The 57,671-nt window shown below is 57.2% G+C and carries 43 protein-coding genes and 2 CRISPR repeat arrays (1 of these 45 only partly in view); of the genes, 21 read left to right on the top strand and 22 right to left on the bottom strand.

Going from position 1 to position 57,671, the window contains the following annotated elements; genetic code table 11:
• Positions 1-257: 257 nt before the first annotated feature.
• Both mrcB and hrpB read right to left on the bottom strand, forming a co-directional pair.
• A complete protein-coding gene (gene mrcB / locus ACUW6V_RS13720; RefSeq protein WP_454038488.1) occupies positions 258-2,789 on the bottom strand; it encodes a bifunctional glycosyl transferase/transpeptidase in 2,532 nt (843 codons plus the stop codon).
• A 103-nt stretch (positions 2,790-2,892) separates the two neighbouring features.
• Positions 2,893-5,322, bottom strand: a complete 2,430-nt coding sequence (gene hrpB / locus ACUW6V_RS13715) for an ATP-dependent helicase HrpB (RefSeq protein WP_454038487.1) — start codon at positions 5,320-5,322, stop codon at positions 2,893-2,895.
• A gap of 71 nt (positions 5,323-5,393) precedes the next feature.
• Between hrpB and thpR the strand changes: the two genes are divergently transcribed.
• From thpR to panD, 9 genes are all read left to right on the top strand, one after another.
• The gene (gene thpR, locus ACUW6V_RS13710; protein WP_069683188.1) at positions 5,394-5,924 is read left to right on the top strand and encodes an RNA 2',3'-cyclic phosphodiesterase; all 531 of its coding nucleotides are present in this window, start codon (positions 5,394-5,396) and stop codon (positions 5,922-5,924) included.
• A gap of 9 nt (positions 5,925-5,933) precedes the next feature.
• Entirely contained in the window at positions 5,934-6,638 is a 705-nt protein-coding gene (gene sfsA, locus ACUW6V_RS13705) for a DNA/RNA nuclease SfsA (protein ID WP_319704477.1), read from the top strand.
• A gap of 178 nt (positions 6,639-6,816) precedes the next feature.
• Positions 6,817-7,272: an RNA polymerase-binding protein DksA gene (dksA, locus tag ACUW6V_RS13700; RefSeq protein ID WP_001155227.1), complete on the top strand. Its 456-nt coding sequence runs from the start codon at positions 6,817-6,819 to the stop codon at positions 7,270-7,272.
• Between the two features lie 69 nt (positions 7,273-7,341).
• Positions 7,342-8,238: a tRNA glutamyl-Q(34) synthetase GluQRS gene (gene gluQRS, locus ACUW6V_RS13695; RefSeq protein ID WP_105576127.1), complete on the top strand. Its 897-nt coding sequence runs from the start codon at positions 7,342-7,344 to the stop codon at positions 8,236-8,238.
• Between the two features lie 52 nt (positions 8,239-8,290).
• Positions 8,291-9,691, top strand: a complete 1,401-nt coding sequence (gene pcnB / locus ACUW6V_RS13690) for a polynucleotide adenylyltransferase PcnB (protein ID WP_204352783.1) — start codon at positions 8,291-8,293, stop codon at positions 9,689-9,691.
• Complete coding sequence (gene folK / locus ACUW6V_RS13685; protein WP_012125731.1) at positions 9,688-10,167, top strand: 2-amino-4-hydroxy-6-hydroxymethyldihydropteridine diphosphokinase; 480 nt, start codon at positions 9,688-9,690, stop codon at positions 10,165-10,167. Before pcnB ends, folK begins: the two co-directional genes overlap by 4 nt.
• An 87-nt stretch (positions 10,168-10,254) precedes the next feature.
• A complete protein-coding gene (gene panB / locus ACUW6V_RS13680; protein WP_038879682.1) occupies positions 10,255-11,049 on the top strand; it encodes a 3-methyl-2-oxobutanoate hydroxymethyltransferase in 795 nt (264 codons plus the stop codon).
• Between the two features lie 12 nt (positions 11,050-11,061).
• Positions 11,062-11,916, top strand: a complete 855-nt coding sequence (panC, locus tag ACUW6V_RS13675; RefSeq protein WP_454038486.1) for a pantoate--beta-alanine ligase — start codon at positions 11,062-11,064, stop codon at positions 11,914-11,916.
• A 97-nt stretch (positions 11,917-12,013) separates the two neighbouring features.
• Positions 12,014-12,394: an aspartate 1-decarboxylase gene (gene panD, locus ACUW6V_RS13670; protein WP_004387652.1), complete on the top strand. Its 381-nt coding sequence runs from the start codon at positions 12,014-12,016 to the stop codon at positions 12,392-12,394.
• Positions 12,395-12,438: 44 nt separating this feature from the next.
• On the opposite strand, the gene ACUW6V_RS13665 is transcribed toward panD, so the two are convergent.
• The 3 genes from ACUW6V_RS13665 to ACUW6V_RS13655 form a co-directional block, all read right to left on the bottom strand.
• Positions 12,439-13,686 carry a polysaccharide deacetylase family protein gene (locus tag ACUW6V_RS13665; RefSeq protein WP_454038485.1) on the bottom strand — a complete coding sequence of 416 codons (1,248 nt, stop codon included), beginning with the start codon at positions 13,684-13,686 and terminating at the stop codon, positions 12,439-12,441.
• Positions 13,687-13,850: 164 nt separating this feature from the next.
• Positions 13,851-14,621 (bottom strand): ABC transporter permease, encoded by a 771-nt coding sequence (locus ACUW6V_RS13660; RefSeq protein ID WP_004387654.1) that lies wholly within the window; start codon positions 14,619-14,621, stop codon positions 13,851-13,853.
• Positions 14,618-15,544 (bottom strand): ABC transporter ATP-binding protein, encoded by a 927-nt coding sequence (locus ACUW6V_RS13655; protein ID WP_007896738.1) that lies wholly within the window; start codon positions 15,542-15,544, stop codon positions 14,618-14,620. The genes ACUW6V_RS13660 and ACUW6V_RS13655 overlap by 4 nt, the downstream gene beginning before the upstream one ends.
• Before the next feature lie 108 nt (positions 15,545-15,652).
• On the opposite strand from ACUW6V_RS13655, the gene can reads away from it, so the two are divergent.
• Positions 15,653-16,315, top strand: coding sequence for a carbonate dehydratase (can, locus tag ACUW6V_RS13650; protein ID WP_004387656.1), 663 nt, complete (start codon positions 15,653-15,655; stop codon positions 16,313-16,315).
• Positions 16,316-16,368: 53 nt separating this feature from the next.
• Here can and hpt read toward each other — a convergent pair whose 3' ends face one another.
• Positions 16,369-16,905: a hypoxanthine phosphoribosyltransferase gene (gene hpt, locus ACUW6V_RS13645; RefSeq protein WP_004387657.1), complete on the bottom strand. Its 537-nt coding sequence runs from the start codon at positions 16,903-16,905 to the stop codon at positions 16,369-16,371.
• A 192-nt stretch (positions 16,906-17,097) separates the two neighbouring features.
• On the opposite strand from hpt, the gene ACUW6V_RS13640 reads away from it, so the two are divergent.
• Positions 17,098-19,494 carry a glucose/quinate/shikimate family membrane-bound PQQ-dependent dehydrogenase gene (locus ACUW6V_RS13640; protein ID WP_032988846.1) on the top strand — a complete coding sequence of 799 codons (2,397 nt, stop codon included), beginning with the start codon at positions 17,098-17,100 and terminating at the stop codon, positions 19,492-19,494.
• A 334-nt stretch (positions 19,495-19,828) separates the two neighbouring features.
• Here the strand turns inward: ACUW6V_RS13640 and cueO are convergent, their stop codons facing one another.
• The 7 genes from cueO to cas1f form a co-directional block, all read right to left on the bottom strand.
• Positions 19,829-21,391, bottom strand: coding sequence for a multicopper oxidase CueO (gene cueO, locus ACUW6V_RS13635; protein WP_454038484.1), 1,563 nt, complete (start codon positions 21,389-21,391; stop codon positions 19,829-19,831).
• Between the two features lie 91 nt (positions 21,392-21,482).
• Positions 21,483-22,652: direct repeats of the CRISPR family, unit length 28 nt; unit sequence TTTCTAAGCTGCCTGTACGGCAGTGAAC.
• 130 nt (positions 22,653-22,782) lie between these two features.
• On the bottom strand, positions 22,783-23,337 hold the full coding sequence (gene cas6f, locus ACUW6V_RS13630; RefSeq protein ID WP_454038483.1) for a type I-F CRISPR-associated endoribonuclease Cas6/Csy4: 555 nt from the start codon (positions 23,335-23,337) through the stop codon (positions 22,783-22,785).
• A gap of 9 nt (positions 23,338-23,346) precedes the next feature.
• On the bottom strand, positions 23,347-24,345 hold the full coding sequence (gene csy3 / locus ACUW6V_RS13625; RefSeq protein WP_454038482.1) for a type I-F CRISPR-associated protein Csy3: 999 nt from the start codon (positions 24,343-24,345) through the stop codon (positions 23,347-23,349).
• Positions 24,346-24,359: 14 nt separating this feature from the next.
• Entirely contained in the window at positions 24,360-25,316 is a 957-nt protein-coding gene (csy2, locus tag ACUW6V_RS13620) for a type I-F CRISPR-associated protein Csy2 (RefSeq protein ID WP_454038481.1), read from the bottom strand.
• The gene (gene csy1, locus ACUW6V_RS13615) at positions 25,313-26,626 is read right to left on the bottom strand and encodes a type I-F CRISPR-associated protein Csy1 (RefSeq protein WP_105945035.1); all 1,314 of its coding nucleotides are present in this window, start codon (positions 26,624-26,626) and stop codon (positions 25,313-25,315) included. Before csy1 ends, csy2 begins: the two co-directional genes overlap by 4 nt.
• Before the next feature lie 406 nt (positions 26,627-27,032).
• Positions 27,033-30,296 (bottom strand): type I-F CRISPR-associated helicase Cas3f, encoded by a 3,264-nt coding sequence (gene cas3f, locus ACUW6V_RS13610; RefSeq protein WP_454038480.1) that lies wholly within the window; start codon positions 30,294-30,296, stop codon positions 27,033-27,035.
• Positions 30,293-31,276: a type I-F CRISPR-associated endonuclease Cas1f gene (gene cas1f / locus ACUW6V_RS13605; RefSeq protein WP_454038479.1), complete on the bottom strand. Its 984-nt coding sequence runs from the start codon at positions 31,274-31,276 to the stop codon at positions 30,293-30,295. Before cas1f ends, cas3f begins: the two co-directional genes overlap by 4 nt.
• A 476-nt stretch (positions 31,277-31,752) precedes the next feature.
• Positions 31,753-33,583: direct repeats of the CRISPR family, unit length 28 nt; unit sequence TTTCTAAGCTGCCTGTACGGCAGTGAAC.
• Between the two features lie 378 nt (positions 33,584-33,961).
• Here cas1f and ACUW6V_RS13600 point away from each other — a divergent pair.
• The 3 genes from ACUW6V_RS13600 (at position 33,962) to speD (ending at position 36,093) form a co-directional block, all read left to right on the top strand.
• Positions 33,962-34,309 carry a YacC family pilotin-like protein gene (locus ACUW6V_RS13600; protein ID WP_015386992.1) on the top strand — a complete coding sequence of 116 codons (348 nt, stop codon included), beginning with the start codon at positions 33,962-33,964 and terminating at the stop codon, positions 34,307-34,309.
• Between the two features lie 123 nt (positions 34,310-34,432).
• A complete protein-coding gene (gene speE, locus ACUW6V_RS13595; protein ID WP_007864424.1) occupies positions 34,433-35,284 on the top strand; it encodes a polyamine aminopropyltransferase in 852 nt (283 codons plus the stop codon).
• A gap of 14 nt (positions 35,285-35,298) precedes the next feature.
• Positions 35,299-36,093 (top strand): adenosylmethionine decarboxylase, encoded by a 795-nt coding sequence (speD, locus tag ACUW6V_RS13590; RefSeq protein ID WP_004387874.1) that lies wholly within the window; start codon positions 35,299-35,301, stop codon positions 36,091-36,093.
• A gap of 28 nt (positions 36,094-36,121) precedes the next feature.
• Here speD and yacL read toward each other — a convergent pair whose 3' ends face one another.
• The gene (gene yacL / locus ACUW6V_RS13585; protein WP_007707680.1) at positions 36,122-36,487 is read right to left on the bottom strand and encodes a protein YacL; all 366 of its coding nucleotides are present in this window, start codon (positions 36,485-36,487) and stop codon (positions 36,122-36,124) included.
• Positions 36,488-36,670: 183 nt separating this feature from the next.
• Here yacL and ACUW6V_RS13580 point away from each other — a divergent pair, with 183 nt between their 5' ends.
• A complete protein-coding gene (locus ACUW6V_RS13580; protein WP_004387876.1) occupies positions 36,671-37,051 on the top strand; it encodes a hypothetical protein in 381 nt (126 codons plus the stop codon).
• Between the two features lie 85 nt (positions 37,052-37,136).
• On the opposite strand, the gene acnB is transcribed toward ACUW6V_RS13580, so the two are convergent.
• Entirely contained in the window at positions 37,137-39,734 is a 2,598-nt protein-coding gene (gene acnB / locus ACUW6V_RS13575; RefSeq protein WP_094300945.1) for a bifunctional aconitate hydratase 2/2-methylisocitrate dehydratase, read from the bottom strand.
• Positions 39,735-40,640: 906 nt separating this feature from the next.
• Between acnB and ACUW6V_RS13570 the strand changes: the two genes are divergently transcribed.
• Together ACUW6V_RS13570 and ACUW6V_RS13565 are read left to right on the top strand one after the other, a co-directional pair.
• Positions 40,641-42,125, top strand: a complete 1,485-nt coding sequence (locus tag ACUW6V_RS13570) for a DUF3300 domain-containing protein (RefSeq protein ID WP_454038478.1) — start codon at positions 40,641-40,643, stop codon at positions 42,123-42,125.
• On the top strand, positions 42,109-42,933 hold the full coding sequence (locus ACUW6V_RS13565) for a DUF2950 family protein (protein WP_454038477.1): 825 nt from the start codon (positions 42,109-42,111) through the stop codon (positions 42,931-42,933). The genes ACUW6V_RS13570 and ACUW6V_RS13565 overlap by 17 nt, the downstream gene beginning before the upstream one ends.
• Positions 42,934-42,988: 55 nt before the next feature.
• On the opposite strand, the gene traT is transcribed toward ACUW6V_RS13565, so the two are convergent.
• From traT to pdhR, 5 genes are all read right to left on the bottom strand, one after another.
• Positions 42,989-43,720, bottom strand: coding sequence for a conjugal transfer complement resistance protein TraT (gene traT, locus ACUW6V_RS13560; RefSeq protein WP_012125743.1), 732 nt, complete (start codon positions 43,718-43,720; stop codon positions 42,989-42,991).
• A gap of 316 nt (positions 43,721-44,036) precedes the next feature.
• Positions 44,037-45,461, bottom strand: coding sequence for a dihydrolipoyl dehydrogenase (gene lpdA / locus ACUW6V_RS13555; RefSeq protein ID WP_004388373.1), 1,425 nt, complete (start codon positions 45,459-45,461; stop codon positions 44,037-44,039).
• A gap of 206 nt (positions 45,462-45,667) precedes the next feature.
• A complete protein-coding gene (aceF, locus tag ACUW6V_RS13550) occupies positions 45,668-47,572 on the bottom strand; it encodes a pyruvate dehydrogenase complex dihydrolipoyllysine-residue acetyltransferase (protein ID WP_104676802.1) in 1,905 nt (634 codons plus the stop codon).
• A 14-nt stretch (positions 47,573-47,586) separates the two neighbouring features.
• Positions 47,587-50,250 carry a pyruvate dehydrogenase (acetyl-transferring), homodimeric type gene (gene aceE, locus ACUW6V_RS13545; protein ID WP_110809380.1) on the bottom strand — a complete coding sequence of 888 codons (2,664 nt, stop codon included), beginning with the start codon at positions 50,248-50,250 and terminating at the stop codon, positions 47,587-47,589.
• A gap of 255 nt (positions 50,251-50,505) precedes the next feature.
• Positions 50,506-51,270 carry a pyruvate dehydrogenase complex transcriptional repressor PdhR gene (pdhR, locus tag ACUW6V_RS13540; protein WP_004388376.1) on the bottom strand — a complete coding sequence of 255 codons (765 nt, stop codon included), beginning with the start codon at positions 51,268-51,270 and terminating at the stop codon, positions 50,506-50,508.
• A 542-nt stretch (positions 51,271-51,812) separates the two neighbouring features.
• On the opposite strand from pdhR, the gene aroP reads away from it, so the two are divergent.
• From aroP to ACUW6V_RS13525, 3 genes are all read left to right on the top strand, one after another.
• Complete coding sequence (aroP, locus tag ACUW6V_RS13535; RefSeq protein WP_029039307.1) at positions 51,813-53,183, top strand: aromatic amino acid transporter AroP; 1,371 nt, start codon at positions 51,813-51,815, stop codon at positions 53,181-53,183.
• 156 nt (positions 53,184-53,339) lie between these two features.
• Positions 53,340-54,740, top strand: coding sequence for a glycoside-pentoside-hexuronide (GPH):cation symporter (locus tag ACUW6V_RS13530; protein WP_454038476.1), 1,401 nt, complete (start codon positions 53,340-53,342; stop codon positions 54,738-54,740).
• Between the two features lie 9 nt (positions 54,741-54,749).
• Positions 54,750-55,703, top strand: coding sequence for a glycoside hydrolase family 43 protein (locus ACUW6V_RS13525; protein WP_007897138.1), 954 nt, complete (start codon positions 54,750-54,752; stop codon positions 55,701-55,703).
• Positions 55,704-55,722: 19 nt separating this feature from the next.
• Here the strand turns inward: ACUW6V_RS13525 and ampE are convergent, their stop codons facing one another.
• The gene (gene ampE / locus ACUW6V_RS13520) at positions 55,723-56,577 is read right to left on the bottom strand and encodes a beta-lactamase regulator AmpE (protein ID WP_319738640.1); all 855 of its coding nucleotides are present in this window, start codon (positions 56,575-56,577) and stop codon (positions 55,723-55,725) included.
• Entirely contained in the window at positions 56,574-57,137 is a 564-nt protein-coding gene (gene ampD / locus ACUW6V_RS13515; protein ID WP_319738639.1) for a 1,6-anhydro-N-acetylmuramyl-L-alanine amidase AmpD, read from the bottom strand. Before ampD ends, ampE begins: the two co-directional genes overlap by 4 nt.
• An 87-nt stretch (positions 57,138-57,224) precedes the next feature.
• On the opposite strand from ampD, the gene nadC reads away from it, so the two are divergent.
• Positions 57,225-57,671: the 5' portion of a carboxylating nicotinate-nucleotide diphosphorylase gene (gene nadC, locus ACUW6V_RS13510; RefSeq protein ID WP_454038475.1), read on the top strand. The gene runs 444 nt beyond the window's last position; the window shows 447 of its 891 coding nt (coding positions 1-447); its start codon is at positions 57,225-57,227; its stop codon lies off the right edge, out of view.

Genomic DNA, 57,671 nt, shown 5'->3' with positions numbered 1-57,671 from the left:
ATAATGACAAATGATAACGTAAACGAGAATTATTATTATGCGCCCGAGATGATATGCGAAAGGTTGTTTATATAGCAAGCGCCTGGCGCAGCGCGGGCGGCCAATGGTCCAATTAATCACCAGAGGAAATTATCTGGTTAATCAGCGGATAGCGAATCGTTACCGGCACTTTAAAAAGCGGTGACAATAAAAAAGGGCTTAGCCCTCATCCCGCCGAAGCCGGAGAGGCGCTAAGCCCTGTGTTCCCAAACGGGACGTCAGTTGCTGCCGAACATGTCTTTAATCCAGCCCGCGACGCCGTCGCTCTTCTCTTCCTGCTGCGGTGCCTGCTGAGGCTGTTGCTGTTGCGGCTGCTGCGGCGCGGACTGATCGAACGGATTGCCCGACGGCGCGACCGGCTGGCTCTGCTGGCAGAGCGCGTTCGGATCGCTGGTCCAGACCGGCAGCGTACGCATGCCACCGCCGCCGCACAGGAAGTTACCCATCTCATCAACGCCCATGTCGACGATATCCTCAGGCGGCGTCAGATCCAGCGGGATCGGCGACTGGTTAGTCAGATAGCGCTGGTAAATCGCCATCGCGCCGCTGGCCCCGTAGAGCTTGGTCGGCTGGTTATTGTCGCGGCCCACCCAGGTGATGACCACTTCACGCCCGTCGATACCGGCAAACCAGGTGTCGACGTTGTTGTTGGTGGTCCCGGTTTTCCCGGCGAGATGCAGTTTCGGGAATTTCACCGCCAGCGCATGGCCGGTACCGCGCTGCACAACCTGCTGCATCGTCCAGAGCGTCAGGTAGGCGGCCTGCGCCGGTACGGCGCGCTCCGACTGCGGGAAGCTCTGATACAACACGGTGCCATCTTCGGCGATCACCGAGCGCAGTACGGAGAGCTGGGCGCGGTTACCGCCGCTCGCGATGGTCTGGAACGCCTGCGCCACTTCTACCGGCGTCAGGTTCAGCGCACCCAGTAACATCGACGGTACAGCGTGCAGCTGGTTTTCCGGCGCGCCCAGTTTTTTCCAGGTGTCAGTCACGGCTGGCAGACCGAGCGCCATACCGAGGTTGACGGTCGGCACGTTCATGGAGCGCGTCAGCGCATCCACCAGCATCACCTGGCCGCTGAAGCGATGATCGTCGTTCTGCGGCGACCACACCTGCCCGTTTGGCTGGCGCAGGGAGATCGGCGCATCGGCGATCCAGGTATTCAGACGATAGGTGTTCGGCTGGCTTAACGCGGTCAGATAGGTCGCCGGTTTGGCGAGCGAGCCAATCGAGCGACGCGCCTGCATGGCGCGGTTATAGCCCGCAAACTGCGGATTCGCGCCGCCGACCATCGCGCGGACTTCGCCGGTGAAACGGTCCACCACCACCATCGCGGTTTCCAGATCTTTCAGCTTACGCTGTTTAATCAGCGCCGGAATGCCTTCCACCGCCGCTTTCTCCGCCGCGTCCTGCGCGACCGAGTCAAACGTGGTGAAAATCTTCACGCCGGAGAGATCTTTCACTTTATCGCCAAGCTTCGCCTGCAGCTCCTGACGCACCATCTGCATAAACGCCGGCTGCGGGGAGATCACGCCGCCGCGCGGCTGCACCCCGAGCGGACGGGCGCTCAGCATGTCGTAAAGCTCCTGGTCGATAACCTTCTGCTCCTGTAACAGGCGCAGCACCAGGTTACGACGCTCCAGCGCCAGTTTCGGGTTACGCCACGGGTTATAGAGCGACGCGCCCTTCACCATGCCCACCAGCAGCGCCTGCTGATCGAGGCTCAGCTCTTCAACCGGACGGCCGAAGTAGTAAAGGCTTGCCAGCGGGAAGCCGCGGATCTGATCGTCGCCGCTCTGGCCGAGATAGACCTCGTTCAGGTACAGCTCAAGGATACGGTCTTTGTCATAACGCGCGTCCATGATAAGCGCCATGTAGGCTTCATTGGCTTTACGCCACAGGGTGCGCTTGTTGGTCAGGAACAGGTTTTTCACCAGCTGCTGCGTCAGCGTACTGCCGCCCTGCACCGCGCGGCCCGCCGTCAGGTTCGCCAGCACCGCGCGACCAATCGACCAGACGCTGATGCCGTCATGCTCGTAGAAATGACGGTCTTCCGTCGCGACGAGCGTGTCCACCAGCAGATCCGGGAAGCCGGAGCGCGGCACAAACAGGCGCTGCTCGCCGTTCGGCGATGACAGCATCGTAATCAGCCGCGGATCGAGGCGGAAGAAACCGAAGTTACGGTTGCTGTCCATGTTCTCGATAGAGGCCAGATGGTCGCCGTCAAACTCCAGGCGCGCGCGGATCTGCCCCTCTTTGCTGTCCGGGAAATCGAACGGGCGGCGAATCATCTCGATGCTGTTGGCCTGGACGGTAAACTCGCCAGGGCGCGTCATTTTCGTCACCTGACGATACTGCGTCGCCTCGAGCAGCTTCACCATCTCCTGCTTGCTGATGGTCATATCCGGCTCAAGGTTAACCATGCGCCCGTAGACCGCCGCCGGCAGTTGCCAGACTTTGCCATCGATACGGCTGCGGATTTTCTGATCGAGATAGACGCCGTAGATAACCAGCAGCACCACAAAAATCACAAACAGCTTCAACAGAAGCCACAGCCAGCGGCGTTTGCCGCCCTGTTTTCCGCCTTTGCCTTTTTTGCCTTTTACCTTACGCGGCATCGGCTCCTCATCATCGTCTTCATATTCATCGTCATAATCCTCATCCCTGAGACGACGACGGCTTACCTTCTGTTTTGCCGGACGCGTCGGTCGTCCTTTGCGTCCGATAGGTTCGCGGTCATTCCCCGCCATGCTTTTTCTCCACAACGTACAGGCGCAAAGGCCAGATTCTTGGCTCTTCCGCACGCAGGCGGAAGAAGAAAGCTCTCAAATCATCACGACAGCAACGCCGCCGTTACTGATACTTTTTGGTGCGCCGGGTTGGCAGCGCGTTGGCCGGATCGTCCGGCCAGACATGTTTCGGGTAGCGCCCTTTCATCTCTTTCTGCACCTCTTTCCAGGCGCCGCGCCAGAACGCACTGAGATCGCGCGTGATCTGTAGCGGCCGCTGGGCGGGTGAAAGCAGTTCAAGGGTGAGCGGCACCCGGCCTTCGGCGATAACCGGTGTTTCGGCTTCACCGAACATCTCCTGGATGCGCACCGCCAGCGCCGGTGGGTTTTCCTCATGATAGCGAATCGCTATCCGGCTGCCGGTCGGCACAGTGTAATGCGCCGGCAGCGCACTATCCAGCCGTTGCCGCTGCGTCCAGTCGAGTAAATGCAGCAGCGCCTGGGCGAGATTGATGTTTTTCAGCGCGCGCAGCGAATGCACGCCATGAAGCGCCGGTAACAGCCAGACATCAAGCGACGCCAGCAGCGCCTCGTCGCTGACGTCCGGCCACGGCTGCTCCGGCAGCCAGCGCGCCGCGCAGTGCAAACGCAGGCGCAACTGCTCCGCCTCTGGCGTCCAGTTAAGAACAGAAAGCCCTTTTTCGCGAATGCCGTTAAGCATCGCCTGGTGAAGCTCGTCTTCAGAAGGTTTTGAGAGCGGCTGCGTTTTCAGCACCAGTTGCCCGACCTGCCAGCGGCGCTGCGCACGTAGCGTACCCTGTTCATCATTCCACTCCAGCGAATCGCGCTGAGTCAGCAGATGCGGGCATTCATCAATGAGCGCGTCAATATCCAGCGGCAGCGCCTGTAAAATCCGCGCGTCGGCGCTGTTACTGCCCTGCAATAAGAGCGGCGCGATAAGCCACTCATAGCGCGTCAGTGCGTCATCCTGGTTAAGCATCGCGCCCATGCCGTTGGCGAGCTGATAACGCCCTTCCTGCCCACGACGACGCGCGATGCGGTCGCTGAACGCGCAGGCAAGCAGCGCGGGCGCCAGCGAGAGCGACGGCGTGCCGCCGCGGGCGTTAAGCCGCTTCATGAGTTGCGCGCTGCGCGCCTGCCAGTTGCCCTGGCTTCGGGAAAAGGCGCTGCGCAAATCCGCCTCTGCGCCGCGCGGCGGCTCTTCAAGGATGGCGGAGAGCCGCGCCGCCGTCGCCTGCGCGTCAGCGCCTTCGGCGCAGGCCAGCATCGCGGCGAGGCGCGGATCGTTGCCGAACTGCGCCATCTGGCGTCCACGCGCGGTGAGCTGGCCCTCTTTCAGCGCGCCCAGCGCCGTGAGCAGTTCGCGCGCGGCGGCAAGGTTCACCGCAGGCGGCAGATCGAGCCACTGGAGATCCGTCACGTCACGGCATCCCCACATCAGCAGCTCCAGCAGCAGCCCGGAGAGATCGCTTTGCGTGATCTCCGCTTCCGCCTGCGCGGCGGCGCGTTCCGCCTGCTCTTTTGGCAGAAGATGCAGGCAGATGCCCGGCTCCAGGCGTCCGGCGCGGCCGGCGCGCTGGGTCATCGACGCCTGGCTGATGCGCTGCGTGATAAGCCGCGTCAGCCCGGTGCGGGCATCGAAACGCGCCACGCGCTCCTGGGCGCTGTCGACCACCAGTCGGATGCCTTCGATGGTCAGGCTGGTTTCGGCGATATTGGTGGCGAGCACCACTTTGCGAAAGCCCGGCTGCGCGGGCAGGATAGCCTTGCGCTGCTCCGCGAGCGGCAGCGCACCGTAGAGCGGACACAGCAGCACGTCGCGCCCCACGCGCTCAGCAAGCTGCGTCTGCACGCGCTGGATCTCACCGACGCCCGGCAAAAACAGCAGCAGCGAACCAGGTTCTTCACGCAGTAACCCGCTCACCGCCTGCGCCACCGCCTCATCGAAACGCTGATGCGCGGAAAGCGCCTGATAGCGCCGCTCCACCGGGAAACTGCGCCCTTCGGAGACCACCGTCGGCGCCTGCGGCAGCAGCGCCTGCAGGCGCGCGTTGTCGAGCGTCGCAGACATGATCAGCAGTTTGAGATCCTCACGCAGCCCCTGCTGGACATCAAGCAGCAGCGCCAGCGCGAGATCCGCCTGCACGCTACGCTCGTGGAATTCATCGAGGATCACCAGCGACACGCCGGAAAGCTCCGGGTCGCGCTGCAACAGCCGCGTCAGAATGCCTTCGGTCACCACTTCCAGCCGCGTGGCCGGGCCGGTGCAGCTTTCGGCGCGCATCCGGTAGCCCACGGTTTCGCCGCACGGCTCGCCGAGCAGATCCGCCAGACGCTGCGCCACGTTGCGCGCCGCGAGTCGTCTGGGCTCCAGCATGATGATTTTCCCGTCCAGCATGCCGGACTTTAAAATTTCCAGCGGCAGCCAGGTCGATTTCCCCGCGCCGGTCGGGGCGCACAGCAGCACCTGCGGCGCGTGCTGCAGGGCGTTGAGAAGTTCAGGCAAAACGGCGGCGACCGGTAAAGACGACACGACAGGCTCCAGAGGGTTACTATGAAAGGCACGCATTGTAGCATTCCGCCCGATCATTACGAGTTACCGCTATGTCAGACCAGAAACGGCTGTTTTTCGCGCTGCCCCTGCCAGCCGACCTTCAGCAACAGATTATCGAGTGGCGCGCCGCACACTTTGCGCCGGACGCGGGCAGGCCGATTGCCGCCGCTAATTTGCATATCACACTCGCGTTTTTAGGTGACGTCAGCGCGCAGAAACAGCGCACGTTAAGCGCGCTTGCCGGGCGCATTCAGCAGCCGGGGTTTACGCTTACGCTGGACGACGCCGGACACTGGCCGCGCTCGCAGGTCGTCTGGCTTGGCTCCCGTCAGCCGCCGCGCGGCCTGTTGCAGCTCGCGAATTTACTGCGCGCGCAGGCGGCGCGCAGTGGTTGCCCACAAAGCGCGCAACCCTTTCATCCGCATGTCACATTACTGCGTAACGCTCAGCACCCGGTCAGGCTGCCGCCGCCAGGGTTTGGCTGGCAGCTTCCGGTGCGGGAGTTTGTGCTGTATGAATCGCGATTTGAACAGGGACGTACCCGTTACCAGCCGCTGCAACGCTGGTCTCTGAACCCATAAGGAAGCGACATGGAATTTACCCCCGCACTGCAACCGGCCCGGCTGATTCAGCGCTACAAGCGCTTTCTCGCCGATGTGGTCACGCCGCAAGGCGAGACCTTAACCCTGCACTGCCCGAATACCGGCGCGATGACCGGCTGCGCGACGCCCGGAGATACCGTCTGGTATTCCACCTCAAGCGTCGCGACGCGCAAATATCCGCACACGTGGGAATTAACCCAAACCCGTGACGGCGCGCTGATTTGCGTGAATACGCTGCGCGCCAACACGGTGGTGAAAGAGGCGTTGCAGGCGCAGCGCCTGCCTGCGCTCGCCGGTTACGAGAGCCTGAAAAGCGAAGTCAAGTACGGGGCCGAACGCAGCCGCATCGACTTTATGTTGCAGGCGAGTGACAAGGTTAACTGCTATATTGAGGTGAAATCCGTGACGCTGTCGGAGCCGGATTCAGGCTACTTCCCGGATGCGGTGACCGCGCGCGGTCAGAAGCATTTACGGGAGCTGATGAGCGTAGTGGAACAAGGGGATCGCGCCGTGCTGTTGTTCGCCGTGCTGCACTCCGCCATTACGCAGGTTGCCCCGGCGCGCCATATCGATGAGCGCTATGCTGAGCTGTTAAGCGAGGCGCAGCGCAAGGGGGTGGAAGTGCTGGCCTGGAAGGCCTCGCTCTCCGCCAGTGAGATAACGCTGACGTCGCCTTTGCCGGTTCGCTTATAACCAGTTGATCCGCAATCGACTAATAATGATACGGCCGCGTGCGCAAATACGCTTTTCCTCACAGGGTTGTCAAGTGTAACGTTTAGATAATTGCTATCCGGAAAAGCTTCTGTTATTTATAGCGGCCTGATTTTTCCCCCGAGAAGGGGATCGATAGTGCGTGTTAAGGAGAAGCAACATGCAAGAAGGGCAAAACCGTAAAACATCGTCCCTGAGTATTCTCGCCATCGCTGGGGTGGAGCCGTATCAGGAGAAACCGGGCGAAGAGTATATGAACGAAGCCCAGCTGGCGCACTTCAGGCGTATTCTTGAGGCATGGCGTAATCAACTCCGGGATGAAGTCGATCGCACCGTAACCCACATGCAGGATGAAGCTGCAAACTTCCCGGATCCGGTAGACCGTGCCGCCCAGGAAGAGGAGTTCAGCCTTGAGCTGCGTAACCGCGACCGCGAACGCAAGCTTATCAAGAAGATTGAAAAGACGCTGAAAAAAGTGGAAGACGAAGATTTCGGCTACTGCGAATCCTGCGGTGTTGAAATCGGCATCCGTCGTCTGGAAGCCCGTCCGACCGCCGATCTGTGCATCGACTGTAAGACGCTCGCTGAAATCCGCGAAAAACAGATGGCCGGCTAATCGCCGACACAAATTACTCACACTTACGGCGGGATCTTCCCGCCGTATTCTTTTATGTCCGCCATCACCATGTCTGTTAAGCCATACATCGGGCGTTTCGCCCCCTCTCCTTCCGGCGAACTGCATTTCGGCTCGCTGATTGCCGCGCTCGGCAGTTATCTTCAGGCCCGCGCATTAAAAGGCCAGTGGCTTGTCCGTATCGAAGATATCGATCCGCCGCGCGAAGTACCGGGTGCCGCCGACGCGATTTTGCGCCAGCTTGATCATTACGGCCTGCACTGGGACGGCGAGGTGCTGTATCAGTCGCAGCGTCACGAGGCCTACCGCGAGGCGCTGGCGTACCTGCGCGAGCACGGACTAAGCTACTACTGCACCTGCCCGCGCAGCCGTATTCAGCAACTGGGCGGCATTTATGATGGCCACTGCCGCGCGTTACGTTACGGCCCGGAGAACGCCGCCGTGCGGCTCGTGCAGACGCACCCGGTCCTGGCGTTTACCGATAAACTGCGTGGCAACATTACCGCCGACCCGGCGCTCGCCCGCGAAGATTTTATTATTCACCGCCGCGACGGACTGTTCGCCTATAACCTGGCGGTCGTTGTCGATGACCATTGCCAGGGCGTGACGGAAATCGTGCGCGGGGCGGATCTTATCGAGCCGACGGTGCGCCAGATTTCGCTCTATCAGCAGTTTGGCTGGCAAGCGCCGGATTACGTTCACCTGCCGCTGGTGGTGAACCCGGATGGCAACAAGCTTTCCAAACAGAACCACGCGCCGCCGCTGCCGGAAGGCGACCCGCGTCCGGTGCTGGTTGAGGCGCTGGCGTTTTTAAACCAGCCGGTCGATGACGACTGGCGCGCGCTTTCCACCGAAACGCTGCTGCGTCAGGCGGTGGAAAAATGGGATCTCAGCGCGGTGCCTGCGGCGGCGGCCGCGAATCCGGCATTCTCAAATGCGTTGCGCTGAGCTATATTAGCCGCTGTTTTTTGTCCAGAGTCTGACACTACCGAGGTGCACCATTTTTACCCGAGTCGCTAATTTTTGCCGTAAGGTGTTAAACCGCGAGGAGAGCGTGGTTGACGAAGGCGTCGCACAGCCCGCCATAACCATTATCCCGCGTGAACAGCACGCTATCTCCCGCAAAGATATCAGCGAGAACGCGCTTAAAGTGATGTACCGCCTGAATAAAGCCGGTTATGAAGCCTGGCTTGTCGGCGGTGGTGTGCGCGATCTGCTGCTTGGCAAAAAGCCGAAAGATTTCGACGTCACCACCAACGCTACGCCGGATCAGGTACGCAAGCTGTTCCGCAACTGCCGCCTGGTTGGCCGCCGTTTCCGCCTGGCCCACGTCATGTTCGGGCCGGAAATCATTGAAGTCGCCACCTTTCGCGGTCATCACGAAGAGAACGCGGGCGATCGCGCCACCTCCCAGCGCGGCCAGAACGGCATGCTGCTGCGCGACAACATTTTCGGCTCTATCGAAGAAGACGCCCAGCGTCGCGATTTCACCATCAACAGCCTCTATTACAGCGTGGCCGATTTCACAGTGCGTGATTACGTCGGCGGCCTGAACGATCTTAAAGAAGGGATTATCCGTCTTATCGGCGATCCGGAAACCCGCTACCGCGAAGATCCGGTGCGTATGCTGCGCGCGGTGCGCTTCGCCGCCCGGCTTGATATGCGCATCAGCCCGGAAACCGGCGAGCCTATCCCGCGCCTCGCCACGCTGCTCAACGATGTGCCGCCGGCGCGTCTGTTTGAAGAATCGCTGAAGCTGTTGCAGACCGGTTACGGCTACGCGACTTATCGCCTGCTGTGCGAATACAATCTGTTCCAGCCGCTGTTCCCCGGTATCAGCCGCTATTTCACCGAGAAAGGCGACAGCCCGATGGAGCGCATCATCGCGCAGGTGCTGAAGAACACCGATCACCGCATTCATAATGATATGCGCGTGAACCCGGCGTTCCTGTTCGCCGCGATGTACTGGTATCCGCAGCTCGAAATGGCGCAGAAAATCGCCCAGGAGAGCGGCCTTGCCTACTACGACGCCTTCGCGCTCGCCATGAACGACGTGCTGGATGAAGCCTGCCGCTCGCTCGCGATCCCGAAACGCATCACCACGCTTATCCGCGATATCTGGATGCTGCAGCTGCGCCTGTCGCGCCGCCAGGGCAAACGCGCCTGGAAGCTGATGGAGCACCCGAAATTCCGCGCGGCTTACGATCTGCTGGCGCTGCGCGCCGAAGCGGAAAACAACAGCGAGCTGCAACGTCTGACGAACTGGTGGGGCGAATTCCAGTCCGCCGCGCCGCCGATGCAAAAAGATATGCTCAACGATCTGGGCGACGAGCCGGCCGCGCGTCGCCGCACGCGTCGTCCACGCCGTCGCACCTCCCCGCGCCGCGAGGGTAACGCGTGACGCTGGCCTTTATCGCGCTCGGCAGCAATCTCGCCGAGCCGCTTACCCAGGTCAATAACGCGCTGGCTGCGCTGGCGCGTATTCCGGGCAGCCGCGTTGTGGCGACCTCTTCATTTTATCGCACTCCGCCGCTTGGCCCACAGGATCAGCCCGATTATCTGAACGCCGCCGTGGCGCTGGAGACGACGCTTAGCGCCGAAGCACTTCTTGATAACACGCAGCGCATTGAGCTTGAGCAGGGGCGCGTGCGTAAAGCGGAGCGCTGGGGGCCACGCACGCTCGATCTCGATATCATGCTGTTTGGCGATGCGACGATAAACACCGAGCGCCTGATCGTTCCTCACTACGACATGAAAAACCGCGCTTTTATGCTGCTGCCGCTTTCAGAGATTGCGCCCGCGCTGCGCTTCCCGGATGGCGAGCGCCTGGCCGACGTGCTCGAACGCCTTGATTGTTCAGCAATTCGCCACTGGTAAATCAAAAAGTTCCCCTTCGTATTTCCTCGCGGTATCCTCCCGTAAACGCATCGTTTACACTGCTTTTTTTCTGTTTGCGGGACACCCATGAAACCGACAACCATTTCTCAATTGCGACGCCTGAAGGAAACCGGCAAAAAATTCGCCACCATCACCGCCTACGATTTCAGCTTTGCGAAACTCTTTGAAGAAGAAGGAATTGGCGTCATGCTGGTGGGGGATTCGCTGGGCATGACCGTCCAGGGCCACGACTCCACCCTGCCGGTCACCGTCGACGATATCGCCTACCATACCCGAGCCGTTCGCCGCGGCGCGCCGCACTGTCTGTTGCTCGCCGATTTACCCTTTATGGCTTACGCCACGCCTGAACAAGCCTTTGAGAACAGCGCCACCGTCATGCGCGCGGGTGCCAATATGGTCAAAATCGAAGGCGGCCAGTGGCTTGCCGACACGGTACGCATGCTGACCGAGCGCGCCGTACCGGTGTGCGGGCACCTGGGGCTGACCCCGCAATCCGTGAATATTTTCGGCGGCTATAAAGTGCAGGGCCGCGATGAAGCCGCCGCGCAGACGCTGCTTAACGACGCGCTGGCTTTAGAAGCCGCGGGCGCGCAGCTTCTGGTGCTGGAGTGTGTGCCGGTCGCACTCGCGCAGCGCATCACCGACGCGCTTTCCATTCCGGTTATCGGCATCGGTGCCGGTAACGTCACTGACGGGCAGATCCTCGTGATGCATGACGCCTTCGGTATTACCGGCGGCCACATCCCGAAATTCGCCAAAAACTTCCTGGCTGAAGCGGGCGATATGCGCGCCGCGGTGCGCCAGTATATTGCTGAAGTGGAGTCCGGCGCGTACCCGGGCGAAGAACACAGCTTTCACTAAAGGAGTGTCATTGTGCTGATTATTGAAACCGTGCCGCTGCTGCGCCAGCAGATCCGTCGCCTGCGCATGGAGGGCAAACGTATCGCCCTGGTGCCGACCATGGGGAATCTCCATGACGGCCATATGAAGCTGGTGGACGAGGCGAAAGCCAGTGCCGACGCGGTAGTGGTAAGTATTTTCGTCAACCCGATGCAGTTTGATCGCGCCGACGATCTGGCGCGCTATCCGCGCACGCTTCAGGAAGATTGCGAGAAGCTGAAAAAACGCGGTGCCGATTTCGTGTTCGCACCGACGCCGGAAGAGGTTTATCCGCAGGGCATGAGCGATCAGACCTATGTTGACGTTCCCGGCCTCTCCACGATGCTCGAAGGCACAAGCCGTCCGGGGCATTTCCGGGGCGTCTCGACCGTGGTGAGCAAGCTTTTTAACCTGGTGCAGCCGGATGTCGCCTGCTTTGGCGAAAAGGATTATCAGCAGCTTGCGCTTATTCGCAAAATGACGGCCGACATGGGTTATGACATCGAGATTGTCGGTGTGCCGACGGTACGAGCGAAAGACGGGCTGGCGCTCAGCTCCCGCAACGGTTATCTCACCAGCGACCAGCGCAAAATCGCGCCGGGCTTAAGCAAAGTGATGAATACGATGGCGGAGAAACTGCGCGCGGGCGAGCGCGATCTGGAGGCGATTATCGCCGCGGCAAGCGAAGCGCTTAGCGAGAAAGGCTTCCGCCCGGACGACCTGCAAATCCGCGATGCCGACACGCTGCAGGCGCTCTCACCGGCAAGCCAGCGCGCGGTGATTCTGATGGCCGCGTGGCTCGGCCAGGCACGGTTAATCGACAATCAGACCGTGGAATTAACCCAGTAGACAGCATGGGTAAAAAGGGCAATACTGCCCGGGATAAATTCCTGGAGCCGGGTCACCGCCCGGCTCTGACGACATTCAGGTAAACAGGGTTCAAGTTATGATTCGCACCATGTTGCAGGGCAAACTGCACCGCGTCAAAGTTACTCAGGCGGACCTGCATTATGAAGGCTCCTGCGCCATCGATCAGGATTTCCTCGAGGCCGCGGGCATTCTGGAATATGAAGCCATTGATATCTACAACGTGACCAATGGCAAACGCTTTTCGACGTACGCCATCGCGGGCGAGCGCGGCTCGAAGATCATTTCGGTGAACGGTGCCGCGGCCCACTGCGCGGATGTCGGCGATATCCTGATTATCGCAAGCTACGTGACCATGCCGGATGAGCAGGCGCGCAGCTGGCAGCCGAAAGTCGCCTATTTCGACGGCGACAACGAGATGAAACGTCTCGCCAAAGCGGTGCCGGTGCAGGTGGCGTAAGCGCTACGCGCACAAGAAAAAAGCCCTCCTCGCGAGGGCTTTTTTTATCCCTGCGGCTGGTTACTGATGATTTTCGACATCGTTTCCAGCGAATCGGTGCGCAGAATATAGAGCCGCTTTAACAGATACGGGTTATCGCCCGGCTTCACTTTCCCTTTCACCGTCGTCACCGCCAGATGAAACCCGGCATCGCCCGCCGCCTTCACGGCTTTATCGTCATACCCGCCGAACGGATAAGAGAGAAACAGCACGTGCGGATTAAACTGCGAGAGCGCGCGGCGCGAACGCTGATAATCAAAGAGAATGTTGTGATACGTGCGGCTTAACAGAATCGGATGGCGCGCGCCGTCGGTGCGGTGCAGAAAATGGGTGTGCGACTGGATATCAAACACGTCCTGAATCGCTTTCAGCTCTGAAACGCTCATAAACTGCAGCGTTTTTGGGTCCCACCGCTGCGGATGGCGCTTGATGCGCGACGAGATAATAAACGCCGTCGCCTTAAAGCCATATTCTTTCATCACCGGATACGCATAGCGGTAGACCGATTTCAGGCCATCGTCGAAGGTGATCGCCACCGCGCGGGCGGGCAGATTAATGCGGTTATGCACGTAGCCGTCGAGATCGTAGAGGCTTATCGTCGCATAACCCTGATCGCGCAGCCACGTCATCTGGTTGCTGAAGGCACGTACAGATGTGGTGGTGGACGTATGGCGAAAGCGGGTGTTCTCTTCATCACGCAGAATGTGATGGTACGTCAGCACCGGGATGCCGTTATCTTCCTGCGCGTCGAGGCTACTGATATACCCCAGCCGATCGCCGATGCGGATCTGATACCAGGTCTGGTTCAGGCGGTCTTTCAGCTTGCCGACAATCGGGTAACGCAGATTTTCCGCCAGCGTGCCGAGCGGTTCGCTGTTCACGTCCGGTTCGTTGTAGATAGTGACATCCCGCCAGGTCAGCAAATTTTGATTGCTGAGCGGCTTATTCAGATCGCCCAGGCTGTCCGTCACGCGTTTTTTGCCCTGCACGTCGGTCAGGTGGGCTTTGTCGATAAACCCGGTGCCGAAGCCAAAGCGGAACTCATAATAATCCGCGGCAATCGGCACCACGGCGAGCAACTGCCCTTCACGAATGATACCAACCGTCTGCACGTTATCACCGACCTTCGCCCAGATCGCGGCATCTTCGGTAATTTGCATATATTGCGGGGAGGGTTGCTCGCTACCAAGCAGGCTGGCCTGCGCGACGCCTGCCACCAGGAGGAGCAGACACAAAAAGAGACGATTTAGCATAGGAATGAAGGAACAGTCACTGCCAGAGGTGAAATTATGCACATTTTAACAAAAGTGACATGAATACCAAGCCCGGTTGTTATTTATTGCACCTTACACATTCCGGGCACGGGTCGCGGGCGACGCGCTGGCGTGAAAGTTTCCACGCCAGCGCGCTGAGTTTGTCAGGAGCGCAGGCCGCGCCCGCGGCTGATGAGATACCAGCACAGCAGATAGAACGCGATGATAAAGCACGCCAGCACCGCAACGGTAAACAGCAGCGGGACATCGGTTATCCCGAGGAAACCAAAGCGGAAGCCGCTAATCATGTAGACGATCGGGTTTAAATGCGACAGCGCCTGCCAGAACGGCGGCAGCAGCGTCAGCGAATAAAACACGCCGCCGAGATAGGTCAGCGGCGTCAGTACGAACGTCGGGATCAGGCTGATATCGTCAAAGGTTTTGGCGAACACCGCATTCAGCAACCCGGCAAGCGAGAACAGAATCGCGGTCATCAGCAGCGTCAGCGCAACAAACAGCCACGAGTGCACCTGGAACGGCACGAAAAACAGCGACACCGCCGTCACCAGAATACCGACGCACAGCCCGCGCGCCACGCCACCGCCCACGTAACCGGCGATAATCACATGTGTCGGTACCGGTGCCACCAGCAGCTCTTCAATATTGCGCTGGAACTTGGCGCTAAAGAAGGACGACGCCACGTTCGCGTAAGAGTTGGTGATCACCGCCATCATGATAAGGCCCGGCACAATAAACTGCATGTAAGTGAAGCCATGCATTTCGCCGATACGCGAGCCGATAAGATTGCCGAAAATAATAAAATAGAGGGTCATGGTGATGACCGGCGGCACCAGGGTCTGCACCCAGATGCGGGCAAAACGGTTCACCTCTTTCGCCCAGATACTTTTCAGGGCGACCCAGTAAAGCTGCATCATGCGCGCTCTCCTTGTTTTTCATTCACCAGCGTGACGAACAGCTCTTCAAGACGGTTCGCTTTGTTGCGCATACTCAGCACCTGAACGCCCTGCGCGGTCAGCTGATTAAAGACGCTGTTAATGCCCTGCTCGCGCAGCACTTCCACCTCAAGCGTCGAGGTATCCACCAGACGATACTGATAGCCTTCAAGCTTCGGTAGCGGGCTTTTCGCCGCCAGATCGAGGATAAACGTCTCCGATTTAAGCTTAGAGAGCAGCGATTTCATTGAGGTGTTCTCCACCAGTTCGCCGCGCTGGATGATGCCGATATTGCGGCACAGCATCTCCGCTTCTTCGAGATAGTGGGTGGTAAGGATAATCGTGGTGCCTTTATCGTTAAGATCTTTGAGAAAGCCCCACATCGAACGGCGCAGTTCGATATCCACGCCTGCCGTCGGTTCATCAAGAATCAGCAGTTTCGGCTCATGCATCAGCGCGCGGGCGATCATCAGACGACGCTTCATCCCGCCCGAGAGCATACGCGCGCGTTCGTTGCGTTTTTCCCACAGATCGAGCTGATTTAAATACTTTTCGCTGCGTGCAATCGCTTCGCGACGCTCAACGCCGTAGTAGCCCGCCTGGTTGACGACGATCTGCTGCACGGTCTCGAAGGGGTTGAAGTTAAACTCCTGCGGCACCAGCCCAAGCTGGCGTTTGGCGTTAACCACATCCCGTTCCAGATCGTACCCAAACACGCGCACCCGACCGGACGTTTTATTGACCAGCGAGCTGATAATACCGATGGTGGTGGATTTACCGGCCCCGTTCGGCCCCAGCAGCGCGTAGAAATCTCCCGCTTCGACTTGTAAATCAATGCCGCGCAGCGCCTGTACGCCGCCGGGATATGTCTTTTTAAGCTGCTCCAGTTCCAGTGCAATGGTCATGAAAGTACAGTCACCTTATTTTCTTGCAGAAGTTGTGTGGTTTAAAAAAAAGTTTAGTTGCCCTATATTACCCCAACGCAATTGTCTGGTTACAGGTCGTTAACCTCTATGAAAGATATCAGCACACTTATTAGTAATAACGAAATCTGGTCAAAAATGCTGGTCAAAGAAGACCCTGGCTTTTTTGAACGTCTGGCGAAAGCGCAGAAACCGCGCTTCCTGTGGATCGGTTGTTCCGACAGCCGCGTACCGGCTGAACGCCTCACCGGCCTTGAGCCAGGCGAAATCTTCGTTCACCGCAACGTGGCGAACCTGGTTATCCACACCGACCTTAACTGCCTCTCCGTCGTTCAGTACGCGGTGGACGTGCTGGAAGTGGAACACATCATCATCTGTGGTCACTACGGCTGCGGCGGCGTGCAGGCGGCGGTGGAAAACCCGGAGCTGGGCCTGATTAACAACTGGCTGCTGCACATTCGCGACATCTGGCTGAAACACAACGCGCTGCTGAGCGAGCTGCCGCAGGAAAAACGTCTCGACACTCTGTGCGAGCTGAACGTGATGGAGCAGGTTTATAACCTTGGCCACTCCACCATCATGCAGTCCGCCTGGAAACGCGGCCAGAACGTCACGCTGCACGGCTGGGCGTATGGCATTCACGACGGCCTGCTGCGCGATCTGGACGTGACCGCGACCGACCGCGAGACGCTGGAACAGGGTTATCGCAAAGGCGTATCCAACATCCAGAAAACACACGCCAGCCATAAATAAGGGCGAGCGTGACATAAAAAAGGGGCCGGTGGCCCCTTTTTTGTGCGCCGGATTTACTCTTCCAGCATCACCACGTTGCCGATATACGGCAGATGACGATAGCGCTGGGCATAATCGATGCCGTAGCCCACCACAAATTTATCCGGGATCGAGAAGCCGACATACTCCACTTCGACGTCCACTTCACGGCGCGACGGTTTATCGAGCAGCGTACAGATGGCGAGCGATTTCGGCTCACGCAGGCTCAGGATTTCACGCACTTTAGAGAGCGTGTTGCCAGAGTCGATAATATCTTCGACGATCAGTACATCTTTACCGCGGATATCTTCATCCAGATCTTTGAGGATTTTGACATCGCGCGTGGAAGACATGCCGCTGCCGTAGCTGGAGGCGGTCATAAAATCGACTTCATGCGCCACGTGAACCTGACGGCACAGGTCCGCCATGAACATAAAAGAGCCGCGCAGCAGCCCTACCAGCACCATTTCGCTGCCGCTGTCCTGATAACGCTCAGTAATCTGACGCCCCAGTTCTTCAACGCGCGCCTTAATTTCCGCCTCGGAAATCATCACTTCAACAGTATGTTTCATATCGCTAACCGTTTGATTTAAAAATAAATCAGCGTTACCTGCCGCGCCTGCCGCCGGTAACGCTCGATAAGCGGGGCAGTATACCAGTAAAACGCCCGTCCGACAGAAAAGTGCGAAAAGCTCTTTTTGTGATTAAGATCACATATGTTAACAACTATAATAACTTGCTACTTAAAAATTAAGAGTGTGGTTATGGCAGAAACAAAAAAGACACAATCACGACTTCTCGTGATGCTCACAGCCCTGTTCGCAGCATTATCAGGGCTGTATTTATTGGTTGGTGGTATATGGCTGGTTTCAATTGGTGGTTCCTGGTACTACCCCATCGCCGGGGTGGGTATGTTGGCGACCGCCTGGCTGCTGTGGAGACGTAACGCTGCGGCGCTGTGGCTCTACGCTATCATCTTATTAGGCACGATGGCGTGGGGCATCTGGGAAGTCGGCTTCGACTTCTGGGCGCTGACGCCGCGCTGCGACGTTCTGGTGTTCTTCGGCGTATGGCTGATTCTGCCATTCGTCTGGCGTCGCCTCAGCACGCCGTCCCGCGCAGGCGTACCGGCGCTGCTGGTCTCGCTTATCATCACCGCGGGGCTGCTCTTCTGGGCGGGCTTTAACGATCCGCAGGAAATCAACGGCACCCTCAGCGCGGACAGCACCCCTGCCGCCGTGAACGGCAGCCAGAGCATTCCTGACGGCGACTGGCCGGCTTACGGGCGTAACCAGGAAGGCCAGCGTTACTCTCCGCTCAAGCAGATCAACACCGACAACGTTCACAAGCTGAAAGAAGCCTGGGTGTTCCGCACCGGCGACCTGAAGCTGCCGACCGATCCGGGTGAGATAACCAACGAAGTGACGCCGATTAAAGTCGGTGACACCCTGTTCCTCTGCACCGCGCACCAGCGTCTTTTCGCCGTTGATGCCGCAACCGGTAAAGAGAAATGGCACTTCGATCCGCAGCTGAATACCAATCCGTCATTCCAGCATGTGACCTGCCGCGGCGTGTCGTATCACGAAGCGACAGCCGCGAACGCCAGCCCGGATGTCGTCGCGGATTGTCCGCGTCGTATTATCCTGCCGGTGAACGACGGTCGTCTGTTTGCGGTGAATGCGGATAACGGCAAGCTGTGTGAAAGCTTCGCTAATAAAGGCATTCTGAACCTGCAGACCAACATGCCGGTCACTACGCCGGGTATGTATGAGCCGACTTCGCCGCCGATCGTTACCGATAAGGTGATTGTGATTGCTGGCGCGGTGACCGATAACTTCTCCACCCGTGAGCCGTCTGGCGTCATCCGTGGTTTTGATATCAACACCGGTAAACTGCTGTGGGCCTTCGATCCGGGTGCGAAAGACCCGAACGCGATCCCGGCTGATGAACATCATTTCTCGCTGAACTCCCCGAACTCCTGGGCACCGGCGTCTTATGATGCCAAGCTCGACATGGTTTACCTGCCGATGGGCGTAACCACGCCGGATATCTGGGGTGGTAACCGCACGCCGGAGCAGGAACGCTATGCGAGTTCTATCGTCGCGCTGAACGCGTCCACCGGTAAGCTGGTATGGTCTTATCAGACCGTTCACCACGACCTGTGGGATATGGACCTGCCGGCGCAGCCGACGCTTGCCGACATTACCGTGAAAGGCGAAACCGTTCCGGTCATCTACGCGCCAGCGAAAACCGGTAACATTTTCGTACTGGATCGCCGCAACGGTAAGCTCGTCGTCCCGGCACCGGAAAAACCGGTTCCGCAGGGTGCCGCGAAAGGCGACTACGTGACGCCGACGCAGCCGTTCTCTGACCTTTCCTTCCGTCCGAAGAAAGATCTGAGCGGCGCGGATATGTGGGGTGCCACGATGTATGACCAGCTGGTCTGCCGCGTGATGTTCCATAGCCTGCGTTACGAAGGCATCTTCACGCCGCCGTCCGAGCAGGGCACGCTGGTGTTCCCGGGTAACCTGGGGATGTTCGAATGGGGCGGCCTGGCCATTGACCCGCACCGTCAGGTGGCGATTGCCAACCCGATGGCGCTGCCGTTCGTCTCGAAGCTTATCCCGCGTGGTCCGGGCAACCCGATGGAGCAGCCGAAAGACGCGAAGGGCACCGGTACAGAAGCCGGTATTCAGCCGCAGTACGGCGTGCCGTATGGCGTGACCCTGAACCCGTTCCTCTCTCCGTTTGGTCTGCCGTGTAAGCAGCCGGCATGGGGTTATATCTCCGCGCTGGATCTGAAGACCAACGACGTGGTGTGGAAAAAACGTATCGGTACGCCGCGCGACAGCATGCCGTTCCCGATGCCGTTCCCGGTGCCGTTTAACATGGGTATGCCGATGCTTGGCGGCCCGATCACCACCGGCGGTAACGTGCTGTTTATCGGTGCCACCGCGGATAACTATCTGCGCGCGTACAACGTGACCAACGGCGAGAAGCTGTGGGAAGCCCGCCTGCCGGCTGGCGGCCAGGCGACGCCGATGACCTATGAAGTGAACGGCAAGCAGTATGTCGTGATCTCCGCAGGCGGCCACGGCTCGTTCGGCACCAAAATGGGCGACTATATCGTTGCCTATGCCCTGCCGGATGATGCGAAGTAAAACCGTATCGGAAAGCAAAAAGCCCCTCATCGAGGGGCTTTTTTTATGGGCGGGGTTTTATTTGATGATGCCGGGGTGTGTTATGTGGGAGCAGGTGTTTTTGCAGTGTGGTTTATTGGGGGGACAGGTGGGTGCGCTTCGCTTACCCACCCTACAAGCGCTCACCGTAACCCTTTTGTAGGGCGAGTAAGCGCAGCGCAACCGCCGTTTAAATCTCACCGCCCTTACCGTAGGGCGGGTAAGCACAGCGCACCCGCCGTTTAAATCTCACCGCCCTTACCGTAGGGCGGGTAAGCGCAGCGCACCCGCCGTTAACACCTCCGCCAAACATCCATCACGCCACCGTAAACCCTAACATCATCCCGGTGTCTTCATGCTCTAACAGATGGCAATGCGCCATATAGGCGTGCTTGGCTGACGCCGCGTAATCAAAACGCACCAGCACTTCGCTGCGCGCGCCTTCCACCCACACGGTATCTTTCCATCCGGCGCGATGCGCGGCGGGCGGCTTGCCGTTCTCGGTCAAAATACGGAACTGCGTACCGTGGATATGGAACGGATGCAACATCATGTCGCCCTCGCCGGAGATGGTCCAGCGCTCATATTTGCCGAGCGCCGCCCCAAACGCGGGCGCGTTCATATCAAACGCTTTGCCGTTAATCTTATTGGCGTTATGGAAATCAAACCCGTGGCCGCCGTGGTTCATGCCGCCATGCGACATTTTCCCGTGCCCCATCTGGCCCATCATCTGCCCGTGCGCATTGCCCGCGAGTGCCTGCTTACCGTAGCGCTTGACCAGTTCGTCCATACCCATCATATCCAGCATCGGGTCCATCATTAATTGCAGCCAGCGCTCCTGAAGCCCGTCGAGCGAAGGCAGCGGCGGAACCTCCACCAGCTTATCCGGCAGCGTCCCTGAGGCGGGCACCACGATGGGCTGAATACGCACCACCGGCTGCGGTTTATCAAACGGCGCGACCGTCATGCCCATCTGTGTGACCGGCAGCGTCACGATATCGAAAGGCCGCGCGTCGCTGGTATCCACCAGCACTTCAAAACGCTCGCCCATCAGCATCGGCAGTTCGGTCACTTTCACCGGCTCCGCCAGCAGACCGCCGTCGCTGGCGATAACATACAGCGGACGGTTATCGCTCGCGGCAATCTTCAGCGAGCGCGCGTTACAGCCGTTCAGCAGGCGCAGACGCAGCCAGCCTTTCGGCGGCGTATGCTGCGGATACACCGCGCCGTTGCACAGCAGCGTATCGCCAAACCAGCCGACGGCGGCGGTCATCACGTCGAGCTGATAATCGACCTCGCCGTCGGCGGTAAATTTCTTGTCCTGAATAATCAGCGGCACGTCGTCAACGCCCCAGATTTTGGGCAGCATCAGTTGCAGGCTTTCGGTATCTTCGATAAGCACCAGCCCCGCCAGCCCCATCGCCACCTGATGCCCGGTTTTGCCGTGCTGATGCGGGTGGAACCAGCAGGTCGCGGCGCGCTGCTCAGGCGTGAAGCTTACGCTGCGCGTCTGCCCCGGCGCGATAATGCCCTGCGGCCCGCCGTCCACCGCACCCGGCACTTCCAGACCGTGCCAGTGCACCGTGGTCTCTTCGGCGAGGTTATTGCGGATATTGATATTGACCGGCGTGCCCTGGCGCAGCTTAATCGCCGGGCTCAGCAGCGAGCCGTTATAGCCCCAGGTCGTGACATTTTTACCGGCAAACGCGGTTTTACCCGCCTGAACCGTCAGCTGAATGCTGCTGCGGGCGTCCGGCGTCAGCAGCGCGGGGATGGGCAGCGCGAGTTGCTCTGCGGCAAATGCGGCCCGGCTCCATGTCGGCAGTGCGCTGAGCGCCCCCAGCGCGGCGGTGTACTTGATAAACTCTCGGCGTTGCATCTTCCCGTCCTTATCGTCAACGTGCACCCGTTGAGCTTAAACCCTCCCCTTGCAGGAAGGTCAAGTATGACGGCGAGGGAATTCGCTGTGATTTTCCGGCTGCCTGTACGGCAGTGAACGTCAAAAAAGATAACGTCGCTTGGGAGGATTGTTTCTAAGCTGCCTGTACGGCAGTGAACGAACGGCCACAATTTTCAACGGCATCACATGTTTTCTAAGCTGCCTGTACGGCAGTGAACAAGAGTGAACTCGTCGTAAAAGCCCGCTTCGATTTTCTAAGCTGCCTGTACGGCAGTGAACACGCCATGCGCCGCGCTGTCTGTTTGCGTTGCTTTCTAAGCTGCCTGTACGGCAGTGAACCGACGCAGATGTGGGCGCGCGCTATCGCTGGTTTTCTAAGCTGCCTGTACGGCAGTGAACTGACGAATCAACAGCCCGTTGCCCGCGGGGCATTTCTAAGCTGCCTGTACGGCAGTGAACATTTCGGGGTAGATTCCGAACGTTTTCACCCATTTCTAAGCTGCCTGTACGGCAGTGAACGCGGATCTGCTCCATCGTGCCGCGGCCGTCGCTTTCTAAGCTGCCTGTACGGCAGTGAACAAAAGATGGAACAAAAATGAGCGTCGGGCGGTTTTCTAAGCTGCCTGTACGGCAGTGAACTGGTCATGAACCGCCAGGGCGGCAGTCATACCTTTCTAAGCTGCCTGTACGGCAGTGAACGATTCGGGGATCACATTAAAAGGAACGGTCATATTTCTAAGCTGCCTGTACGGCAGTGAACTTATTTTCGCTAAACGCAGCGTTCCACGGTGTTTTCTAAGCTGCCTGTACGGCAGTGAACCGGTACGGCCGCCGCAGTATCTGGATACGCAATTTCTAAGCTGCCTGTACGGCAGTGAACGTGTAAACGTAGAGTGTGCCGCCGTTCGCGCATTTCTAAGCTGCCTGTACGGCAGTGAACTGTCCCTTTGCAACGAGCAATTACGCACCTGGTTTCTAAGCTGCCTGTACGGCAGTGAACGATTTGTGTGATAAGGTCGGTAAGTGGTGGGCTTTCTAAGCTGCCTGTACGGCAGTGAACATCGCGACGCGCTACGACGCCGAGCCAGAGCTTTTCTAAGCTGCCTGTACGGCAGTGAACTCCGCACCCGGCAGGATGTGCCGGTACCTGCGTTTCTAAGCTGCCTGTACGGCAGTGAACCTCCTGCGCCGGTACCGCGCGGCCTTCCTTGATTTCTAAGCTGCCTGTACGGCAGTGAACTGAAGCAAAAATAGCTTAACCCATTGTTTCTAAGGACATAAAATCTGCTTACCTCTTAAAACCCCTTTTTTCAACGCCTCACTAACCTACTATAAAAATCAACAGGTTAGCGAGGCGTGTTTTAAAAGGGTCAGAACCAGGGGATGGTGGCGCTGGCGCTTAACCCGTAACTGCTAAAGGTGCCGCTGACGGGCGTGGGCTGAAGTGCGCCGTGCTGGATAAACAGCCGGTAGTGCTGGCCGCTGGAGAGGCTCTTAACCTGAATCCAGGGCAGCGCGGTTTGTTGCTCCTGTAAACCAGCAAGCCGCTGCTGCGCCTCTTCTTCAGTCAGCCAGCCTTTACGCACCGAGCGGCGCAGCAGGCGTTCGGGGTTACTTTTCACCTGTACGCGCGTCACGGTGCGCCAGCCCTGAATATGGGGCACGGGTAATATCGCGCTGCTCTGGCAGTAATCCTGCAAACCCGCCCGCCAGCGCATGGCCTCTAATTCCGCCAGCGCCGGTTGCAGGCCATGCAGGCGTAACCGGGCACCGGGCTTGATACCGACATCCGGGAAACTCACGCCGATATCCCCTTTGCCGCGCGCGCCCAGCGCCCGGTGGAGTTTAGCGAAGAGCGCCGCCATCAGCGTCTCCTGCGTAAACTCCGGGTCCGGCAGTACCTGAATATCCTGATAATGATCCATTACCGCCCCTTATTCGGCTTTTTCACCGAAAACACCGCCGCGGATCAGTACCGCCATCACATAGTGTTGCTGATCGCTATCCGGTTTAACCCCTTTGGTCACCCAGTTATCCAGCAGCGTATAAAAATCCATTTTCTCTCTCGGCTGACGGCAGGCGATGCCGCGACTGGTCACAGAGCCATATGGCTCAACCGCAATCGCACCGAGCTCAGCCACCTGCGGGTGCCAGGTATCGACAGTGCGTAACGCATTGCCGATTTTTTGTGAATGTATCCCCGCCACGCCGTTCACCTGATAAAGCAGACGGCTCTTGCTGCTGTTACTGTCCAGCACCAGTTCCTGAGAAGGGAAAACCTCCTGCCCGGCACCGAGCCGAACGTAAGCCTCCACCGTCAGCAGCACAAAGCTTTCGCTGTTAAGCCCGCGTTCGATTTCCTGCGCCAGCTCATTCAGCGCCGCGTTCCGGGCGGTAAAGTCACGCATCGAGAACTCATGGCAGTCAAAACGCCACGTTTTACTGCCCTTCACCACGACACGCAGTTGCTCTGCGCCAACGCGGTTGCGCCAGAGAAAGCGACCATTCGCGAGGTTAGTGGCATAACGGTGCGCCAGCTCGCCAAAACCGTGCTCTTCGCTATAGCCTTCAATGACCTGCTTCAGCGCGTCCTGATATGCCTGGTCATTGCAGACGGAGGGCGTGGAAAGCCCGCCCAGGACACGCAGCGTAAACACGATTTTCAGCGTGTCGGTCTCAGCGGCAAGCGCCGCCACATCCACCCGCTGAAGGTTCGGCTTTTGTATTTCGGCATCCAGCTTAGCCGGATCGGTGGACGTCGCGTTTTTCAGGCGGTTGGAGATGGTGCCGCGTACGGCTTTTTCCTGAATCTGGATCGGTTGCCAGTGGTCGCCCTCCCAGTTTCCGGCGTACATCAGCGCGTCAGAAACGGCGAGTTTGCGTTCAAAAGCCAGTACAGAAGCGGTTTTCAGAGAAGCAGAAGCCTTTGCCATAATATCGTCCTTCATTATTCATAATTAAATGTGTCATCGTGACATTGCACATCTTCACTCTGCTGCGCGCCGCAGCAGTAGTAACCGGTCTCGGTGGTTCGGTAACGCCAGAAAAGTTCGGAAAGGGTTTTGATGCGATGCAGGCCGCGCCACTCGCCGATGCCATACACGGCCTCGACCCAGGCGAAAGGGGTTTTATCATCGCGCGCATTTGCCACCTGGCCTGCCGGGAGGAGCTCTGAGAGGCGCTGATAGCCTGTCATCAGCGGAACCAGAAATCCCGGCGCGGGTTTTTCAAGGTAGCGCCACTGCGCGGGTTCGTCAGGGCCAGGCGCAGGGTTATCCTCAGGTGCAGTGGCCGCGATTTTCAGCGCCGCGAAATCAAGCCAGGCGTCCAGCAGCGTAGCCTGTGCGTCTTTCTCCATGAGTGTCTGATGATGCGTCGCAAGCAGCGGGCTGCTGTCCAGCAGCGCAAAGCCCGGCAGCAGCCGGAAAAGCAGACGCCACGTCTCTTTTTCATCATGCGGATAATCGATAACGTTAACGCCACGAAGCGCAACGATGCTGCCGCCCGCCAGTTTGTGCGTCTGGCAAAGCGTCTGCAGATGGCTTGCCAGCGCCGCCCTGCCCTGCTCGCCATTGGTTATCTCGCCGTGACATTCAAACACCAGGGATACCGTAAGGTGCATCCGGCCCTCTTCATTAAAAGCGGCCGTTTTCCCTTCGCGCGTCAGCGGATTGCGCGTCAGGGCGAACTGGTAATCGCGCCCGGAGGTGTACGCATGGGCCTGATGCTCATGGCAAATCACCGCGCAGCCATCAAGCTGCAGGCCGTGGCTCTCAGTCAACTGGCGGGACAGCGCATGCATATAGCCCAGGAAGTGCGTTATGGCAGGAAATCCCCACGTTAACCCGGCAACCGTATTCGCGTTTTCCACGCGCAGATGTGAAAGCAGGATAAGCGAGCTCATGACAGCGCCTCCCCGATGATGGATTCCATTTCACGCAGGCGCTGGCGAAAGAGCGGGCGGGATTCCCAGAAGGCTTTTTCGACTTTACCTACATCCGGTAACTGCCTGCTCAGGCGATAGTTCAGCCAGCGGCCAAAATCTTCTGCCACCGCGCTTTGCCAGTTGCCGTTATCGCGCTCCCGGCGAAACGCTTCATCCTGTCGGGCGCGCCACGGGTCCAGCCAGTATTGCTGATGTGCTATGAGCGCTTCACATTGCAGGCTCCAGCCCTGCCATTCTTCGCGCTGCAACTCACTGGCGTGCGCAAAAAGCGTATCGATAAGCTCATCCACATAACGATCGCGGGCCTGCCGAATGGCACGATTGTTGTAATCTTTAACGCCCGCCAGCAGGTCAGCCAGACGTTTCACCGTGCCGCTTGCAGCACCATTAAACGCTTCGCCAGCAAAAATTGATTTTAAATGGCGAGGCGGTTTCTCCTGCCGCTGCCAGACCGGCGGCCGGGCGCAGAGCAGCCATACCCGGCCCCCGCGGCTGCTGTTAAGTGACGAGATATTTTGCGGCTTGGTGCCGCCGAAGTGCATCTCGGCAGTATTAAGAAACAGCGTCAGCGGCGTGCAGTGCCAGAGCTGTTTTTTCCGTGCGGCCCGGGCGGCTTTTGCCTCATCGCCAAAGCGATACGTAAACATTTTCTGGTGCATCGCATGGGTCAGCGAGGACGCGAAAAGCGGGCTTAACAGGTGATAGCCGTCACCCACCGGGAAGTAGATCTGCTTCGCAAGCTTGTGCGAGGCAGGCGCGCTTGTGGTTAATGCCCGGGAAAAGCCGTCAACCCAGTGCTGTAGTTGCGCCTCATCCTGCGCCAGCGCCTGTAGTGCGCTGTAGTCGCCGCGCTGCAACGCCGCGAGCAGTGAATCGCCTTCAGCTTCGGTTTGCAGAAGTTTGGCCACATCCAGCGCCGCCGCGTTACCGACCGCATCTGCGGCAGGGTTTTCAAGCGATGCCGTGCTGAGATAGCCATCGCCGGTGGTAGTGGTGCGGTAAACGCTGCTGCTTCGGGAATCACCGTGAGTGAACTTGGCGGCATGGGTCACCAGGCTTATCTGGCTGGCCCGACTGGCGGCATCCGTCAGCCAGGCACGGGGTTCAAAGCGGGCTTCCAGTTCACGACGCTCCTGTAACAGTGTGGACTCATCGCTTTCGCCTGCCGCCAGGCGTTTTGCGGCATCTTTATCAAACTGCTCAAGCTTCGATTGCCGTCGCGACGCGATGTAGTCGGCAATAAAAGCGGCCAGTGCTCCTTGTGACATACCTGCTCCTTTGGGTTAATAACCCTGGCTAAAAAACCAGTGCGATAAATGCGTTAACCAACTGTTTTCCCTGAGGTAATGACTGATAAAACTCGATATGTAACGGGCGTAAGCCCAGGGTTAAGATGAAAGCCAATATCGCTAATTGGGTGAGACCATGGATTTTTTTCATTGCTCCCGCTCCTCGCTACTCTAACGGGAGTGACGATACGCTTAGCTGGAATTTCGAACAACATAAAGATCTATCCCATATAGATAGTATTGAAATAATCAGAATAGTGCTCGACACGTTGTTGATGTTATCTCTCCTCACCTATAGACTGTTTTGACTACCGCACAGGTAGCTTAGAAACATATCGACAGCATAGAGATTGACAGTCCACTGCCGCACAGGCAGCTCGCGCCCTCATTGGAGGGCGCGAAACACCCCTAAAAACGGGTGATACCGCCGTTCGCTGATGGCGTCGTCACTGCTCACCGGCAAACGGATTTCGCTGAAGCGCTCGCAGATGGCTGTCAGCTCCATTGCCATCCGTTCCGCCAGCTGTCGTAAGATGTCCTGATAGTCGGTACGCAGCCAGGGCGTAACGCCGTCGGCAAATACCATCGGGTGTTCTGTGAAAGAAGAAAGCTTCCAGTCCACGCCATTTTCCGCACGGTGCACAAACACCGGCTCGTCATCGTCCTCCTCCATACGCAAATAAAAGGTGGCTTCAGGGCCGGAATCCCGAAACCGCGTGCGCTCCTGACATTCGCCATTCCAGGAGAGGTTTTTGCGCCACCAGTACGACGCCGGGAAATTCCCGCTCTGAGGCTTGCCCAGCAGCGTCTCGTACAGGCGCACATGTTCAAGCTCAACCAGCGATGAAAAATTACGATTGCCGGGCTGAAAAGGCACTGGTGCAAGAATGCGCGGGATGGCGTTGATTGTGCGGTATTGCGGTTCGGCCAACAGCTCACTTAGCCGGTGGCTGCTGAGCCGGAAGTCAGTGGTTTCAAACCCCGGTTTCTGAAAAATGGGCTGCATTTTGCGTAACGCGCGGATGTTGGTCTCAAGGATGACCAGGTTTTCTGCACCGGGCGTTTGCTGGCGGTGACGCTGAATGCGCCCGGCAAACTGGATCAGCGAACGCATGGAGCTCGGCTCAATAATGCCCCAGTCGGCGTCCCAGTCCCGACCGACTTCACACACGGATGTCGCCAGCACCACAAACAGATGCTGCTGCGCCGGATGAGACTGCATGGCAAGGTCAATTTCCGGCAGCCGCCACAGCGGCTTCTGGCCACTGCGGTCAAACGCGCGGTCCAGATGATTTTCAATGTAAGAACGCACCGCCAGCGGATGCTGGCTGTGATAAACGCAGTAGTGAATGCAGACGCCTTCCGGCGAGGGTAGCGCCGCCAGCGCCTGCGCCACGGCAACCAGCGGATCAATATTGGCGAAACGCACCAGCCCGAGCGATGCCTGTTTGCCCGAAGGGTGCTGAACATGATGCTGCTGATGCAGCGCCAGCATTTCTCGTTGCAGCGTGCGCGCCACGGCGTTAACCACCGCGGCAGCCTGTGACGATTCTGCCTCCAGCGCGGCAATACGGGCCTGGCAAAGCACTGGTTTTTCCGCTAACTTCCCGGCGCGCTTCGCCACAAACTGCGCGTGTGTGGTGTGGAACGCTTGCGGGTCGGCAATTTCTTGCGCCATCGCACCGTATTCATCAAACCAGGCGCAACAGATGTTGACGGGCAAACCGGGTTCACCGCACGCCTGCTGATAGTGTTTTCTGCCGTTGTAGTACGCGGCGTAAAGCGCCTGAACCAGCGAAGGCGGCAGCGTGGCGGAAGAGAGCAGCACGCGTGAGCCGAGCATCCCGGCCCAGTTAACCAACCGGCAAACCGCAGGCAAGTCTGCAATATCAAAATCATCCGGCTCATCCAGCACCAGGTCACTGGTGAGCAGGCGCAGCATGGCCGGGATTTGCCTGCCGCCCCGCACGCCTTCGGTGGCGGGCATAAGGTGATCGATGGTCGCGACCAGCACCGGCGCGCTGAGCAGTTTATTGAGTCGTTCATCTCCCGAAAGCCAGTGACGCAGCGGGCCACTCTCCATCGCCCCTTCAAAATGCACATACTGGTGAGCATCGAAAAAGGCCTCCTGCGAGGCGCTGTCTTTATCGGCATCTTGCCCGGCCAGCAACTGCTGATGTAACTGCCGCACGGCCTGTGAGCCAATCATGACTGCCAGATCATCATCCTGAAGATGAAGCCTTTCCCGCAACGCCTCGCCGGTTTGCAGCGTCAGTGTTCGTAAGCCCAGTGCGACCGTAAACCGGCACCCTTCCTGCTCTTCAGAGAGCGCATACATGATGCGCGCGTTCGCGAAGGTTTTACCGCAGCCGGTGGACGCCATATTAATGCCGAAGAACCCCTGCGAGCGGCTGCGCTCACGAAGCCCTTCGGCGACATCCCAGGCCCGATTCTGCCAGCTGAAGCGGCCCTCTTTAGCGCGCTCTCTGAAGCCTTTATGACGGCTGATGGCAGGCAGCGAGCGGCGTACCCAGGGCATCGATCTTCCCAGCAGCAGCGCGTTATGCGCCACGCCCACGTTGTGTTCATCCAGTTTTTGCTTAAGCGCGCCGGAGGCTCTGTCACTGTTGGCCCAGGCGGCGTAATCCGCATCCTGCCACCGGACATACGGCGCGCTTGCGGAGTAATGGTGGTCGGCCAGCATCAGCGCAAGCCTCGCCATATGCAGTGTGAAAAGCTGCGACATATCGCCGAAATCAAAAAGTGACGCCGCGTTAAGCGCCCGCCTGGCTATCTGTTTTGCCTTATCGCGCCACTGTGCGCTTTGAACCGGCGTACCGTGCGGAAACTGCCAGACGGCTTTAAACTGCTGCGGCGTCCACTCCCGGCTCTGCGCGTTGAGCGAGTTCCAGTCGGCGTTAAGCTGTCGTTCAAGCCAGCCGTCCGCCTGTTCTATTTCCGGTTGATGATGTTTGAGCAGGCACTGCGGTAAACGGTGGTGAGAGAGAATCAGCCAGGCGACCACCCGCGCCAGCGGCGGCAGGCGGGTAAACGGGCTGCCGGAATCGCCCGGCGCATCGGCTTTCAGCCTTTCCAGCCAGCGCGCTTCATCAGCGGGTACAATTTCGCCGAGTGCCGCCAGCCATTCGCGATCGGTCTGCTCACCGACAAACGCCTGGAACAGACGCACGGAAACCCATTCGTGGCGGTAGGGCTGGAAGGTGAGTGCGGCGTTCCCGCAAAGCGTGTGCTGAAAGAGCCTGTTCGCCTTGCCGAAATCGTGAAACAGCCCGGCAATCGCGGCTAAAAGCGCCATCGCTTCGGCGCAGTGCCAGCTGTGTTCCTGCCCGCGACGAACCACATCCAGCGTGGTACGGTTAGTGGGAACGCTGCCCTGCACACTGAACCGGCGCAGATTCCCCACCACCCACAGCAGTTCAGTATCACCACCTTTTTTAAGCCAGTGGCATGCCACGGCGGTATTGCGCCGGGCGGTTTTACGCAGCAAACGCCGCAGGGTATTTAACCCTTCAAGTGTAATGACCGTTTGCCAGGTGCCATCGCCTTTACGTTCGGCAAACTGATCCAGAATACGGCAGCTCTCTTCCCGCGCCCGTTTCGTGCACTGTGAAATCAAAAGGACGTTCATGGCGCGTTACCACCCAGTTCACAGGCGGTTTCCTGTAAGGTCGTGATCATCAGATCCAGCGCATCCGCCTGTTGAAAACCGGTGATGCAGCGCTGGCGAAACGACTGTTCGTCATCCCCCGCCATCGCCGCGATAAACGCCTGCGGCATGACCAGCGCATCTTTAATCAGGTCAGCGATATCAAAGACCAGGCCACCGCGCCGGGTTTTGCCATGCATGACCGCAAGCCCGTGCGGCAACCCGGTTACCCAGGCGGCAACGGCGGCGAGCCCGTAGGCAAGGTAGTTACCGTGATCGAGAAAACGGTTAGCCGCATCCGTTCCGCCGCCACGTTTGGCGCGCGTGAAATCACCATATTTCACCGTCTGGCTGACCAGCTTATAAAGCGCCTTCGTCAGTTGCGCTTCCTGAAGCATCAACGCGTTATGCGTACCGGCCTGCTCCATTTGCGCCCGTGCTTTTGCAAGCAGCGCCAGCAGAGGCTCTTCCGCCATCGGAAAGAACGCCTCACGACGCATGCGGCTGCCCAGCCAGTGGCGCTCAATTTGCTGCAGGCGGGCATACTGAAATCGTTTTGCCGCTGCCAGACGCTTTTCTTCATCAAACCAGAACGCGACCCAGTTCTGCAGATATTCGGTAGGCCGGTATTCGCTCTGCGGCGAGAGCCAGGACACCTCAATGTCTCTCTCATTGCCGGCATAAAGCGGTGAGCCGCCTCCGCCACAGAACCCCACCATTACGCCCGCACGGGCAAATTCCCGCATGGCAGCCTGCGTGACTGACGTCCCGGTGCCGAGCATGACCACTGTGGTATTGGCGATAGGGATATTCCAGTAAAGCGATTCTTTCCCTTCATCGGTGACATATTCCACCCGGCCGCCATTAACCAGTACCCGGCAGTATTGCAAATAATAAATATTGGCGCGTTTTGAATGGAGAATCGTTTTTAAATCAGAGGGCGTTACGGCATTCCGATCCATTACATCATTCCGTTAGATGATTCCTGTATTTATATTTCTTTGAAATATAAATAAGAGATGAGTCTATTATTAAGCCTTTAAATATGCCGTGACATCCCTTTCATTTCCCGCGCTTTATTAATAAATGACACTAAATGTCAATTTTTATAGGGCCTTCGCTATTATCTGCAATCAAACATAATTATTGATTACTCTAACGACACCCTGTGACAGGCAATAAGCCTGCAAATGTCTGTAGTTAATGTGGTTCTTACGTGTTATCGCCGTTATATCGGCTAATTAGCACTGCATTAATATCTGGCGCGAATTTTCCAGCAAAGCTCTTACAGCAGAAACCATAAATTTTATAGATAATTTCCCCATGATATTGCGGCGTTATTTATATAACGATAATAAAAGCATTACTTCGGGCTTAAAATTTTTTACTGCGGGTGTGCAGTGGACGGCGTATCCAACCCCGGCGGGTAGCTGGGAGTTTTCTAAGCTGCCTGTACGGCAGTGAACCACGAGGAGCTGTGCGAGGTGTTCGAGCCTGATTTCTAAGCTGCCTGTACGGCAGTGAACGTGGGTGCGTCTAAAGTTGCGGGCTGGAGTGCTTTCTAAGCTGCCTGTACGGCAGTGAACTGGCAAGTCGCAACCGCACCGGAAGATTGAAATTTCTAAGCTGCCTGTACGGCAGTGAACAATCGGCGGCCTGATAGGCCGGATACGTTACCTTTCTAAGCTGCCTGTACGGCAGTGAACTAAATTCGCTCACGCTTCACCCCTCATTCCACTTTCTAAGCTGCCTGTACGGCAGTGAACTTTCGACTTGCTTAGTTAACACTGCATCATCCATTTCTAAACTGCCTGTACGGCAGTGAACACAGGAGAACACCGATGACACCAAACCAGATACTTTCTAAGCTGCCTGTACGGCAGTGAACGCCCGCACTGGCAAGAATGGCAAGCCTCAACATTTCTAAGCTGCCTGTACGGCAGTGAACAGTCTCGCGACGATGGTAATGATTCTGATAAATTTCTAAGCTGCCTGTACGGCAGTGAACTGAGCAGGCGCAGTGAATTATCGCGAGTGACCTTTCTAAGCTGCCTGTACGGCAGTGAACGTCACCCGCCTCGATCTACAACTCGATACGCATTTCTAAGCTGCCTGTACGGCAGTGAACTTTCGGATATCGTCGGCAATCTGCTGCTTCGTTTTCTAAGCTGCCTGTACGGCAGTGAACGCGCGGCAACCGCGCACCCGGCACGGCGTCGGTTTCTAAGCTGCCTGTACGGCAGTGAACCCGTCATAGATGGACCGGATTACGCTCTCACTTTTCTAAGCTGCCTGTACGGCAGTGAACTTAATGGTTCGCCTTTTTCATTCACCATGATCTTTCTAAGCTGCCTGTACGGCAGTGAACGCAAAGTTTTTGTATACCGGTACTATCTCAACTTTCTAAGCTGCCTGTACGGCAGTGAACTGCCAGGGGCAAGGGCTTGAGCATCGAATTGCTTTCTAAGCTGCCTGTACGGCAGTGAACGCTACGTCGATATGTACGTGCTGTCGCGTACATTTCTAAGCTGCCTGTACGGCAGTGAACTCTTCGTAAATGCCAAATTGTCCGCCATTGACTTTCTAAGCTGCCTGTACGGCAGTGAACCGTTGCCGCTGGCGTTGCGGCTGGATGTCATGTTTCTAAGCTGCCTGTACGGCAGTGAACCGCATCTGGACTAAATCGGCGCGCCGCTGGCCTTTCTAAGCTGCCTGTACGGCAGTGAACTTCCGCCGGGGCTTTTTTATGCGCGCGTGCCATTTCTAAGCTGCCTGTACGGCAGTGAACCGTAGTGCGCGTAGGAACCGGTAGTAATCCGTTTTCTAAGCTGCCTGTACGGCAGTGAACTGACAGGGCCAAAAGGGCGCACGCCGCGACGGTTTCTAAGCTGCCTGTACGGCAGTGAACGCTGTAACATCGTCAAAGGTGTCGTTTTTCGGTTTCTAAGCTGCCTGTACGGCAGTGAACGTCACCGCCGAGCGAAGTCATGTGCGCGTCCATTTCTAAGCTGCCTGTACGGCAGTGAACAAGCTCCTGGCTCGCGTTCGTTTTCAATTTCCTTTCTAAGCTGCCTGTACGGCAGTGAACCTGATGGCGTTGAGCCCGGCTTTACCATTGCATTTCTAAGCTGCCTGTACGGCAGTGAACGTTTATTTTTTTCTGTCTTTGGTCTGGTGGCGTTTTCTAAGCTGCCTGTACGGCAGTGAACGTTTAACCCCTCGTCGGCCAGGTGGTGCGAAATTTCTAAGCTGCCTGTACGGCAGTGAACAAGAGCGAATATTACCGGAATGCCTGAATTGAAAACAAATTTTTGCTTTTTAACGCCTGAAACCCTTTTTTATCACCACAGCTGCACGCATTAAAAATCAACACCTTACAAGCGGAGCATAAAAAAGGGTTTAGACGTCCTGGCGCAACGCCCATCACTTTTATCGTTTCATTCGTTCAGTGGTTTGCTCTTCGGTGCGTTAACGTGCGCGATTGCCGTATCGTATAGAGGGATTTTTCTGCTGCTTTCTGGTCGATGATGTTCGTACAACATCGCCTGAAACAGGCAGTTATCCGCGCGTTAAAGGCAAGAAATCTCCTCGTCGCGCCTGAACGAAATGTGCTATCGTTGGGTATTGATTGGCGAGTGGTAGACGTGATGAGAAAAGTAGTCAGGCTAATGTTTCTGGGCTGTCTGTTGGCCTTTTCCACTAACAGTTTTGCGCTCAGTGAATCAGAAGCGGAAGACATGGCCGACCTTACGGCGGTTTTTGTTTTTCTGAAAAATGATTGTGGCTACCAGAACCTGCCGAACGGGCAGATCCGTCGCGCGCTGGTCTTTTTCGCCCAACAGAATCAGTGGGATTTAAGCAATTACGACAGCTTTAATATGAAGGCGCTCGGCGAGGACAGTTACCGCGATCTGAGCGGCATCGCTATTCCTACCGCTAAAAAGTGCAAAGCCCTGGCGCGTGATTCGCTAAGCCTGCTTGCCTACGTGAAGTAATCCCCTCCCCCGCTCCTTTGGTGAAATGGTGACCGTGCATCCACGGTCATAGTTAGCTATGATGTTGCGCCCGTTTTTATAGGGTGTTAACGAAGGAGGAATCAGCCCGTGACCGAGAATCCTATGTGGCACGAAACGCTGCACGATCAGTTTGGTCAATACTTTGCCGTCGACAAAGTGCTCTATCGCGAAAAAACCGATCATCAGGATCTGATTATTTTCGAAAACTCCGCCTTTGGCCGGGTGATGGCGCTGGACGGCGTGGTGCAAACCACCGAACGCGACGAGTTTATCTATCACGAAATGATGACACATGTGCCGCTGCTGGCCCACGGCCACGCGAAGCGCGTGCTGATCATCGGCGGCGGCGATGGCGCGATGCTGCGTGAAGTGACGCGTCATCAGAGCGTGGAATCCATCACGATGGTGGAAATCGACGCCGGCGTGGTGGCGTTTTGCCGCGAGCATCTGCCTAACCACAATGCCGGTAGCTATGACGATCCGCGCTTTACGCTGGTGATCGACGACGGCGTGAATTTCGTCAACCAGACCACCCAGAAATTTGATGTGATTATCTCCGACTGCACCGATCCCATCGGGCCGGGAGAGAGCCTGTTCACGTCGGCGTTTTATGAAGGGTGCAAGCGCTGCCTGAATCCGGGCGGGATTTTCGTCGCGCAGAACGGCGTCTGCTTTCTCCAGCAGGATGAAGCCATCGACAGCCATAAAAAGCTCAGCCACTACTTTGGCGACGTGAGCTTTTATCAGGCGGCGATCCCCACCTATTACGGCGGCATTATGACGTTTGCCTGGGCCACCGATAACGACGCCCTGCGCAAACTCCCGCTGGAAACCTTACAGGCGCGCTTTCACACCGCGGGGCTGAAGTGCCGTTATTACAATCCGGCCATTCATACGGCAGCATTCGCTCTGCCGCAATATTTGCAAGATGCCCTGGCGTCGCAGGCATCCTAAGGAGGTGATAAAAATTGAAAAAGCTGAAACTGCATGGCTTTAACAACCTGACCAAAAGCCTGAGTTTTTGTATTTACGATATTTGCTACGCCAAAACGGCGGAAGAACGCGATGGCTATATCGCGTATATCGATGAACTCTATAACGCCAACCGTCTTACGGAAATCCTGACGGAAACCTGCTCGATTATCGGCGCCAATATTCTGAATATCGCACGCCAGGACTATGAGCCACAGGGCGCCAGCGTCACGATTCTGGTGAGCGAAGAGCCGGTCGACCCGCAGCTTATCGACAAAACCGAGCACCCCGGCCCGCTGCCGGAAACCGTGGTCGCGCACCTCGACAAGAGCCATATCTGCGTCCACACCTACCCGGAAAGCCATCCGGAAGGCGGCCTGTGCACTTTCCGCGCCGATATTGAAGTGTCAACCTGCGGCGTGATTTCGCCTCTGAAGGCGCTGAATTATTTAATCCATCAGCTTGAGTCCGATATCGTGACTATCGACTACCGCGTGCGCGGCTTCACCCGCGACGTCAACGGTATGAAACACTTTATCGATCATGAGATTAACTCGATACAGAACTTTATGTCAGACGACATTAAATCGTTGTATGACATGATGGATGTGAACGTTTATCAGGAAAATATCTTCCATACCAAAATGTTGCTTAAAGAGTTCGACCTTAAGCACTACATGTTCCACACCCGGCCGGAAGAGTTAACCGAAGAAGAGCGCAAGGTCATTACCGACCAGCTCTGGAAAGAGATGCGTGAAATCTATTACGGACGCAATATCCCGTCCGTATGATCCTGCGCGGCGCACGGATGCGCCGCCGTTATCCGTATTGCGCCAGAAAATCGCGGTACGCCTGCACCACCTGAAGGAAATCCTCAACGCCACAGAGCGACAGGCTCTCTTCATCGTAGTAGCTCATTCCTTCTTCCATTTCGTCGCCGGAGAATTCCAGCTGATTGGCGCGCACCATGACTTCTTCGCCATCCAGCCACAGCGTGTATTCATGGCCGGTTTTCTGCCACTGCCGCTCGCTGCCCTTGACGTCGCGCGCCGCCGCTTCGACTTCATCCAGCAGCGCCAGATTGCCTTTCACCTCTTCGTTGAACCAGTGCCCGAGCGCTTCGTGGCCCATTGAGAGGCGGACTTTCACCACGCCGGTGATGTCGCGCAAGAATTCATAATCCATGGTGTTTTCCTCTGGCCGGGCGTCGCCTGGCCGCTGCTTTGTTTATCTCTTGTTATTATCGCAGCATGAAACGGAAAGAAAAGCGCAGCCGCCGACGAAACTGACAACACCCTTGTAGACAAGCCGTTGCATGAGCTGTGTTACTCTTGGTTTATCTTAAGTGCTGTTGTATTGAGGTTGCCTGTGAACTTTACTCTTCTGCGCCGCGCGCTGCTGCTCGTCGCGCTGCCGCTCTCCCACGCGTATGCCGGTGAAGCGGTTCGCCTTGAATGCGTTAATCGCGGCAATGTGCTGGTCTCGTTTTTTAAATATCACCTCTCCACGATGAAGTGGAAAGATCACTTCCAGATAGCCTCCGGCATTGAAAAGAGCAAAACCGACAACGGCGTGCCTTATGAAATGATTTCGTTTCGTAACGGCGACGATCTGATCTATTTCCCCGACAAAGAGCGCTATGTGCTGTTTGACGCCGGTAAGCAGAAACCGGAGCGCTGTCAGGTGGAAGGCGAGTTTACTTATCCGGTGGTGAGCCTGCCGCGCTACGACGGCAAAGCGGAGTCGTGAGCCGTTAACCGCAATAAAAAAGGGAAGCCAGTGGCTTCCCTTTTTACTGTCTGTCCCGACGCGAATAACGCCGGGCAGAGGTGCGTTATACCGCGGTCTGGAAAATCACGCCGTCCGCTTTCTCAGTATACTGATCAAGCTGGTCGAAGTTCAGGTAACGGTAGGTGTCCACGGCGGTTTTATCCACCTGGGACATGAACTGCTGATACTCTTCCGGCGTCGGCAGACGGCCAATCAGCGCCGCGACGGCGGCGAGTTCGGCAGACGCCAGATAGACATTCGCGCCGGTACCGAGACGGTTCGGGAAGTTACGGGTCGAGGTGGACACCACCGTCGCGCCGTCCGCCACGCGCGCCTGGTTCCCCATGCACAGCGAGCAGCCTGGGATCTCGATACGCGCGCCGCTCTTACCAAAGACGCTGTAGTAGCCCTCTTCGGTGAGCTGCGCGGCGTCCATACGGGTCGGCGGTGCCACCCACAGACGGGTCGGCAGCTGGCCTTTATGGGTATCCAGCAGCTTACCGGCCGCACGGAAGTGACCGATGTTGGTCATGCACGAACCGATAAACACTTCGTCAATTTTATCGCCGGTCACGTCAGAGAGCAGACGCGCATCGTCCGGGTCGTTCGGCGCGCAGAGAATCGGCTCTTTGATCTCGTTGAGATCGATTTCGATCACCGCCGCGTATTCCGCGTCAGCATCCGCTTCCAGCAGTTGCGGATCGGCAAGCCACTTCTCCATGCCCTGAATACGACGCTCCAGCGTACGGCGATCGCCGTAGCCTTCCGCAATCATCCACTTCAGCAGCACAATGTTGGAGTTGAGATACTCAATGATCGGCTCTTTGTTGAGCTTGATGGTGCAGCCCGCCGCAGAACGCTCGGCAGAGGCGTCAGTCAGCTCAAACGCCTGCTCCACTTTCAGATCCGGCAAGCCTTCGATTTCCAGGATGCGGCCCGAGAAGATGTTTTTCTTCCCTTTCTTCTCAACGGTCAGCAGGCCCTGCTGAATGGCGTAATACGGGATCGCATGCACCAGATCGCGAAGCGTAATGCCCGGCTGCATCTGGCCTTTGAAGCGCACCAGCACCGATTCCGGCATATCGAGCGGCATGACGCCAGTCGCGGCAGCAAACGCCACCAGGCCAGAGCCCGCCGGGAACGAAATCCCGATCGGGAAACGGGTGTGGGAGTCGCCGCCGGTACCGACGGTATCCGGCAGCAGCATACGGTTCAGCCAGGAGTGGATCACGCCGTCGCCAGGGCGCAGCGACACGCCGCCGCGGTTCATGATGAAGTCTGGCAGGGTGTGGTGCGTGGTGACGTCAACCGGCTTCGGATATGCCGCCGTGTGGCAGAAGGACTGCATCACGAGATCGGCGGAGAAGCCGAGGCACGCCAGATCTTTCAGTTCATCACGGGTCATCGGGCCGGTGGTGTCCTGAGAACCCACGGAGGTCATTTTCGGCTCGCAATAGGCGCCCGGACGGACACCCGCGACGCCGCAGGCGCGACCGACCATTTTCTGCGCCAGCGAGTAGCCGCGATTGCTTTCAGCCACATCTTTCGCGTGACGGAACACGTCGCTGTGCGGCAGGCCCAGCGCTTCACGCGCTTTGGTAGTCAGGCCGCGGCCGATGATCAGCGGAATACGACCACCCGCGCGTACTTCGTCGATCAGCACGTCGGTTTTCAGTTCAAAATTCGCCAGCAGCTCACCGGTTTCGTGGTTGCGCACTTCGCCGCTGTAAGGGTAGATGTCAATCACATCGCCCATGTTCAGGTTTGACACATCCACTTCGATCGGCAGCGCGCCCGCATCTTCCATCGTGTTGAAGAAAATCGGCGCGATTTTACCGCCAAGCACCACGCCGCCGCCGCGTTTATTCGGCACGTACGGGATGTCGTCGCCCATAAACCACAGCACGGAGTTAGTCGCGGATTTACGCGATGAGCCGGTGCCCACGACGTCGCCAACATAGGCCAGCGGGAAACCTTTCTGCTGGAGCGCTTCAATCTGTTTGATCGGGCCAACGCTGCCCGGCTGATCCGGCTCAATGCCTTCGCGGGCGTTTTTCAGCATCGCCAGGGCGTGCAGCGGAATATCCGGGCGCGACCAGGCATCCGGCGCAGGTGAGAGATCGTCGGTGTTGGTTTCACCAGTCACTTTAAACACGGTGACGGTGATTTTTTCTGCCAGCGCCGGGCGCGACAGGAACCATTCGGCGTCCGCCCAGGACTGCATGATCTGCTTCGCGTAAGCGTTGCCCGCTTTCGCTTTCTCTTCGACATCGTAGAAGTTATCGAACATCAGCAGCGTGTGGGACAGCGCTTTGGCGGCGATCGGTGCCAGTTTGTCGTTATCCAGCGCTTCAATCAGCGGATGAATGTTATAACCGCCCTGCATGGTGCCTAACAGTTCAACGGCTTTTTCAGGGGTGACCAGCGGGGAGGTGGCTTCGCCTTTGGCGACAGCGGCAAGGAAACCTGCTTTTACATAGGCTGCTTCGTCAACGCCTGGGGGTACACGGTTGGTCAGCAGGTCTAACAGAAACTCTTCTTCACCCGCGGGCGGGTTCTTCAGCAGCTCGACGAGTGCGGCCATTTGGGTTGCATCTAAGGGTTTGGCTACAATCCCCTCGGCGGCACGCTCAGCTACGTGCTTACGGTATTCTTCTAGCACGACGGTTCTCCTCGCTCTCATTGTCATAGTGGGAGCCAGGCTTCTCTCTTCACGCTCCTGTGAGACAGCAGTTTGTAGGGTAAATGCCCGGATCCGCGACGGGCAGAATAGCAGGAATTTGGTGGGGTGTTAATCTGTTTACAAAAAAGCAACATTAAATCTTTGCTGAATCGTTAAGCTACGCAGAACACGTTTCAGAAGTGTGTTTTCGGGCACAAAAAAACCGCCGGGTGGCGGTTTCTCTGTTGTGCGCGAGTGGTAGCAGACACCGTTGCACAGATTATATGGCAGGTATAACACAGGGCAAATAGTGACATCAGAAAGACAGGCCCGCAAGCCCGGATGTACGTTTTGCGTACCGCTTTCAGAATTTACATGTAAGTCGCTGCAAACGCCGAAAAGCCCTTTGAGCCTTTTCTCCGGCTCGCTACAGTAGCGCCTGGCCTGCTTCGCTGGTGTAGCAGCCAGTCACCGGGCCCGGAAGCAGTTCCAACAACCTACGTGGCAGGTATAACACACTTGCCTGGTTCTGCCTTTCCCGGTGAAGAGAGGATCAACGTAGCGCCTTCGGGACTACTCGCAATGGAGATGCGTTGGCTTTTTGCGCTCATCGTTGCGCTGGGTTCACTGCTGGCGGCATCACACGGTGGCTGGAATATTTCCGACATCACGGTGCTGCTGGTGTTGAATCTGGGCAATTAAGCTGCTGACCGCCCGCAAGGGCGGTCTTTTACGACTCCCTACCCTGCGCTTCGTTATCAGTTATAATTGCGTAATAAATACTCACACTCTTATTCCGGACTCACGCGTCCCTTTCCCTGTTAAGGTTAAAAAAGGAAAACTCGGGTAGATAATACTCGCGGCAACGTCAGCGCCCGTATGGCGCCATGAGCCCCGGAGTCATCTATGAAGTTGCCTTTAAAGCCACACCTGCTCGCGTTGCTGTGCAGCGCCGGGCTGTTCGGCGCCTCAGGCGTCCTGTTTGTGAAAAGTCAGGTGCCTTCCGCCGCCGAAGCGCCTGTCGCGGCACCACCCACCGCGCCGGTGCCGCCTCAACCCACGCCTGCGCCCGCAACCACACCGACATATTCCGCCGCGCAAATTGACCAGTGGGTCGCGCCCATCGCGCTCTACCCTGATGCGCTGTTGTCGCAGATCCTGATGGCCTCTACTTACCCGATGAATATGGTGCAGGCCGCGCAGTGGTCACAGGACCATCCCACCCTACAGGGCGACGCCGCCATTCAGGCAGTCGCCGGGCAACCGTGGGACGCCAGCGTCAAATCCCTGGTGGCGTTCCCGCAATTAATGTCACTGCTGGGGCAGAACCCGTCGTGGATACAAAACCTGGGCGATGCCTTTCTGGCACAGCCTGATGACGTCATGGCGTCGGTACAGCGCCTGCGCGCGCTGGCTCAACAGACTGGCGCGCTCACCTCTTCGCCACAGCAAAAGGTAACGACCATTACCAGAACCGCGCCGCCAGTCTCACCGGAAAAACCTGCCACCGCGCCGCGCAGTTCAACCGTTATCGAAATTGAACCGGCGACGCCCAACGTGGTTTATGTGCCCACTTATAACCCGGCGACGGTTTACGGCTCCTGGCAGAACCCGGCGTACCCGCCTGTTTATTTGCCGCCAACGCCCGGCGAGCAGTTCGGCAACAGTTTTGTCAGAGGGCTGGGATACAGTCTCGGTGTCGCCACAACGTATGCGCTTTTCAGCGCCATTGACTGGGATGATGATGATGACCACCACCATCATCATGACGATGACTACCACCATCACGATCGCCACGACGGCGGCTACTGGCACAATGGCGATAACATCAATATTAACGTGAATAACTACAACCGAATCACCGGTGAAAACCGGCGCGGGAACACGATGCCCTGGCACCCCAATCCGGCGTATCGCAACGGTATGGACAATCCCCATACCCGTGTCGTCACACCGCTTCACCGCCCTGCCAGCGCAACAGACCCTATTGCCGACAACCGGGCCTCACAGCGCCAGGCGGCTGCCGCGCGCTTTCAGCAGGCCACGGGACACAGTGCCACGGTGAACACCCCGCACCAGGCCGCCCGCCATTCGTTGCAGGAGCGCGCGCAGCGCAGCAACTATCGCGGTTACGATATCAAACCCGAAAGCGCACGGCTGGCCAGTCACGCGCATAACGCGTCGGAACGCCCTTTCCATGACGCGACACAACATGCGCCTTATCGCGATCTGCACGCCAGCGCGTTCAGCGGTAACGACAGCCGTTCCGCCCGCTGGCAGGTGCAACAGCAGCGCGGTATCGAAAGCCGGCATCTGGCGGCAGCCCACCGCCCGGACACGCCGGTAAGAGAGCGGCACATTGAGCATCGTCAGCATGAACGCCATCACTAAGAAGGAGAAAAAGGTGAAATCGACATTTCTCGCCGCGCTGGCGTTCGGGTTGTCCGCATCATACGCCTTTGCGCAGGCGCAATTCAGCACGCCGGAGCAGGCCGCCGACGCCCTGACGCAGGCGATTTCGACACACGACGAGGCGGCCTTAAATCATCTTCTTGGCGATGCGTGGCGCGAGATTTTGCCGCCCGAAGGTGCCGATCCTGAGGAAGTCAGCCGTTTTCTGCGCGACTGGAAAGTAAATCATCATATCGTCCTGCAGGGCGATACGGCGCATCTGCAAGTGGGCGCGCAGGACTGGCAATTGCCCATTCCTCTCGTCAAACACGCGCAAGGCTGGCAGTTCGACATGCAGGGCGCGGCGGAGGAAATCCTCACCCGCACGATCGGGCGCAACGAACTCGCCGCGATTGCCGCACTCCATGCCGGCGTCGATGCACAGCAGAGCTATTACGTCCTGAATCAGCGTTACGCAGAGAAAATCATCAGCAGCGAGGGGAAGAAAGATGGCCTCTACTGGCCGGTGAAACCCGGCGAGGCACCGAGCCCGCTCGGCCCGGCGTTCAGCCAGCAAAGGCAGGATATGGGCTATCACGGTTACCATTTCCGTCTTTTGCCCACTCACGACAACGGCTTTGCGATGTTAGCCTGGCCTGTCAGTTACGGTGAAACGGGCGTGATGAGTTTTATTGTAAAGCAGGACGATCGGGTGCTTCAGGCAAATCTGGGAACGGATACCGCGCAGCGCGCCAGCACTATCGACCCGGCTCATCTCGATAACACGTGGGCCCCCGTCGCTCCGTAAGGGTTTTACGCAAAAAACCGATGGGCCGAGTACTGACGGCCCATCGTTATGCCGCTTACAGAATGCTGGCGACAGATTTCGCCAGCTGCGCTTCCAGCGCAGGCTTAGCTTCTTCAAATTTCAGGTTAACTTTGTTGGCGCTGGACACCACACGCGTCTGGTATTTCGCACGGTTACCCTGCTCGGTGCTGGTTTGCAGCTTCACGCCGGAGGTGCCCTGACGCAGCGCGGCAATATTATCCGTTGTCACCGTCGCTTTGCTGCGCTCGGAAATTTGCAGGTCGGTGACCATTGTATAGTTCACATCTTCGACCATCGCGTCAGCCGCCATGCCGATAAGCCCCGCCGCCAGGCCAACGCCTAACGCCGCACCGGAAGAGTTGCTGTTGTACGCGGTGATGCCCGCACCCAGCGCTGCGCCCGCGACGGCGCCTTCATAACCGGTTTTCAGGTAGCCCTGCGCTTCGCGTAGATCCATTTTGTCGGCTTTCAGGACGTTCGCCTGGATCCAGTAGTAGGCAGAGTCAGGCGAGCTGGTGACTTTGTACCCTTTGGCGGAGAGATCGTTCGCCAGCAGGGTTTGCAGGTTGCTCATGTCTTTGTCTGACGTGTTTTTCACCTGGATATACACGGTTTTCTCAGAAGACGGCTCAAGCCAGATGGTCTGGCTCATCTGAGTTTTCACCTCAAGATTGCGTTTCTTGATAGCGGTGGTCATTGCCCCGCAGCCAGTGAGGGTAAACGCGGCTAATACCAGGCCAACGACAGCCAGTTTTTTTACAGACATACCTTTTCCTTTTTTATTGAAAGTCACCAGAGTGAAAAAAAAAAGAGACACGCCGTTGACAGCAAGACACCGTCACCGTGTTGAGATGAGCAAAGCAAAGCGGGGATGAATACGTTCCTTGTCCACACAGTCCTGAGCATCCAGAGCGTGCCGTCGGCGGCAAAAACGCCTTTATTACGTTGTTATCGGCGATACAAGGAAGAAGATTAGCGAAAATGTCCTACCAGATTAGGTAGTTAAAGAATAAGGGAAGACGCACTGCTGAATAACAGCCATAAAAAACGCCTCCGAAGAGGCGTTTATTTTGCGAGAAAACTTACTTTTTCTTCGCTTTCGGGTTCGGCAGGTCGGTAATGCTGCCTTCGAACACTTCTGCCGCCAGACCGACGGACTCGTGCAGGGTCGGGTGCGCGTGGATGGTGAGCGCGATATCTTCCGCGTCACAACCCATTTCGATAGCCAGACCGATTTCACCCAGCAGCTCGCCGCCGTTGGTGCCGACAATCGCGCCGCCAATGACACGGTGGGTTTCTTTGTCGAAAATCAGTTTGGTCATACCGTCTGCGCAATCGGAAGCGATAGCACGGCCAGACGCTGCCCACGGGAAGGTGGCAGTTTCGTAGCTGATGCCTTTCTCTTTCGCTTCTTTCTCGGTCAGACCCACCCATGCCACTTCCGGCTCGGTGTAAGCGATAGACGGGATCACTTTCGGGTCGAAGTAGTGTTTCATGCCCGCGATAACTTCAGCGGCAACGTGACCTTCGTGAACGCCTTTGTGCGCCAGCATCGGCTGACCGACGATATCGCCGATCGCATAGATGTGTGGCACGTTGGTGCGCATTTGTTTGTCAACGCGGATAAAGCCACGGTCGTCCACTTCCACGCCCGCTTTGCCTGCATCCAGGTTTTTGCCGTTCGGCACACGGCCGATAGCCACTAGCACCGCGTCGTAACGCTGCGCTTCCGCCGGTGCTTTTTTGCCTTCCATGGAAACGTAAATACCGTCTTCTTTCGCTTCAACGGCAGTCACTTTGGTTTCCAGCATCAGGTTGAATTTCTTGCTGATGCGCTTGGTGAAGACTTTCACCACGTCTTTGTCGGCAGCCGGGATAACCTGGTCGAACATTTCAACCACGTCGATCTCTGAACCCAGCGCGTGGTAAACGGTGCCCATCTCCAGACCGATGATACCGCCGCCCATAACCAGCATGCGTTTCGGCACTTCTTTCAGTTCCAGTGCGTCGGTGGAATCCCATACGCGCGGATCTTCATGCGGAATAAACGGCAGCTGAATCGGACGGGAACCCGCCGCGATGATCGCGTTGTCGAAGTTAATCACGGTTTTGCCGTTCTCGCCTTCCACTTCCAGGGTGTTCGCGCCAGTGAATTTACCCAGGCCGTTCACCACTTTCACTTTACGGCCTTTGGCCATACCAGACAGACCGCCGGTCAGCTGATTGATGACTTTTTCTTTCCAGGTGCGGATTTTATCGATGTCGGTTTTCGGCTCGCCGAAAACGATGCCGTGCTCGGCAAGCGCCTTGGCTTCTTCGATAACTTTCGCTACGTGCAGCAGCGCTTTAGAAGGGATACAGCCTACGTTCAGGCAAACACCGCCCAGGGTGCTGTAACGCTCGACGATTACGGTTTCCAGACCTAAGTCAGCGCAACGGAAGGCTGCAGAATAACCTGCCGGGCCTGCCCCAAGTACCACGACCTGAGTTTTGATTTCAGTACTCATCATGACCTCTTTGTAATTTTCCGGCGGGTCTGACGCTTAAGTTTTAACGCCCATCATCCACCGGGACGTTCTATCCGCTCGCATTTTACAAAACTGTTAACAATTTTGAAACAACAAACGGCAGACGAATCCTTTTGGCACCTGATAATTTCGCACAGTCAGGCGGAATTACCAGAAAAAAGCCGGCCGTCAGGCCGGCTTTTCGCTTACATCACCAGGCGGCGAATGTCCGACAGGGTGTTGTTGATGATGGTGATGAAACGCGCACCATCAGCACCGTCGATCACGCGGTGGTCGAAGGACAGGGAGATCGGCAGCATCAGGCGCGGCACGAACTCTTTACCATTCCACACCGGCTCCATCGCAGACTTGGAGACGCCGAGGATAGCCACTTCCGGCGCGTTTACGATCGGCGCGAAGTGGGTGGTGCCCAGGCCGCCGATGCTGGAGATGGTGAAGCAACCGCCCTGCATTTCGCCAGCGGTCAGCTTGCCATCGCGCGCTTTTTTGGAGATGGTCATCAGCTCGCGAGAAAGCTCGATGATGCCTTTCTTGTTCACATCTTTGAACACCGGTACAACCAGGCCGTTCGGGGTATCTACCGCCACGCCGATGTTGATGTATTTTTTCAGCGTCAGACGCTGACCGTCTTCAGACAGCGAGCTGTTAAAGCGCGGCATCTGCTCAAGGGCAGCGGCAACGGCTTTCATGATGAAGACAACCGGGGTGATCTTCACATCCAGCTTACGCTTCTCAGCTTCGGCGTTCTGCTGCTTACGGAACGCTTCCAGATCGGTGATATCGGTTTTGTCGAAGTGCGTAACGTGCGGGATCATCACCCAGTTACGGCTCAGGTTCGCGCCAGAGATTTTCTGGATGCGGCCCAGTTCCACTTCTTCCACTTCACCAAACTTGCTGAAGTCCACTTTCGGCCACGGCAGCAGACCCGGCAGAGAACCACCGGTCGCGCCAGCGGCAGGTGCGGATTCTGCACGTTTAACGGCGTCTTTCACGTAAGCCTGAACGTCTTCGCGCAGGATGCGGCCTTTACGACCGGTGCCTTTCACTTTCGCGAGGTTCACGCCGAATTCGCGCGCCAGGCGGCGAATCAGCGGCGTCGCGTGGACGTAAGCGTCGTTTTCAGCAAATTCAGATTTGCCTTCGGCTTTCGCCGGAGCCGCAGCCGGTTTGTCAGCTTTCGCCGCCGGAGCCGGAGCCGCCGCTTCCTGTTTCGCAGCCGGAGCCGCCGCAGGCGCTGCGCCTTCTACTTCGAAGACCATGATAAGCGACCCGGTGGAGACTTTATCGCCCACGTTCACTTTCAGCTCTTTCACGGTACCTGCGAACGGTGCCGGGACTTCCATAGAGGCTTTGTCGCCTTCTACGGTGATAAGAGACTGCTCAGCGGTGACTTTGTCGCCCACTTTCACCAGCACTTCGGTCACTTCGACTTCATCGCCGCCGATATCCGGCACGTTGACGTCTTTCGCGCCAGCGGCTGCCGCCGGAGCAGATGCCGCCTGCTCGGTAACCTGCGGTTTGGCTTCAGCCGCAGGCGCAGCGCCCGCCACTTCGAAGACCATAATCAGGGAGCCGGTGGAAACTTTGTCGCCGGTGTTGATTTTGATCTCTTTCACGGTGCCCGCGAACGGTGCCGGCACTTCCATAGAAGCTTTGTCGCCTTCTACGGTGATAAGAGACTGCTCGGCTTCAACTTTGTCGCCGACTTTCACCAGGATCTCGGTGACTTCGACTTCGTCGCCGCCGATATCCGGTACGTTAACGTCTTTTGCTGCCGCTGCAGCCGGTGCAGCAGCCTGCGCCGGTGCCGCTTCTTTCTTCTCTTCTGCCTTGGCAGGTGCAGCGGCTGCTGCACCTTCGGCGGAATCGAAAATCATGATCAGTTTGCCGGTTTCGACTTTGTCGCCCACGGACACTTTGATCTCTTTGACCACGCCCGCCTGCGGAGACGGGACTTCCATAGAGGCTTTGTCGCCTTCTACGGTGATAAGCGACTGTTCAGCTTCAACCTTGTCGCCCACTTTGACCAGGATCTCGGTGACTTCAACTTCGTCCGCCCCGATGTCCGGTACATTGATTTCGATAGCCATTATTTCTTTACCTCTTATGCCAGACGCGGGTTGACTTTCTCTGCATCGATATTGAATTTGGTGATAGCGTCAGCCACCACTTTCTTATCGATTTCACCACGTTTAGCCAGTTCGCCCAGCGCAGCGACAACCACGTAAGAAGCGTCAACTTCGAAGTGGTGGCGCAGGTTTTCGCGGCTGTCAGAGCGGCCAAAGCCGTCGGTGCCCAGTACGCGATAATCATCAGCCGGTACATAAGTACGAACCTGCTCGGCGAACAGTTTCATGTAGTCGGTGGAAGCAACTGCCGGTGCGTCGTTCATCACCTGAGCGATGTACGGTACGCGCGGAGTTTCCAGCGGGTGCAGCATGTTCCAGCGCTCGCAGTCCTGGCCGTCGCGCGCCAGTTCGGTGAAGGAGGTCACGCTGTAGACATCGGAGCCCACGCCGTACTCTTTCGCCAGAATCTCTGCCGCTTCACGGACGTGACGCAGGATAGCGCCGGAGCCCAGCAGCTGAACTTTACCTTTGCTACCTTCGAGGGTTTCGAGTTTGTAGATACCTTTACGGATACCTTCCTCGGCACCTTCCGGCATCGCCGGCATGTGGTAGTTTTCGTTCAGCGTGGTGATGTAGTAGTACACGTTTTCCTGCGCTTCGCCGTACATACGCTGCAGACCATCATGCATGATGACAGCGACTTCATAAGCGTAAGCCGGATCGTAGGAGATACAGTTCGGGATAGTCAGCGACTGAATGTGGCTGTGACCATCTTCGTGCTGCAGACCTTCGCCGTTAAGCGTGGTACGACCGGAAGTACCGCCGATCAGGAAGCCGCGCGCCTGCTGGTCACCTGCTGCCCAGCACAGGTCGCCGATACGCTGGAACCCGAACATGGAGTAGTAGATGTAGAACGGGATCATCGGCAGGTTGTTGGTGCTGTAAGAGGTCGCAGCGGCAAGCCAGGAAGAACCTGCGCCCAGCTCGTTGATCCCTTCCTGCAGAATCTGACCTTTCTCGTCTTCTTTGTAGTACGCCACCTGCTCACGGTCCTGCGGGGTGTACTGCTGGCCGTTCGGGCTGTAGATACCGATCTGACGGAACAGACCTTCCATACCGAAGGTACGGGCTTCGTCCGCGATGATAGGAACCAGACGGTCTTTGATAGACGGGTTTTTCAGCATCACGTTCAGGGCGCGTACGAAAGCGATGGTGGTGGAGATCTCTTTGCTCTGCTCATCCAGCAGGGAGCGGAAATCTTCCAGCGCCGGCAGCTCCAGCTTCTCGGTGAAGTTCGGCTGACGAGACGGCAGGTAACCGTGCAGCGCCTGACGGCGTTCATGCAGGTACTTGTACTCTTCAGAGCCTTCCGGGAAGGTGATGTACGGCAGTTTTTCCAGGTCTTCGTCGGCCACCGGCACGCTGAAACGATCACGGACGTAGCGAACGCCCTCCATGTTCATTTTCTTCACCTGGTGAGCGATGTTCTTACCTTCGGCGGTGTCGCCCATGCCGTAACCTTTAATGGTGTGAGCAAGGATAACGGTCGCTTTGCCTTTGGTTTCTTTCGCTTTTTTGAATGCAGCGTAGATTTTCTTCGGATCGTGGCCGCCACGGTTCAGCGCCCAAATCTCATCGTCAGACCAGTCTGCAACCAGCGCTGCGGTCTCCGGGTATTTACCGAAGAAGTGCTCACGCACGTACGCGCCGTTTTTGGATTTGAAGGTCTGGTAGTCGCCGTCAACGGTTTCGTTCATCAGCTGAACCAGTTTGCCGCTGGTGTCTTTACGCAGCAGCTCGTCCCAACGGGAACCCCACATCACCTTGATAACGTTCCAGCCGGCGCCTTCGAAGATGCCTTCCAGTTCGTTGATGATTTTGCCGTTACCGGTGACCGGGCCGTCCAGACGCTGCAGGTTGCAGTTGATGACGAAGACCAGGTTGTCCAGTTTTTCGCGGGTCGCGATGGTGATGGCGCCTTTAGATTCCGGCTCATCCATCTCACCGTCGCCGAGGAACGCGTAAACGGTCTGTTCAGAGGTATCTTTCAGGCCGCGGTGTTCCAGATATTTCAGGAACTTCGCCTGGTAGATAGCGCCGATCGGGCCAAGGCCCATCGATACGGTCGGGAACTGCCAGAATTCCGGCATCAGTTTCGGGTGCGGGTAAGAAGACAGACCGTTGCCGTGAACTTCCTGACGGAAGTTGTTCATCTGCTCTTCGGTCAGGCGGCCTTCAAGGAACGCACGCGCGTAAACGCCCGGAGAGATGTGGCCCTGGAAGTAGACCAGGTCGCCGCCGTCTTTGTCGTTGCGCGCACGGAAGAAGTGGTTAAAGCACACTTCGTAGACGGTCGCGGAAGACTGGAAGGACGCCATGTGGCCGCCGAGCTCGAGGTCTTTTTTGGACGCACGCAGCACGGTCATAATGGCGTTCCAGCGGATAGCAGAACGAATACGGCGCTCCAGTTCCAGATTACCCGGGTATTCCGGCTCTTCTTCAACGGGGATGGTATTGATGTACTGACGGGCGGCACTGCCCGCCGCTACGTTCACGCCGCCTTTACGGGCTTCGGAAAGCAGCTGATCGATCAGATACTGAGCACGCTCAACACCTTCTTCACGGATTACCGATTCGATCGCCTGTAGCCAGTCGCGAGTTTCGATCGGATCCACGTCATTTTGTAAACGTTCTGACATGGGGGTATTCCTTATCATCTATCTAATACGTTGATTTATCTGGAACCTGTCCCATTGCACTCTGTGCTCTTACAGCGTCCGGCTGCGTCTGTAGCGGCTGTGCGCCCCCTTTCTTTTCAAGGGCTTCATCTTGCCGCCGCGATGCAACCTGAACTACGGGCACTTAACAAAGCGCAATAAGACAGGTTCTGGGTTTAGTTGCCGCGCTTCAATGGCGCTTTTGGTACAAATCTTCCGGCACAAACCGGAAAAACATTAATTCTTACGTTGCTCCAGACGACGCAGCGAGCGGTCACGACGGCTCTGCTCACGGCTGCGGTCCAGCAAAATTTCTTCAATAAACGCCAGGTGACGATGCGAGGCTTCCCGCGCCTGCTCCGGCTCCCGCGCCATAATCGCCTCGTAAATCCGGGTGCGATGGCCGCTGACCAGCGGCAGCATTTCACGTCGCGCGTAGAGCAATTCGAAGTTCTGACGGACGTTTTGCGCCAGCATCGGCTCCATGCAGCGTAGCAGATGAAGCAGCACTACATTATGCGCGGCTTCCGTGACCGCTATCTGATACTGCACCACCGCGTTTGATTCTGCGTCCAGATCGCCGGACTCCTGAGCGCGCTCGATAGCCTGATGACATTCGCTCATCCGCGCTCTGTCTTCGTCGGTGCTGCGCAGCGCCGCGTAATAGGCGGCGATACCTTCCAGCGCGTGACGCGTCTCAAGAAGATCAAACTGGGATTCGGGGTGGTCAGAGAGGAGTTCTACCAGCGGGTCGCTGAAGCTTTGCCAGAGCGTACTCTGAACAAAAGTACCGCCGCCCTGGCGACGAAGCAGCAGGCCCTTCGCTTCGAGACGCTGAATCGCCTCTCGCAGGGAGGGTCGGGAAACGTCGAACTGTTTAGCCAGCTCGCGCTCAGGAGGCAGTTTTTCGCCGGGACGCAGCGTCCCTTCGAGGATCAAAAACTCCAGTTGCTGCTCAATCACATCGGAAAGTTTTGGTTGGCGGATTTTGCTGTAGGCCATTATTCCCTGTCTCTGCCATTCGCCCGGAGTCAATTGGTATGACCAATTTAACGTTCGTGTTGGTAAAGTAACAAAGTATTCACCTTCTGTCCATCCTGGTTTTGATTGAAATCAGGAAAGCCCGCATATTTTAACAATGATAAAGAAATAACGTTTCAGAAATGTAACTCCGCGCAAATGAACCCGTTACCTCAAAAGCGGTAGTTTTAACTCAAATGAAACGTAAAGGCGTGCAACCTGAACCGATTCATTAGTTTAAAATATGAATATCTATTCAATATCTGCGCTTAAGATGAATACGCGCGTCCGTCCGTGAAATAACCGCAGCGATTTACAAATGGTTTCTTTTTATTCACTCCGCGAGTGCCCGCTGAGAAAGCAGGTGCATTTGGCAGCGCTTATCACTATTCTTGGCGCTGCGGTAGTCGTTATTAGAAATTTCATCCTTATTGGCTGTAAAGAAAAGACTACACACAGCGACATAACAACATTACAGCAGCGCCACGCTGCGGATTAAAAATAACCACAAACGAGGTTTTATGATGGAAGGTCAACAGCACGGCGACACGCTGAAGCGCGGCCTCAAAAACCGCCATATTCAGCTTATCGCGCTGGGTGGTGCTATTGGTACGGGCCTGTTTCTGGGCAGCGCCTCCGTAATCCAGTCCGCAGGGCCAGGGATTATTCTCGGTTACGCCATCGCGGGGTTTATTGCCTTTCTGATCATGCGCCAGCTTGGCGAAATGGTCGTGGAAGAACCGGTGGCAGGCTCTTTTAGCCATTTTGCCTATAAATACTGGGGCGGTTTCGCGGGCTTCGCGTCCGGCTGGAACTACTGGGTGCTGTATGTGCTGGTGGCGATGGCGGAGCTGACCGCGGTCGGTAAGTACATCCAGTTCTGGTGGCCCGAGATCCCGACCTGGGCCTCTGCCGCCGTCTTCTTTGTGGTTATCAACGCCATCAACCTGACCAACGTAAAAGTGTTCGGCGAGATGGAGTTCTGGTTCGCCATTATTAAAGTTATCGCGGTCGTCGCGATGATCCTGTTCGGCGCCTGGCTGCTCTTTAGCGGCACCGCAGGCCCGCAGGCCACGGTGCGTAACCTCTGGGAACATGGTGGCTTCCTGCCGCATGGCGTCTCGGGGCTTGTCATGATGATGGCGATTATCATGTTCTCGTTCGGCGGTCTGGAGTTGGTCGGCATTACGGCGGCGGAAGCCGACGAGCCGGAAAAAAGCATTCCGAAGGCCACCAATCAGGTTATCTACCGCATTCTTATCTTTTATGTAGGTTCGCTGGCGGTGCTGCTCTCTCTGCTGCCGTGGACGCGTATCACGGCCGATACCAGCCCGTTTGTCCTGATTTTCCATGAGCTGGGCGACTCTCTTGTGGCAAACGCGCTAAACATCGTGGTGCTGACTGCGGCGCTCTCCGTCTATAACAGCTGCGTTTACTGCAACAGCCGTATGCTGTTTGGCCTCGCCAGACAAGGCAACGCCCCGAAAGCGTTGCAAAAAGTCGACAAGCGCGGCGTGCCGGTCAATACCATTCTGGTCTCCGCCGCCTTTACCGCGCTGTGCGTGCTGATTAACTACCTGGCCCCGCAGGAAGCCTTTGGCCTGCTGATGGCGCTGGTGGTCTCCGCGCTGGTGATTAACTGGGCGATGATTAGCCTTGCCCATATGCGTTTTCGCCGCGCCAAACAGCAACAGGGGGTGACGCCGCGCTTCCCGGCGCTCTTCTACCCGCTCGGCAACTGGTTGTGCCTGCTCTTTATGGCTGCGGTGCTGGTCATTATGCTGATGACGCCGGGTATGGCGATCTCCGTGTGGCTGATCCCGGTATGGCTGCTTATCCTGGCTATCGGTTACTTCATTAAAGAGAAAAAAGCGAAAGCGGCGCACGCCCGCTAAGCTATCAAACCCTCACCCGTCCGGGTGAGGGTTGTTACCTTCCTCACAAATTCCTTCGCACAACACGATTATCCATCTCTGCGACTTATTACTGCTGCGCAGTTTTGCTTAGGCCGAATGATACTTCCGTCCATATCATTCACCGGAGATGTGTCGATGGAAAACAGCAGACTCTCTGTAAAAGAAAAAATCGGCTACGGAATGGGTGACGCCGGTTGCAATATTATCTTTGGCGCCATCATGTTGTTTGTTAATTACTTCTATACCGATATTTTTGGCCTGGCCCCGGCGCTGGTTGGCGTATTGCTTCTGTCGATTCGCGTGATTGACGCAGTGACCGACCCGATTATGGGTGCCATCGCCGACCGCACCCACAGCCGCTTCGGGCGTTTTCGTCCATGGCTGCTGTGGATAGCGTTCCCCTACGCGTTATTCAGCGTGCTGATGTTTACCACGCCGGACTGGAGCTACAGCAGCAAAGTTGTCTATGCCTTTGTGACCTACTTCCTGCTTTCCATTACCTACACCGCCATCAATATTCCCTACTGTTCGCTGGGCAGCGTGATAACCAATGATCCGAAAGAGCGCGTCGCCTGCCAGTCTTATCGCTTTGTGATGGTAGGGATTGCCACGCTGCTCCTCTCCCTGACGCTGCTGCCGATGGTGGATTACTTCGGCGGCGGGGACAAAGCCAAAGGCTATCAAATCGCCATGACCATTCTGGCGCTGATTGGCATGTGCATGTTCCTGTTCAGTTTCGCTACGGTGCGCGAGCGTATCCGCCCGGCGGTACCGACCAATGACGACTTAAAAGCCGATCTGAAAGATGTCTGGAAAAACGACCAGTGGGTGCGCATTCTGCTGCTGACCATCTGCAACGTCTGCCCGGGCTTTATCCGCATGGCGGCGACCATGTATTACGTCACCTGGGTCATGCAGCAGAGCACCAGTTTCGCCACGATGTTTATCAGCCTCGGCGTAATCGGCATGATGATTGGCAGCACGCTTGCCAAAGTGCTGACCGACCGCTGGTGTAAGCTGAAAGTTTTCTTCTGGACCAACATCGTGCTGGCGATTTTCTCCAGCGGCTTCTATTTCCTTAACCCGCACGCCACGGTGCTGATTGTGGTGATGTATTTCCTGCTGAACGTACTGCATCAGATCCCATCGCCGCTGCACTGGTCGTTGATGGCGGACGTGGATGATTATGGCGAATGGAAGACCGGCAAGCGCATTACCGGTATTAGCTTCTCCGGCAACCTCTTTTTCCTGAAATTAGGGCTGGCGATTGCTGGCGCGCTGGTAGGCTTTCTGCTCTCCTGGTATGGCTACGACGCGGGTGCCAAAGCGCAGAGCGCGACAGCGCTTAACGGCATCGTCATGCTCTTTACCGTGATCCCGGGCGTCGGGTATCTGATTACCGCAGGCGTTGTGCGCCTGCTGAAAGTGGACCGTGAACTGATGGCGCGTATTCAGAGCGACCTCGAAAAACGCCGCGAAAACTACCGCGAGCTGTCTGAATACCCGCAGACCAAACCTGTGGAAGCAAAATCGTAAGGAGCGATGATGAATACTTCACCCTGGCCAAACCCGCTGATTGAGCAGCGCGCTGACCCGTTTATTCTGCGCCATCAGGGCCAGTACTACTTTATCGCCTCTGTGCCGGAGTATGACCGGCTGGAAATTCGCCGCGCGCCGTCGATTGAATCACTGCGCCAGGCGCAACCGGTGGTGGTCTGGCGTAAGCCGGATACCGGGCCGATGAGCGAGCTCATCTGGGCGCCGGAGCTGCATTACATCAATGGCAAATGGTATATCTACTTCGCCGCGGCCCCGACACGCGCACTGAAAGACAATATGTTTCAGCACCGGATGTACGTGCTGGAATGTGCAGACAGCGACCCGCTGACCGGCACCTGGACGGATAAAGGCCAGATTCAGACGCCTTACGATACCTTCTCACTGGACGCCACGACCTTCGAACATCAGGGCAAGCTCTGGTATCTGTGGGCGCAAAAAGCGCCGACTATTCCGGGTAACTCTAATTTGTACCTGTGTGAGATGGAAAATCCGTGGACGCTGAAAGGCGAGCCAGTAATGCTGAGCAAGCCTGAGCTGGAGTGGGAGTGCCGAGGCTTTTTGGTCAACGAAGGCCCGGCAGTGGTGAAACACGGCGAACGCCTGTTCGTGACTTACTCTGCGAGCGCCACCGACGAAAACTATTGCATGGGGCTGCTCTGGATAGATCAGGCGGCGGATTTACGTGACTCGCGTAACTGGCATAAATCGCCGCAGCCCGTTTTCACTACCAGTTATGAAAACCGGCAGTACGGACCGGGCCACAACAGCTTCACCACTACACCGGATGGGCAGGACGTGCTGGTCTACCATGCGCGCAACTATACGGAAATCGAAGGCGATCCGCTCTGGGACCCTAACCGCCATACCCGCGTGAAGCTGGTCACCTGGGATGACGACGGCATGCCGCAGTTTGGCACTCCGCCCGCCGATCACCCCTGAGGTATCTTCAGCGGCACGCTCACATGAGCGTGCCGTAAATCGTTAACAACGCCACCACCACCACAATTACCAGCGTCGCTTTCTTCGCCATCGACACCGCCGCCTTCGGCGTTGCTATCTTATCCACGTGTGGCTCACGCGCCAGCGCAAACTGCGCCAGGCCCGTTAATACTTGATACTGTGAGGTATAGCGATCGAGCAGTGAGGCAAACCACGCAGGCAGCGCTTTCTCACCATGCCCTACGAGCGCATACACCACGCCCGCGAGGCGAACTGGTACCCAGTCCAGCACATGCAATATGGCGTCAATGCCCGAAAGCAATCGCTGGTGCGGGGTATGATGACGGGCAACCCAGCTCTGCCAGGCGCGTAAGAAGGCATAGCCCGTCAGCGTCACCGGCCCCCACATCCCCCCCACTACAAACCAGAACATCGGTGCCAGATAAAAACGGTAGTTGATCCACAGCAGGCCGTTTTGCAGTTCGCGCAAATACTCACGCTCATCGCAACCCGGCGGCACGCCGTGAATAAGCGTCAGCTCATACGCCATGTTTTCGCGCGCGTGGCTGTCATCCTGGCTCGCCGCTTTAAGGTAAGCATGATAGTGCCTGCGCACCCCGCCCGCCCCGATACACAGTATGCCGATTAAGATCCAGAAGATCAGTAGCGGCACATTAAAGAACCAGCCTTCCAGCGCGTTCAGGCACAGAAAGACCACCAACATTGCCAGCACTGCCATACCGAGCGTAAAGAACAGCGAAAAGTGGCGCACGCGGCGAAACAGCGGCTCAAGGCGATGATCCAGTTGCCAGTGCTCGCCCAGTTTGAAAAGCCGTTCGGCGATAAGCACCAGCAGCAGGGTGAAAAGCGTCATCTCATCTCCTTATCAGACGGGTCGGCCACCAGCGCGCGAAAGCGCGGCCAGTCAAAAGCCGGACCGGGATCGGTTTTACGTTCAGGCGCGATATCGCTGTGGCCGGTCATATGATTTTTCATCGCCGGGTAAAGGCTTATCAGCGTGCGCGTCACGGCGGCCAGTTGCCGGTACTGCGCATCGGTGTAGGGCTCTGTGTCCGTCCCTTCAACCTCAATGCCAATAGAAAAGTCGTTGCAGCGCTCGCGCCCCTCGTAGCAGGATACGCCAGCGTGCCAGGCACGTTTATTAAAAGGCACATACTGCACAATTTCACCATCGCGACGAATCAGGCAGTGCGCCGAAACGCGCAGGTGGGCGATGTCCGCGAAATAAGGGTGCGCCTGAGGGTCAAGCGTACCGGCGAACAGCGCATCGATCCACGGGCCACCGAACTCGCCCGGCGGCAGGCTGATGTTATGCACCACCAACAACGAAGGCGCTTCATCCTCAGGCCGGCAGTCATGATGCGGCGAGGGCGCGTGCCGGGCATCCACCAGCCAGCCATCTTTCACCTGCATGTGCAATTCTCCTTTCTGTGGTACTCAAACTCGCTTCAGAGTAGCATGTTTCATTCTTTTGATTAGCCACCAATCTGGAGTTATATCATGCCACCTCGCCGTTACAATCCGGACCATCGACGTGACGCGCTACTGGAACGAATCACCCTGGATATCCCCTTTACCGTCGCTCAGGCTCTGCGTGAAGATCTTGGCGGCGAGACCGATGCCAGCCGCGATATTACCGCGCAGTTGTTACCGCCAGACAGTCGCTCGCATGCGGTCGTCATTACGCGCGAGGCGGGCGTATTCTGCGGTAAGCGTTGGGTGGATGAGGTGTTTATCCAGCTTGGCGGCGATGTCCGCGTCATGTGGCACGTAAAGGATGGTGACGACGTGCAGCCCGATCAGCCGCTTTTTGAGCTTGAAGGCACCTCCCGTGTTCTGCTGACGGGCGAACGCACCGCGCTGAATTTCGTCCAGACGCTTTCCGGTGTGGCTACCGAAGTGCGCCGCTATGTGGCGCTGCTGGAAGGTACGCACACACAACTGCTC

This window comes from Cronobacter sp. 153480017-3 (genome assembly GCF_053627815.1).
Note: the sequence above shows the minus strand (reverse complement) of the source record. Positions and strands in the feature narration are given on the sequence as shown.

What these genes read in the sequence shown, in the direction of transcription:
- mrcB (WP_454038488.1), bottom strand. Translation starts at nt 2,789, where the DNA reads ATGGCGGGGAATGACCGCGAACCTATCGGACGCAAAGGACGACCGACG.
- thpR (WP_069683188.1), top strand. Translation starts at nt 5,394, where the DNA reads ATGTCAGACCAGAAACGGCTGTTTTTCGCGCTGCCCCTGCCAGCCGAC.
- sfsA (WP_319704477.1), top strand. Translation starts at nt 5,934, where the DNA reads ATGGAATTTACCCCCGCACTGCAACCGGCCCGGCTGATTCAGCGCTAC.
- dksA (WP_001155227.1), top strand. Translation starts at nt 6,817, where the DNA reads ATGCAAGAAGGGCAAAACCGTAAAACATCGTCCCTGAGTATTCTCGCC.
- gluQRS (WP_105576127.1), top strand. Translation starts at nt 7,342, where the DNA reads ATGTCTGTTAAGCCATACATCGGGCGTTTCGCCCCCTCTCCTTCCGGC.
- panB (WP_038879682.1), top strand. Translation starts at nt 10,255, where the DNA reads ATGAAACCGACAACCATTTCTCAATTGCGACGCCTGAAGGAAACCGGC.
- panD (WP_004387652.1), top strand. Translation starts at nt 12,014, where the DNA reads ATGATTCGCACCATGTTGCAGGGCAAACTGCACCGCGTCAAAGTTACT.
- ACUW6V_RS13665 (WP_454038485.1), bottom strand. Translation starts at nt 13,686, where the DNA reads ATGCTAAATCGTCTCTTTTTGTGTCTGCTCCTCCTGGTGGCAGGCGTC.
- ACUW6V_RS13660 (WP_004387654.1), bottom strand. Translation starts at nt 14,621, where the DNA reads ATGATGCAGCTTTACTGGGTCGCCCTGAAAAGTATCTGGGCGAAAGAG.
- ACUW6V_RS13655 (WP_007896738.1), bottom strand. Translation starts at nt 15,544, where the DNA reads ATGACCATTGCACTGGAACTGGAGCAGCTTAAAAAGACATATCCCGGC.
- can (WP_004387656.1), top strand. Translation starts at nt 15,653, where the DNA reads ATGAAAGATATCAGCACACTTATTAGTAATAACGAAATCTGGTCAAAA.
- hpt (WP_004387657.1), bottom strand. Translation starts at nt 16,905, where the DNA reads ATGAAACATACTGTTGAAGTGATGATTTCCGAGGCGGAAATTAAGGCG.
- ACUW6V_RS13640 (WP_032988846.1), top strand. Translation starts at nt 17,098, where the DNA reads ATGGCAGAAACAAAAAAGACACAATCACGACTTCTCGTGATGCTCACA.
- cueO (WP_454038484.1), bottom strand. Translation starts at nt 21,391, where the DNA reads ATGCAACGCCGAGAGTTTATCAAGTACACCGCCGCGCTGGGGGCGCTC.
- cas6f (WP_454038483.1), bottom strand. Translation starts at nt 23,337, where the DNA reads ATGGATCATTATCAGGATATTCAGGTACTGCCGGACCCGGAGTTTACG.
- csy3 (WP_454038482.1), bottom strand. Translation starts at nt 24,345, where the DNA reads ATGGCAAAGGCTTCTGCTTCTCTGAAAACCGCTTCTGTACTGGCTTTT.
- csy2 (WP_454038481.1), bottom strand. Translation starts at nt 25,316, where the DNA reads ATGAGCTCGCTTATCCTGCTTTCACATCTGCGCGTGGAAAACGCGAAT.
- csy1 (WP_105945035.1), bottom strand. Translation starts at nt 26,626, where the DNA reads ATGTCACAAGGAGCACTGGCCGCTTTTATTGCCGACTACATCGCGTCG.
- cas3f (WP_454038480.1), bottom strand. Translation starts at nt 30,296, where the DNA reads ATGAACGTCCTTTTGATTTCACAGTGCACGAAACGGGCGCGGGAAGAG.
- cas1f (WP_454038479.1), bottom strand. Translation starts at nt 31,276, where the DNA reads ATGGATCGGAATGCCGTAACGCCCTCTGATTTAAAAACGATTCTCCAT.
- ACUW6V_RS13600 (WP_015386992.1), top strand. Translation starts at nt 33,962, where the DNA reads ATGAGAAAAGTAGTCAGGCTAATGTTTCTGGGCTGTCTGTTGGCCTTT.
- speE (WP_007864424.1), top strand. Translation starts at nt 34,433, where the DNA reads ATGTGGCACGAAACGCTGCACGATCAGTTTGGTCAATACTTTGCCGTC.
- yacL (WP_007707680.1), bottom strand. Translation starts at nt 36,487, where the DNA reads ATGGATTATGAATTCTTGCGCGACATCACCGGCGTGGTGAAAGTCCGC.
- ACUW6V_RS13570 (WP_454038478.1), top strand. Translation starts at nt 40,641, where the DNA reads ATGAAGTTGCCTTTAAAGCCACACCTGCTCGCGTTGCTGTGCAGCGCC.
- ACUW6V_RS13565 (WP_454038477.1), top strand. Translation starts at nt 42,109, where the DNA reads ATGAACGCCATCACTAAGAAGGAGAAAAAGGTGAAATCGACATTTCTC.
- traT (WP_012125743.1), bottom strand. Translation starts at nt 43,720, where the DNA reads ATGTCTGTAAAAAAACTGGCTGTCGTTGGCCTGGTATTAGCCGCGTTT.
- lpdA (WP_004388373.1), bottom strand. Translation starts at nt 45,461, where the DNA reads ATGAGTACTGAAATCAAAACTCAGGTCGTGGTACTTGGGGCAGGCCCG.
- aceF (WP_104676802.1), bottom strand. Translation starts at nt 47,572, where the DNA reads ATGGCTATCGAAATCAATGTACCGGACATCGGGGCGGACGAAGTTGAA.
- aceE (WP_110809380.1), bottom strand. Translation starts at nt 50,250, where the DNA reads ATGTCAGAACGTTTACAAAATGACGTGGATCCGATCGAAACTCGCGAC.
- pdhR (WP_004388376.1), bottom strand. Translation starts at nt 51,270, where the DNA reads ATGGCCTACAGCAAAATCCGCCAACCAAAACTTTCCGATGTGATTGAG.
- aroP (WP_029039307.1), top strand. Translation starts at nt 51,813, where the DNA reads ATGGAAGGTCAACAGCACGGCGACACGCTGAAGCGCGGCCTCAAAAAC.
- ACUW6V_RS13530 (WP_454038476.1), top strand. Translation starts at nt 53,340, where the DNA reads ATGGAAAACAGCAGACTCTCTGTAAAAGAAAAAATCGGCTACGGAATG.
- ACUW6V_RS13525 (WP_007897138.1), top strand. Translation starts at nt 54,750, where the DNA reads ATGAATACTTCACCCTGGCCAAACCCGCTGATTGAGCAGCGCGCTGAC.
- ampE (WP_319738640.1), bottom strand. Translation starts at nt 56,577, where the DNA reads ATGACGCTTTTCACCCTGCTGCTGGTGCTTATCGCCGAACGGCTTTTC.
- ampD (WP_319738639.1), bottom strand. Translation starts at nt 57,137, where the DNA reads ATGCAGGTGAAAGATGGCTGGCTGGTGGATGCCCGGCACGCGCCCTCG.